Here is a 57,671-nt window from a genome sequence, read left to right as displayed (position 1 = left end):
CGCACCTTGTTCGACCACCCGCGTTAATCCTCAGCAGCTACCCGTGCACCTCCACTCTCTGTGATTTAATCCTCAGCAGCTCCCAGTCGCCTTCCGCTCTCTGTTTTTTGTTTATCGATTCTCAAATAATGATAAAATAGAATTATTAATTATTCGATGTTAGGGGGAGTTTTTGTGCAGGGGTTATTGTTGGTTAATTTGGGTTCGCCGGCTTCTCCGGAGACTGCTGATGTTAAGCGCTATTTGAAGGAGTTTTTGAGTGATCAGAATGTTGTTGAGATGCCTCGGTTTGTTTGGCAGCCTATTTTGAATGGGATTGTTTTGCCTTTGCGTTCTTGGCGTTCGGCTACTTTTTATAAGGACTCCTGGACTGAGAGTGGGTCTCCTTTGATTGCTTATACTCAGATCATTACTGACCAGGTTCAGGCTCTTTTGCCTGATTGGAAGGTTGAGATGGCTATGACTTATGGGGAGCCTGATATTGTTGATACTTTGCATCAGATGAAGGCTGCTGGGTGTTCTAATGTTATTTTGTTGCCGCTTTTTCCGCAGTATACGCAGAGTTCTACTAAGTCGATTATTGATCAGGCTGAAAAAGCTGATGTTGAGCTGACTGTTATTGATCGTTTTTATCACGAACCAGTTTATCAACGGCTTTTGGCTAAAAAAATTCAGGCGGCTTGGGATGCTGATGAGTATGACGAATTATTTTTTAGCTATCATTCGATCCCTACAGCTATGGTCAAACATGGTGATCCTTATCAAACTGAGTGTGAGGAGACTACTGAGTCGGTCAGTGCTTTGCTGGATGTTCCTTCTGATCAGATCAAGACGGTTTATCAGTCTAAGTTTGGTCCGATGCCTTGGTTGAAGCCTTATTTGAAAAATGCTTTGATGCAGGCGGTTCAACTTGGGAAACGGAATATTTTGATCGTTACGCCTTCGTTTGTGGCTGATTGTTTGGAAACTTTGGAAGAGGATTATGTTCAAAATTATCAAGTGTTCAAGTCGACTGGTGGCGATAAGTTTCAGTTAGTCGAACCGATGAATGGCGATCCGGAGTTTAGCCAGTTTTTAGCTGATTTAGCTGTTAGAAATGAGGCTAAATAATGACGGATGTTAAAAAAAGTTTGGATGAGATCAACCAAAGTGTGAAAGTTCCTAGCGTTTATGAAAGTTCTTTTACTCAAAAATTTTTAGCTTATAGTGGGCCTGGAGCTTTGGTGGCTGTTGGCTACATGGATCCTGGTAATTGGCTGACGTCGCTTTCAGGTGGTAGTCAGTATCGTTATCAACTGCTGTCGGTTTTATTAATATCTATCATTGTGGCGATGTTCATGCAGTCGTTGTCGATCAAACTAGGTGTGGTCGCTCGCCAAGATCTAGCTCAGGCTATTGCCTTAAAAGTTCCACGGAGTGTTCGTTACGGTTTGTGGATCTTAAACGAAGTAGCCATGATGGCGACTGATTTGACGGGGGTAGTCGGGACGGCTATCGCGTTGCGTCTATTGTTTGGCCTGCCTTTGTTATACGGAATTTTATTGACTATCTTTGATGTTTTGATAGTTTTGTTATTTTTGCGCTTTGGGATCCGACGGATCGAATTTATCGTACTTTCGGCCATCCTGGTAGTTGGCGTGATTTTTGGGATCGAAGTTTTTCGAGCACATCCACCGATAGCGGCAATATTGAACGGAGTCGTGCCAACGGCAGATATTTTTCAAGATCATCAAAAATTAGTTTTGAGCTTAGGTATCATGGGGGCAACGATCATGCCGCATAATATTTATTTGCATTCGTCGCTGGCACAAAGTCGGCGCTACGATTATCATGATCCAGCTCAAGTCAAAGAAGCACTGCGGTTCGCCAACTGGGATTCAAATGTTCACCTAATTGCAGCCTTATTTATCAACGCTTTATTGTTGATCCTAGGTGGAACCTTATTTTTCCATGCTAGTGGACAACTAGCCAGCTTTCAAAACGTCTTCGATGGTTTAAAAAACAGCAATGTCGTCGGCAGTTTAGCTAGTCCTGCGATGAGTCTGCTTTTTGCCTTCGCATTATTGATCACCGGACTGATCTCATCGATCACGAGTACTTTGTCGGGGCAGATCGTCATGGAAGGATACTTGAATATCCGCTTGCCACTGTGGCAAAGACGCCTGTTAACGCGATTTGTCACCTTGATACCGATCTTGATTATCGGCTTCATAGTCGGCTTCAACGAGCAAGATTTTGAAGACATGATCGTCTACGCACAGATTGCCTTGAGCATCGCCCTGCCGTTCACTCTGTTCCCGATGATACTTTTGACCAGCAGTAAGAAATTGATGGGGGAGCATGTTAATAGCAAGCTCGTCCTGGTCGTTGGCTTAATACTGGCAAGTATTATCACCGTATTGAACTTGCAGTTGATTGTTTCTACTTTGGGGTAAAAATAAAAATCACTGAACAAATAAGTTTTTTTGTTCGGTGATTTTTTAATTGTTTATTTTTTCGTTATGTTGTTCTGTTTATAACGGAAACTGGCCTGTGCTGTAGTAATCTCCGGTTCACACATTTAGTTGCAGTATTGCTGCAGAGATAAAAAGCTGTGCTGTCTTTATTTGCTGGCTAAACTAGTTGCAATTTGGATAGAGTTTTTTAGTTTTATCCTCAAGTATGCGGAAACGAACTCCAGGCGACAGCGGCCTCCGGTTAACACAGGTGGTCGAGGCACGGCTTTGCCGCACCTTGTTCGACCACCCGCGTTAATCCTCAGCAGCTGACCGTCGCCCTCCGCTCTCTGTTAAGAGAATAATAAGTATTTAGTTGGATCAGATGGTAATAAGAAGTGGAATCCTTCTTCAGCGATGATTGCGAATAGGTTTGCTACGATCAAGACTGCGAAGATCCAGATGTTGATTGTTGCTATTACGTTGTATTCGGAACCTTTTGGACAAAGTTCTTTTGCGAAGATCATCATGAAGGAACAGAAGAACATTACGACGATGAAGCTGATCAATGCCCACGTGTAGGTGTGAATCCCAAAGACGGCTGAACCGTAACCAGGATCGTTTGGTGCGATGTGTAGTAAAATCTGTCTGATCGATGCTGAAGCTCCTAATAATGATGCTAAGAGTGATAGACCATAGCCACGCATAAATTTTTGTGGTGTGATCGTTCCTTTTTTAGTTGCTAGGATGATGTACAGTGGACCGAAGCAAGCTAACATCATGAAATATCTTTGAATCATGCAGAGAGGACATGGAAATTCGTGTAGAGCGAATTGAAAAAAGAATCCTCCTGCTAAAACAAAATTATATGCAAAAATAAATAAATTAGCTCCCCAAAACCCCATTTGAGAAGTTACGGTACTTTGTTTAGTGTTTATCAAATTTGTCCCCCCTATAGACTGATCGGCAACGTGCTAGTAGCGTGCAGTTTGAACAAGATCAAAATCAAAATGCAAGTTATTGCCCACAATGTAAAATCTAATTTAGTAACTTTTCCCCGAATAATCATTCGCAAAAACATTAATGTGATGATTATCATAATAATGATATCCATAAAATCGTCCCCTTCCGAGAAACTATCTTAGCAATTAGTGAATATGTTGGCAATATCATTCATTTATCGAATTTGTGAAAAAGCTAAACAAAGCCAATGCTGAAGGCGCTTGCAATTACACAAAAAAACTTCCAACTTTTTTTAGTTGGAAGTCTTAAAATAGATTTTTTAAAAAATAATCAGCAATTAAGGTGAGGATGATCTATTGATATCTCAAGTTGTTACTAGTTGAACGTAACACCAGTATCAGCCTTGACCCATTCGTCAGTAGAAACACGATAATAAGTATTACCAGCGCTATCTTGAGCGGTCTTATCAGTATACCAAGAAGTTTCACCGGCGAGTCCACGGGAACCTTTGGCACCAGATGTTAGGTAGAGACTGTAAACAAAGCCGGAAGGTCCAGCTAATGTTACTGAGTGGTATCCAGAAAGATTTTGGATGTTAGTCAAACCGGCAGTTTGGGTAGTGTTATTGTTGTAATTATTGTTGACGTTGTTATTGTTCTTAGCTGGTTGATTGTTATTAACGTTCTTGTTAACGTTGTTGTTTTGGTTCTTATTACTTTGATTATTGTTGTTGTTCTTACTGTTATTATTTTGACGATTATTGTTGTTCCGTTGGTTATTAGAACCAACGACAGCAGCATTTGCAGAATAAGCGTTAGTTGCTGCAAAAGTTGCAGTTGGGATCCATCCTAATAAAATTACTGATGAAATTAATAATGTTTTTTTAGTTTTCTTCATAAATGAGTGCCTCCATAATGTGTTCTCTTAATGATTTTTATAATACGTGGCAAAAATTAAAAATGGCTTAAAAATCCGTAATTACGCGAAAAAATTGTAATCTGCCGAATGATTTCAGAAAAAAAGAGATCGCGGATAACCACGATCCCAAAATGATTTCTTAAAATTTATCTACGAGCTGGTTGAGCTTGAGCTGGTGCTTGTTGTGCTTTAGCAGGTTGAGCTTTTGCTGGAGTTTGCTTAGCAGGTGTCTTCTTAGCAGGTTGAGCTTTTGCTGGAGTTTGCTTAGCAGGTGTCTTGGCAGGTTGAGCTTTTGCTGGAGTTTGCTTAGCGGGTGTCTTAGCAGGTTGAGCCTTTACAGGAGCTTGTTTAGCAGGTGTATTCTTTACTGGTTGAGCCTTAACTGGTGTAGTTTTAGCAGGTTCTGCTTTTTTAGGTTGAGCTTTAGCAGGAGTTGCTTTCTTTGGTTCAGCTTTCTTAGCAGGTTGAGCTACGGCAGCGCTGGCTGTTGATGCTGAGCTAACTGCGATTGTTGCAGCTGGTGCTAGTCCTAAGATTGCTACTGATGATAATAATGCTAATTTTCTTGATTTTTTCATTTTGATGAATCCTCCTTGTCGCATATCAAATATGCTGTAATTCAGAATAGGGGAGAAAAATTAAACGAGGCTTAAAAATATATTACAGTTATTATCTTAAGAATCAGCCTATATTGTGAAAAATAACCAACATTATGATACGGTATTAGAGATTATTTTATTAATTTTATATAGAGTTATCCTATTTATAACGTCTATAAATTTCTAAATATGATTTTTTTGTGAAATTGTTTAGAAATTCACACAAATATACTAAAATTAAATATGGATAGATAAATAAATCAAACTGAATTTTAAAGAGGAAAATAACTTGGAACAAACATTTATTACATCAAATGGTGAAGTTAACGTTAAAGTGACTGGTGATCTTAGCAGCGACAAAGAGATCATCGTTTTTGTACATGGTATCGACGGTTCATTGAATTACTTTGACGAGATCACACCACACTTAGAAGACAAATATTCGATCGTAGCAGTTGATTTATTAGGACATGGTAAATCAGCTCCTGCAAAAGACGAAAACTACCAAATGGACAGTGAAGCCTGGGCAGTTTGGGAAGTTCTCGGAAAACTACGAGTAGTCCGTCCAGTTATCTTATTCGGTTGCGGTATCGGTGGATTAGTCGTAACTTGCATGACAGAAATGCACGACATCGCCGTCAGCAAGATGATCTTGTTGAACACACCAGCCAACGAAAAATACGCTTACGTCAACACGCTAAACACCGTCATCGGTGGCATGATGTCAAGCTCACAAGTTAAATCAAAGCTCTACTTCGCTAAAAAGTTTGATACATCAAAATTGAGTGATCCAAAAGTAATTCAAGACTCATCGAAAAAAGTCGAACGCAAAACATCAAAACAATTACAAAAGATCGCTCCACAATACTTAGAAGAAAAACCAATGAATAAGCGTCTGAGAGCAATTCCACAACCAACAATGTTATTGTTCGGACTAGAAGACCAAATCCTCACAGAAGCAGGAATTAAGGACGCAAAGGCAAGTCTTGCCAGAGTACCTGGTGTCCAGTTCAAAGATATCGAAGGGGCCGGTCATGTTGCTATGATCGAAAAACCTGAAGAAGTTGCCGAAGATATTATTGATTTTGATGTGAAGACAACACGTCCAGAAGATCAAAAATAATCTAAATGGTTTTAAAATTTAATAGAAAATGAAGACAAACTCTGATTATACGGGTTTGTCTTTTTTTATAAGGGTCGTCAATTGAGGATAATATTCTCTTGAACAGCTTGAGAATAATTGACGATTATTAATATAATATCCATAAGGAAAAGCGTATACTAAATTACGCAAGCACCTATTTTTACAGTTTATCCAATTCTGATTTTTTTAAGATTGGAAGGTAAAGAAAAATTATTCAAAAATTCAAAGTAATGATTCTAAATGCAAAAACACTCGAACCTTTATTTATTTATCACAATGTTTATAAAATCGATGTTGACGGTAAAATTTATACATCTAATGAACTTTTTAATGATGGAACTGATTTATATCTCAAAATGATGAAAGGTGGAACGGGCGTTGTTATTAACGAGATGGGTGCAAAACTAATTATTAATTTCTCAGAATATTTCATTGGAAATATGCAATTTGAGAATTCCCCAATGTCTCTAGAAGATGAAAAAAAGCTATGGGTAAAGTATCCTCCAATTAGTAAAGTTAAAAAAACTATTTTTCGAAATGAATAAAAACGGGATCGATAATTATTTGCTGATTCTTTTTTCATGTATTGCAGATATCAATATGAATTGACAGAAATTAGTTTTATCGCAATAATCAAAGTAACAAATTGTTTTCAAGAAAGCGGGTATGAATAATGGCTTCACATCAAGCTTTACTGATTATTGATTACACTAATGATTTTATTGCTGACAAGGGTGCTTTGACTTGTGGTGAGGCGGGGCAGGCTATCGACAAGAATATTGCTAAGTTGGCTGATAATATGCGCAAGGATGGCGATTGGGTCTGGTTCCCAACTGATGTCCATCGTCCTTTTGATCACTATCATCCAGAAACTAAATTGTTCCCAGCTCACAATGTTCGCGACACTTGGGGCCGTGATCTTTACGGTGAAACTGGTCAGTGGTACAAAGATAATGTCGGCAAGGATACGGTCAAGCTGTTTGATAAGACTCGTTACAGCGCCTTTGCTGGTACTGATCTAGACTTGCGTTTGCGTGAGAGAGAAGTCGATACGTTACATTTGGTCGGTGTTTGTACCGATATTTGCGTTCTGCACACGGCGGTCGATGCTTATGATCTGGGATACAAGATCGTGATCCACAAATCGTGTGTGGCTTCATTTAACCAAGCTGGTCATGAATGGGCTTTGGATCATTTCGAAAATGTTCTAGGTGCTAAAGTAGTTAAATAACGTTGATAAAAAGGCAATACCAATTTCTTTTTGAAAATTGGTATTGCTTTTTTTTCGAATATTAAAAAAATCTTTTTCAGAAAACGGTGTGCAAAATATTAAAAATAAAATTCAATAATTTTGGTACTTTATCTTTGAAATTCTCACTTGATGGTCATATACTCGCTGTAATCAGATAAGGATAAATAGAATTATATCTGATTAAAGCAAATTAATATCTGCGTGTGCGGTGACGAGTATTGCGTGAACGTGATTTTTGTTTTTCTTGCTCGATGCGCAAAGTTTGAATCTCATTTTCAATTTCACTCATTACTTCTAACTGCATTTTTTGAATATCGAGAATGTGAGGCCATTGGACCTCATTCATTTGATCAACTTTTTTGTGTAAGATGCGTATTTCCATTTCCGATTTAGTGTTAGTGCGGTAGTCATTTTCAGCATCGAAGCGATCCCGTTGTGCTTGACGGTTTTGACTCATCATGATGATCGGTGCTTGAATAGCAGCGACACAGCTGAGAAATAGGTTCAGCAAGATGAAGGGATATGGATCGAAGTTCATGCCAAATAAGTGGAGCACGTTGACGGACATCCAAATTATCAAAACGATAGTAAATGTGATGATAAATCCCCAACTACCACCGAATTTAGCAACCGCATCAGCCATTTTTTGGCCACGAGTTAGTTGACCACTGACGGTATCATTCAAGTTCCGAATAACGTAAGTGTCTTTTGAAAGCTCTTTTTGAAGCTCTGAATTCACTCTCTGATCGTAATCTAAATCTTGCTCGATGATCGATTGCATGCTTTGTAGTCGAACTTGTTGCAAGTCTTTCAAGCAAATGAATGAAGAAGGGCGTGCAAAATCAGCTTGGTTTAGAATTTTTTCTTTTAGACGGTCGTTGAGATCGCGAAGAAATAACCCCTCGGAGCTTGAAAAATGCTTTCCACAAATGACACAAACTTTATTTTTTTCGACTGACATAATTTCACCCCTAGTGGTTGATGTGATTATTATAAAACAAATTATGGAAGACTTGGATGGACCTCAACTAAAAAATTAAAAAGGGAGATGAGGGGCATGGACAGTGCCTTCATGATACTTTCCATTTTGTTAGTTTGGGTGATGACCCCTGGGATCGCTGCTTTTTACGGTGGCTTTATCCCGAGAAAAGATACAACTAAAATGTTGTTTGAGATTTTTCTGATGTTTGGCGTTGTTGGATTGCTTTGGTTTATGATCGGCTATCCACTTTCGTTTGAAGGTAATAACCTCGGCATCATCGGTGACTTGCGTCACGTATTTTTATCCGGCATTGATTTGTCGGCGATGTATCCAAACACTAATATTTCTAACTCGATCTTTATTTTGTTCCAAATGATGTTTGCGATTTTGACGCCCGGTCTCTTTTTAGGATCGATTGCAACGAAAAAGTCGACCAAGTACATTGTAGCTTTTGTGGCTATATGGTCAATTTTAGTGTACTATCCACTCGTTCATATGGTCTGGGATAGTACCGGATTTCTTGCAAAATTAGGTGTTCTTGATTTTGCTGGTGGCACGGTTATTCATATCGATGCTGGTGTTACAGCATTGATCCTCTCCAACTTTGCTTTTTCTAAACATATTAAAAAAGAAGAACAAGATGAAAAAGCTAAAGGGAATCCATTTTGGGTGTTGATCGGTACCGTCTTACTTTGGGCAGGCTGGTACGGATTTAATGCTGGTAGTGCTTTAGCCTTGAGTCCTCAAGGAATTCAAGCTTTCTTCACTACAACAATGGCTCCTATCACCGCTATGTTGACCTACGGATTGTTGGAGAATCACTTCAAAGGTAAGGCAACTATGAATGGTATTTGTACCGGTGTTATTTGTGGTTTAGTTGGTATTACACCAGCTACAGGTTTTGTTACATTGCCCGCATCTTTGATCATCGGCGTGGTTTCAGCTGCTGGTAGTTATTTGTTCATCAACAAGCTGAAATACATGTGGCATATTAATGACTACATGGATATTATGGGTGCTCACGGTGTTAGTGGTATTTTAGGATCAGTTATGACTGGTTTGTTCGCTACTAAGGCTGTTAACCCTAATGTGGTCCACAATGGTTTGCTTGAAGGCGGCGGCTTGACTCAGTTTGGACTTCAAGTGTTCGCTGTTGCTTTCTCGTTTGTTTTTGTTTTTGTTATTAATTTTGTGATTGTTAAGGTTTTGAAGGTTGTGTTTAAGGAGAGCCGTTCTCGTGTTCATGGTAAGGTGCCTTCTTTGCATGCTTAGTTGATTTTTTTATATATTAAGACGAACTTGTTTTATGGTTTGTCTTTTTTTGTGTTTGGTTTTGGGTTTTATAGAGGTCGTAGTCTGGTGGGTGGTTCACTGCCGGTTCTGGAACGCTGCGGACCCACTTTGAGCTATCCAAGGAAGACCGCCTTGGACATCTCAAAGCTGGGTCTTTTCGTAAGCACGGCCCATGCCGTGCAAACGAAAATTTCGCGGCTGACGGCGAATTCCCTCCACCCTCCCGCAGAACCTAGGGTGGATCAAACACAATTTTTTTGTTGGGGTACGGTACTTAGTTTTGTTGTACAAAACTGTTTTGGTTGGGGTGAGGGATTTATTCCTTTTTTTCTTCTTGCGATTTTGAATTCTATTTCTATCTTGTTGATTTATTCTTTTTGGTTATCATCGGTTGCTATGATGGTGGCCTTTTTTTCTTGCTCCTTTCTTTGCTCCTTTCGTCGCTGAAAGTCGCGGTGATTCCTTCATTTGATATTTTTCTACTTTTTTTGGGGTATAAAAATGATTTTGGAATTTTTTTGTAAACGATTGCAAAAAGTGGGTCTTGTATTTATAATAGATTTGTTAATTAATTTTACAAAGCTATTTTCTAAAACTGTTTATCTTTTTGCTTTGTGATTCAAGGGGTGTTTTTATGAAGAAATATTTGGCTTATGCTTTTGGTACTTTTGGACATGATGCTTTCTATAATACGTTGAGTATTTACTTTATGATGTTCATTACTAGTCAATTGTTTACTAGTGGCGCTGATGAGAAGATGGTGGGTATTGTTACTTCCATTATTGTTATTATCCGTGTTGGTGAGATTATTTTTGATCCTATGATCGGTGGTGTGGTTGATAATACTAATACTCGGTGGGGGAAGTTTCGGCCTTGGATTTTGATTGGGTCGATTATTTCTTCTATTGGATTGATTTTTCTCTTTTCCGATTACGGTGGGTTAACTTTTAGTCATCCTACTATTTACTTGATTCTTTTGGCTATTACTTTTTTGTTGATCGACGTTTTCTACTCATTTAGTGATATTGCTATTTGGTCGATGTTGCCTGCTATTAGTATTGAATCTAAGGTTCGGACTCGGTTTGGTACTGCTTCTCGTTTGGGTTCTACTCTTGGGGCACAGATTGTTATTGTGATTATTACTCCAGCTATTATGCTGTTCTCTCATTGGTTCTCTAAGGTTCCTTTTGGGCAACAGACTCATGCTGGTTGGATCGGATACGTTGTTATTGTTGCTTTGCTTTGTACTGGTGGGGCTTTGGTTACTTGCTTGAACATTAAAGAGCAGACTAATTTGATCCGTAAAAATACTAAACATACTGGTTTGAAGGATGTTTTTAGAGCTATTAAGAATAATACCCAATTGCTTTGGATTGCGGCTTCATACTTCTTATTTGCTTTTAGTTATGTGGTTACTAATTCACTTTTGATGTATTACTTCCGTTATAGATTGGGTAATCCTGGTGCTTATACTTGGGTCGGTGTTATTACTTGTATCCTGGGTGTTGTATCAGTTTCGATTTATCCATTGCTTGAAAAAATTATTCGTCGAAAAGCCGTCTATGTTGGTGGTATCGCCTTTATGTTGATCGGTTATGTTATTTTCATTTTTGCCGGCCAAAGTTTAGGCTTAGTTTTATTAGCAGTTTCTTTCTACTTCTTCCCATATCCATTGATTTTCTTAGCAACATTAATGACTATCACGGATAGTGTGGAATACGGTCAACTTAAAAACGGTACTAGAAATGAATCAGTTACTTTGTCTGTTCGTCCTCTTATCGATAAATTAGCTGGTGCCGCTTCAAATGGTATCGTTGGGATTGTTGCTGTAGCAGCTGGAATGACAGGTAATGCCAAGCCTTCTGACATTTCAGCACACGGAGTTTTCCAATTTAACACATTCATGTTCTACATTCCATTGATCTTATTGATCATTGCTGCTTTGATTTTCTTCTTTAAAGTTACTTTGACGGAAGAAAAACACGACGAGATCGTTAAGGAACTCAATAAGCGTCTTGAAAAAGATGAGTCTGCAGATCCTGATTCAGCAGTTAGTGATGATCATAGCTTTGTTGCTCCAACTACAGTAAAGACCGGTTTGTAAAAAATAATTACATCCTATACATTGTGTGGGGTGTTTTTTGTGTGTTTTGAGATGTTAGTTATTTTTCGTTGGTCCATTTTTCGTGATCAGAATATTCCAGTTTGACGTTGTTGCCAGTATCATTCATTTGTTGAGCTTTTTGCTCGCCCCAAGAAGACATAGATCCTAAGACCTTGGCTAAAGTGTACCCCTCAGGAGTTAATGAGTACTCAACATGTGGAGGTATTTCTTTGAAGGATTTTCGATCAATGATGTTGTCTGCTTCTAGTTGTTTTAATTGCTCGACTAATACTTTTGCGGAAATACCTTTTACGCGTCGTTGTAATTCTAACGTTCTTAAGGGACCGTCAAGTAAATGGCAAATAATTAACGGCTTCCATTTATTCCCAACAATTTCAAGCGTCAACAAAGCCCCGTTAGTATACTCATTTTTCTTTTTTACCATATATTTTCCTCCAAGACACTTACCTGCAGGTAAATAAGCCACTTTAAAGTGCGTTCTAGAATAATTTTTATAATGATTTAAGATGTAAATATTGTTTCTAGTCTAACAACATATCAATAGAAAGGCTACAGGTTATCAATAATAAATTATGGAAAATATTCAAGGAAAAACAATTATTATTACTGGTGCTTCAAGCGGGATCGGCAAAGCTACCGCAATAAAATTAGCACAAAATGGTGCGCGATTAGTGCTGGCTGCTAGGAGTGAAAGCAAGCTACAAATGATTGCCAAAGAATTGACGGCAAAATTTGATTCTGAGGTCATCTACAAGGTTACTGATGTTACGAAGGAATCAGATCTCAAAGAGTTAATAGATTTCACTATGGAAAAATTCCAGAGAGTCGATGTTTTATTTAATAATGCTGGTCTAATGCCAGTTTCACTACTTCGAGATGGTAAATCAAATGAGTGGGAAAAGATGATCGATGTTAATTTGAAGGGTACATTATTTGGCATCAAGTATGTTTTACCGATCATGGAAAAACAACACCGTGGTCAGATCATTACTACTGACTCTGTAGCGGGACATTTTGTCGGGGCTGGTTCCGCGGTATATTCCGGGACTAAATTTGCTGTGCGTGCGATCATGGAAGGATTGCGAGTTGAAGAGGTCGGTAAAGGGATTAAGTCAACGTTGATTTCACCAGGTCATGCACAAACTGGACTGGCTTCAACTATTACTGATGAAAAAATGAGAGCTGATGTTTTAAAAAGTGAAACTGAAGCCGGTTTGAATGCTGAAGATGTAGCGAATGCAGTAATATACGCCATCGGTACACCGGATAATGTGGGCATTAATGAAATTATTTTGCGTTCGACAGATCAAAGAGATTACTAATATCAAAGGAGAAATAACATGCTGAAAATGGATCTACAGCTTTTCGCTCACCATAAAGGTGGAGGATCTACTACTAATGGACGAAACTCTGCTGGTAGAAGGCTAGGGGCGAAGAGAGCAGATGGGCAAAGTGTCAAAGCAGGCATGATCATTTATCGTCAACGTGGGACCAAGATCCATCCTGGAACTAACGTTGGGCGTGGTAGTGATGATACGCTTTTTGCCTTAAAAGCAGGCGTTGTGAAATTTGAACGTTTGGGAAGAGATAAGAAGAAAGTTTCCGTATATTAATTTAAAAAGTTCCAATACAAAAATGGACGAAAACCACATCTGGTTTTCGTCCATTTTGTATTTTAGGGAAAATACTTGCATTACGACTCTTTAAATTATTTAGCGGTAACTAATTTCTTTTCATCTTCTTGGTCATGCTCGATATTAGTTAATTCGTGCATGTCGCCGACTAAGTCATGGTATAGCTTGCGGTACATCTTGTAATACTTGTTGTAGGCTTCATGGCGTGCTGGATCAGGTTTGACAGCTTCGCCCAAGACTTGCCAGTCTTTGATCGAATCGGTGGTTAGGTCACCGGTTCCGAGTCCGGCTAAGATAACGTCACCTAAGTTGGCTTCGGCATCTTCGATCGGTGTTCTGACGTTATATCCTGTTACGTCCGCAAACATTTGGACCCATTCAGGAGAATTTGTGACACCACCGGCAATGATGATGTATTCACCTAAGTCTTTTCCGGTTTTTTCGATACTGTGACGTAGGGCATAACAAACGGCTTCTTGGAAAGCGTGGTAAAGATGAGCTTTTGTATGAACTAATGACAATCCGAAAATTGTACCTTTAGCATCTGAATTCCAAATTGGAGCTCTTTCACCCATGAAGTAAGGTAAGACGATCAATCCTTCACTACCTGGACCAACGTCTTTGGCTTCCTTATTCAAAGTGACATAGGCGTTGTCGCCACCTTGAGCTTGAACGGATTTTTCTGAAAAAGCAAAGGTATCTCTGAACCATTTGGTGATGGCACCGGCAGTTGCTGAACCGGAGAAGTTATAAACGAGATTTTCTGACTTGTAAGGATATGGCCAAACGATCAATCCTTGTCCTTTGATAGGTTTCTCGCTCACTAGTGCGGCGTTCATTGATTGTCCGATTGCGGCAACATATTTACCAGGTTTTAGGACACCCATTCCGACGTTAGCGGCACCGACATCGACACCACCGGAAACGACTGGAGTTCCTTCTAGTAAACCTAGTTCGTTAGCGGCATCAGCAGTTAAGCCACCAACGACAGTGGTTGAATCCACGATAGGTAAGGGCATCATGCTTGATGGAACGCCCATTGCATCCATCATTTCTTCTGACCAAGTATGAGTGTTGATGTCGTACAATCCGCCGAGGTTACCAGCGGCAGAGTGATCAATAGCAACTTTACCAGTCAGTTCATAAATAGCGTAGTTGCTAGGTGGTAAGAACATTCTGGTTTTTTTCCAGTTTTCTGGCTCGTGATTTTTGATCCAAAGGATTTTCGTGTATCCATAGTAAGGGTCGACGACATCGTTTCCGGTTATTTCTGTTAAACGTTCACTGTCGATGTGTTCTTTGACCCAGGTTGTTTCGTCTTCTGCTCGGCGATCCATCCAGATCAAGCAAGGACGAACTGGCTTCATTTTTTCGTCTAGAGGAATACCAGAACCACCGTATAATCCACTAATACCAACGCCAGTAACGTCGTGAGGATCAACACCGGATTTTTCGACTGTTTTTCGGATCGATGTTTTTACGGCATCGTTCCAAACTTTGGGCCACTGTTCAGCCCACAATGGCTTCGGTGTTAAAACATCATATTCTTCTAGGTCTTGTGCAATGAGATGTCCTTCAGTATCCATAAGGATACTCTTTGTACCTGAAGTACCAATATCTGTTCCGATTAAGTATTTCATAATGATTTCTTCCTTAATATTTTTATTTAAAAAGGCGGCTCGCACAAGCCACCTAATAAAGTTATTTTTACCAAGCAGTAAAGGCACCATCAACTAAGTAGTCATCACCAGTTGAGAATGAACTAGTGTCACCAGCAAGATATACGGCGATTCCTTGTAGTTCATCGGGACGGCCTAAACGACCAAGTGGTGCCCAGTCGTTCCATGTCTTGATCAATGGTTTAAGGTCTGGTGAGCTAAGTGTTAAGTCTGTACCCATGTAACCAGGGCTGATTGTGTTAACACGAACTCCACGTTGGGCCCATTCAATGGCTAGTGATTTCGAAAGTTGGATCACACCATTCTTAGTTGAATTGTATGAACATTGTGGTTGTGGACGGTTAACGATGTGTGCTGACATTGAAGCAGTGTTGATGATCGAGCCACCACCATTTTTAAGCATGTAACGTCCAGCTGCTTGTGATGTTAAGAAAACAGAATTGAGGTTCAAGTTAACAACTTTTAACCATTGGTCATAAGTCATATCTTCAGCAGGGATGTTTAAGCACATTCCGGCATTGTTGAAGGCGGCATCTAAACCACCAAGTTTTGAAACGACTGTCTCGACCATGTTGTTAACTTGATCGGGATCGGTTACGTCAGTTTTGATGGAGATAGCTTTTTGACCAGTAGCTTCAGCAATTTTATTAGCAGCTTCTTCGGCTTTTTCACCATTGATATCGACGATAGCAATATCGGCTCCAGCTTCAGCTAATCCGCTAGCCATTGAAAATCCAAGGCCTTGAGCTCCTCCAGTAACATAAATTTTCTTTCCCTTTAGTGACATTCTTTCTAAAATACCCATTATGATTCCTCCGTGGTAATCCCTTTTGATTTGAAAGTGGTAAACAAAAGCAATTGATAAAGTAGTTTTGTAAAACCACTTTCTTTAATACGAGTTAATGATATATCTGAGAGAAAGCGCTGTCAATAGTTTTGTAAAATAATTTTATAAAATGGTAATTGCGTATTACAAAATAAGTTTTGATGGGTATACTAGATACATTAGGAGACTTTCAAATGGCAAATAATAACAAAAACTATTCGCGAATTTTTAAATTAATATATGAACAAGACACGATTTCTAAGCAAGAGATAGCTTTGCAATTGAATTTGAGCTTGCCAACAGTGAGCCAAAATTTGAAGGCATTATTGGAAGATAACTTGATTAGAAATGACGGTAAATTCAAATCCCAGATCGGTCGTCGGGCAGTAGCGTATTCGGTTAATTCAGAAAACCACATCTCTTTAGGTCTGGAATTGTTCAAAGAATACGTTTCGATCACGGCAGTTGATCTGAAAAATCAGGAAATTGCATTCGATCGTCGATCGATCAGTTTTGATTTAAATGATAATTATTTTGCTGAATTGACTGACTGGATCAAAGCTTTTTCTCAAAAAAATGGTTTGACGGACGATCAAATTATCGGCATGGGTGTAGGGATCCAAGGCCTGATTTCTTTTGATCGAAAGACTGTTCTTTATGGAAAAATTTTAAATTGCACTGGTTTGCAAGTGTCGCAGTTTGAAAAATATTTGCCATATCCTGTTTCATTTTTCCACGATGCAGATTGTGTGGCTTACGCTGAACAAGATAGTTCTGACTCCAATGAAGATACGATTTACTTGTCATTGGGAGAACATTTAGGAACGGCTATTATGATCGATGGCAAGATTTATTCAGGCGAGCAGGGACGTAGCGGCACAATGGAGCATGTCACGTTTGACCTTAACAGTGATCGTGTTTGTTACTGTGGTCGTAAAGGTTGTGTGGAAACTTATGTTTCAATCAGTTCATTATTGAACGATGGCGAGAGTATTACTGATTTTATGGATCAGCTTAAGACTGATAAAGATGTTCAGAAGCGTTGGAACGAGTATTTGGATTATTTAGCCGAGGCGGTTAATAATTTTCATATGTTTTTGGATAATCGGATTGTTTTGGCTGGTGAGTTGTTGCAGTTTGTTGATGATTCGGTCTTGTTTGATGTTAAGGATCGGATTCATCAGATTACTGCTTTTCCTGAGGATGATCCTTATCTTAGTTTTGGGAGTGTTCTTAGTCATCCGGTGGCTTCTGGGGCTGCTTTGCCTTTGATGGAGAGCTTTGTTGATTGTATTTAATGTTTTTTGGTGTTTGTTGTTTATAGAGGTAGTAGTTTTTGTGGTGGTTCACTGCCGGTTCTGCGGGAGGGTTCCGGGAATTGCGCCGTGGAACGCTGCGGACCCACTTTGAGCTATCCAAGGAAACCCGCCTTGGACATCTCAAAGCTGGGTCTTTTCGTAAGCACGGCCCATGCCGTGCAAACGAAAATTTCGCGGCTGACGGCGAATTCCCTCCACCCTCCCGCAGAACCTAGGGTGTATCAAACACAATTTTTTTTGTTGGGGTACGGTACTTAGTTTTTTTGTACAAAACTTTTTTGGTTGGGTTGGGGGATTTATTCCTTTTTTTTCTTACGATTTTGAATTCTATTTCTATCTTGTTGAATATTTTTCTCTGGTTATCATCGGTTGCTACGATGATGGCCTTTTTTCTTGCTCCTTTCTTTGCTCCTTTCGTCGCTTGAAAGTCGCGGTTTTTTGGGAACAAAAAAGCGATATTGCCTTGTTTGAAGGTAATATCGCTTTTTTAATTTGTTCATTGTTTTTGAATTAAATCTTATATCTTAAAGTGAGCCTTTTTTAAGGGCTGTCTTTAAGCCACCCATTGTGTAGAAGGATCTGTCTGCTGCTAGGTGTTTGATCAATGAGGCTGTTACACCTTTGAATTTGCGGTCGCCTACTTGGGCGATTCCGTGGTTTTGACCTAGTGAAGCTACTGTTCCTGCTGGGTTGTATACGAATGGTTTCAATTGTGTGCCTGATAGTGCTGAGGCGATGTTGAATGCTACTGCTGCACCTTCGGCTGTTGCTAATTGTCCTGTTGTTGGTAGTGGACGTTCTGAGCCTTCTGGGATGATGGCTGAGTCGTCACCGATGAAGTATGCTTCTGGGTGGTCTTCTAAGTTTAAGAATTCTGTTGTCATTACACGGTTTCTTCTTGCTTCCATGCCAGATTCTTTGATTACGTCGACACCACTTACACCAACTGTCCAAACGATTGTGCTTGCTTCAACTTTGTGTTCGTTGTCTTCAGAATCGTTGTAGACTACGGCGCCGTCTTCGATTCTTGAGATCTTAGCACCTGTTAGTAGTTTGATACCGTTCTTTTCTAGATATGAAACTGCGTATGTTGATAGTTCTTCGTCGAACATTGGCAAGATACGTGTTGCCATTTCTAGACATGTTACCTTAATTTCAGGTACGCCATATTTAGCTTTTAAGATCTTAACTGTGTCGATCAATTCACCAAGAACTTCGATTCCTGTAAATCCGGCACCACAAACTGCGATTGAGAGGTCTTTTGGATCTTGTGACTTCTTGTAGTTTTTAACGTTTGCATTGATTGTCTTGTAGATTTGTGTTGCTGTATCAAGATCTTGTAGGATGAGGGCATGTTCGTCAGCACCTTGGAGTCCAAAGTCTTCTGAACGGAAACCTAGAGCAACGATGACGTAATCGTATGTGATGTCGTCATGGTCTGAGAATGAAACTGTCTTGTTGTCTAGATCGAATTTTGAAACTGTTGCTTGGATAAAGTTTACGTTTGATGGAATTACGTCACGAACGTCAAAACTTACTGATTCTGGTTTTGCTGTTCCTGCTGCAACCATGTGCAATGCTGTTTTTTCAACATGCAATACGTTCTTGTCAACTAAATCGATTTGTGTATCAGCTGGTGTTGTCTTTGCTAAATCCTTAGCAGCTTTCAATCCACCGTATCCTGCACCTAAAATTAAAATATGAGCCATATCTACCTACTCCTTCATTTATCAAAATATAGTAATAACATCCAAAATTATTATATAACTTTTGCCATTTTTTCGGAACATCTAAGCTTGTAGCGGATTCTTACTAATAGAATGTTTGAGAAAAAATGGGGCCAATATAGTAATAAGTATAATACTGATGATTACACTTGAATAGTACTCTTCTGAAAGCAGTTTCACATTATATCCGATTTGCGCAATAATTAGCGCCATTTCGCCACGTGAAATCATTCCAGAACCGATAACATAGGAATCTTTCATATTGAATCCAGACAACTTTGCACCGAAGCCTGAACCGAATAGTTTTCCGATGATACCTGTGACTGTGAATAAGACAATCAACCAGAAGTCCTGGAAGAAGGTGGTGAATTCAAGATTGATCCCAATACTGATGAAGAAAATCGGAATGAAGATCCCGTAACCGATCGTTTCGATATCGTCATTGATTTTTTCTTCAAAATGCGGTGAATTGGAAATCGCGATACCTGCCACAAAAGCACCCAAAACGGCATCAAGTTCTACTTCGTCTGCCAAGAAGGCAAAAAGGAAACAAATCAATAATGCCATGATAGTTGTTGCATGTGTTGCTTCAATATACTCAGATAATTTCATGATCTGAGGGATGAGCCATCTATACGCAACGTAAGTGATAATTCCAAAGACTACCCACAAGCCAAGCATGAGCCCCAGTTTAGCTGCTGAGAAGTCACCGTTGAGTGTTCCTGACATAACACTTAAGATCGATATCGCCAAAATATCGTCTACCACGGCAGCTCCCAAAATAACTGTTCCGGAGTCACTAGACAAATAGTTCAAACTCTTTAAAACTTCAACTGAGATAGAAACAGAAGTTGCCGCGAAAACGACAGAGATGAATATACTTTCTTTGAGGTTAATGTTAAATAGTAAAGCAGTTAACAAGGTCAAGGCAACAGGTAAGATAACACCAAAAATGGCGACATTCAGACTCGGCTTGAAATGCTTTTTCAGAAGTCCAATATCACTCTCTAAACCTGCAAGGAACATCAATAAAATAACACCGATCTCAGCAAACAGCTCTACCTCATGAGTCGGCTTAACGATGTTAAGTACACCTTTTCCTAAAATAACACCTAAGATCAATTGACCAATAACGGCCGGCAAATTCATCTTATTAAAAAGATGACTGACTACCAAGGTCAAGAAGAGCATTAAGGCTAAAAGTGTTATGAATTCCATGTTTTATTTTCCTAATCCTTTTTTATACCATGGATAAAAATCTTGACCATAGTACCCAAATTAGCGATATTTCGAGCTCGCTTAGCATCATTGTACTCTATATATGGTAACAACATTGTTAAAAAAGTTCCAACTTGAGATGGGAGAGGAAGATCAGATCTTAGTTCATCTTTATGATCTTGGAAAACATTATTAAGAACCTTGTAATACCCGATATCCCAAGTTTCACTAATAGTCTTACGATCCTCATCAGTGAAAAAAGTAGTAATATCGTGCATCATCATAAAGTAGTTGATCTTAAAGTTTTCAATCATAAAAGTAGAAATGATCAACAAAAGTTCTTCAAACGATTTGTCCTTATTGTCGTCGTATGTCTTATAAAGCGCTTCACTAAAGCCACCAATAGCGTGCTCCAAAGACTTAATATACAAAACCTTCTTATTCTTGTAATAGTGGTACATATTAGGCTGAGTAATATCCAGAGCCTGCGCGATCTTACGAGTAGAAGTAGCTTGATATCCTTGTGAAAGGAAATTCTCAGAAGCCACCTCCAAGATCGCATTTTTTGTCTTTTCTGCTTGTTTATCCCGTGAATTCATTGCAATATCACCTTCTGCGTATTCGTATCCATTATACATTAAAATAGCCTTCAAAACTTAATCATTTATCAATTGATAAAAAATAATCAATAAAAAATCCCTAGCTATTAATTCTATCAGTTTGCTAACAAGAGGGCAAAACGGAAAAAGCATGAAGGCGGGTTCAAAAGAGCAAAAAAGTGGCTCGAATGACTAAGCAAATATGAATGAATTTACTGGTAAAGCAACAAAACAACACAAAAAGGATTAAAACTAAAGATAGTTTCTAGAAAAATTTAAAATCTCAATTCTAGGGAAAACCCCAAGTAGCCCATCGAGCCTAGCAAACTGTAATGCGAAATCAACAAAAGAGGCGATTTACGAACGGATCCACGAAAAAATTCTGCGTATCGATCAACAATGTTAACACCACTGTCATTTTCTGTTTTGCAATAAAATAGGCTACCTGCTAGGTTCATAAAGCATTAATATTTAAATTTTTCAAAATAAGAAAATATTTTTTAATAAAAACGCTTCCACCCATTAGTAAAACATAATATAATTAAGTAGCTAAAATTGCAATCTAAAAGAAATACGAGGTGAAAATATGATTATAGTTGCGTTATCAGCGGTTATCTTACCGTTTATTTTATTGGGGATATTAAATATGCCAGCGACAAAGGGGATGTCGATCAGTGCACTAGTAGTACTACTAGAAGGCTTTTTCATTTGGAAAATGCCGGCAGATGTAATTCTTGCATCAGTTTTGCAAGGCGTTCACAAAACCTTACCGATCCTGTGGATCTTGTTTGGGGCATTAATGATGTTGAACGCTCTGAAACACACCGGGGCAATTGATCGAATCAATTTAGGGTTCCATCATTTATCCGCTGATATGCGCATACAAGTCATATTAGTAGCTTACTTATTTGGAGCCTTGATCGAAGGTATCTCAGGTTTTGGAACACCAGCCATGGTAACAGCACCATTGATGATTGCTCTCGGTTTCACACCAATGGCAGCCGTAACTTTAGCTTTAGTTGCTGATTCCACGCCAGCTGCATTCGGTGCTGTAGGGACACCGTTAACAGTTGGATTAAGTAACGTTAGCACCGATAGCGGCTTTTTAAACTCAATCGGACAACAAATCACCAGGATCGACTTATTTGCCGGAAGCTTCATGCCACTCATGCTCTTATTCTTACTAACGTTCTTCTTTGGCAAAAAAGAATCACGTGGTAAAGATTGGCTTCAAACAGCACCTTGGACGTTCATGATCGGTATCATCTACGCCTTAGTAGCCATCAGCATTTCAACCGTCTTCGGCTACGAATTCGTATCGATCCTAACACCGTTCATCACTATCATCATCGCCATCATCACAATCAAATTCCGCATCTTGCTACCAAAATCAGTCGTAGAAAATCCTTGGACCACATCAACCATCGAGATCAAGGAAGAAAAAAGCGACATGTCCTTATTATCAGCTTGGTCATCATACATCATAGTAATCTTTATGCTATTAGCTTCCAGAGTATTTGAACCACTAAAAGCCTTTTTAACATCAGCAGTTAACTTCTCCTGGACTAACATTTTAGGTTTTGAACAAATCAAATCTGACTGGGAATTCCTATACTCTCCCGGAACCTTAATGACCATCGCCGTAACAGCAGGCTTGATAATTCAAGTAAGATCACTAAAGATCTTTTTACCAACAGCGAAAAAAGTAGTTTTCTCAATGAAGTCAACGACCATCGCCTTAGGAGTAACATTGATCATGGTCCAGATCTTCGCCAACTCCGGCTTGAACGTAGCCAAACTAGAAAGCATGCCCGTCTACATAGCAACCGTAATTTCCGACTCAATGTCATCAGTCTGGATCTTCATGGCACCGTTCCTAGGTGAATTAGGAGCCTTCGTAACCGGAAGTGCCACAGTATCAACCCTAACCTTCGGACAGATCCAAGAAGACATAGCATCAAACGCGGGAATAAGCAAACAAATAGTACTAGCAGCCCAACTAATCGGAGCCGCAGCCGGAAACATGATCTGTGTCCACAACATAGTATCAGTAAGTTCCGTAGTAGGCCTACAAGGTCAAGAAGGAAACATCCTAAGAAAAACAGCACTACCAGCACTAACATACGGAATCCTAGTAGGAATCGTAGGATTCATCTTCATAGCAATATCGTAAGAAAAAGCGATCAAAAGCTTCCGGATCAGGGAAGTTTAAGATCGCTTTTTTTAATGTGGATTTTTAATTTTAAAAAGTTTAACTTGCAGCGGTTTGGATAGAGTTTTTAATCTTTATCCTCAAGGATGCGAAAACAAGCTCCAGGCGACAGCGGCCTCCGGTTAACACAGGTGGTCGAGGCACGGCTTTGCCGCACCTTGTTCGACCACCCGCGTTAATCCTCAGCAGCTGACCAACCTCGCTCCGCTCTCTACTTTTTGTCCAAAAACTCATTCATAGCAGCAATAGCCTTCCCACCATAAACAAAAGCAGGACCACCACTCATCATCAAAGCAACATTAACAGTCTCAACAATCTCATCTTTAGAAGCACCAGCATCAATAGCGTGATGCAAATGATCCAAAATACAACCCTCACAACGAATCGAGATCCCAACACAAAGAGCCATCAATTCCTTAGACTTCTGATCAAGAGCACCATCCTTCAAAGCATCAGCATGGAGCGAAGAAAAATCCTTAGCAGGATCACCAGAAGCATTAGCCAAAAGACCATAATTAACATTAATACCATCCAATTGTTCCTTGTAGTTAGACATAACAAAACCCTCCAAAAAAGAATTTAAGTACATCCACATGTTAACGCTTGCAAAAGAGAGGGTCAAAAGCAAAAAGGCAACAAAATAATCAACCTCAGAAATAAAAAGGAACAGAACAAGGCGAGAGTGCGAGAAACGAGCGCGCGAGCAAAAAGGGAGGGGAAAATAAACTGAAGAAAACAAGAAAATAAGGGAGATAAGTGAAGAACAGAAGAACCAAGGAAAGTGGTTTGCTCCTATAAAATGGTTTTCACCATGCACTTAATCTTACAAACCAAGATAGAAACTGAGATAGACAAGAGAAAGTTAGGACGCGCAAAAAGTGCCAACTTGCACAAAATAAATCGGTACCCCCAAAAAAACAGGGGGATGATTGCACCGTCTAGACGGAGGGGGCCGGGGATACAGCCCTCAGCACCTAAATTTCACTTGGCAATTTATTGCCTAGTGAAAGACCGAGTTTTGAGATGCCCGAGCGAACTTCTCGGGTAGCTCAAAATCGTGTCCGAGTGCATTCCAGCGGCTGTATCCCCGGCCCCCGGAGTCGGCAGTGAACCACCAACCAAACAACCACCACTATCCCACCAACCAAACAAACATCAAAACACAACCCAAGCAAAACGCTTCTCGTCTGCCAAAAACTCTCTCACCTCAAGAAAAAAGAGACCCCCATCAAAAGGAATCTCCAACACAAACTACTTCTTCTCTTTAATAATATAAATAGGCCGCTTCTTAACCTCAAGGAAAATCTTCCCAATATACTCACCAAGAATACCAATACTAATCAGCTGAATCCCACCAATAAGCAAAACAATAGCCACAATAGAAGTCCAACCATCAATAGCAATCATCGGATTAACAAGCTTACGCACAATAATCCAGACAAACGATACGATCGATAATACCGAGAAAATAGACCCAAACCAAGTAGCCAGAGCCAAAGGTCGTTCAGTAAAATCAATAATACCAGTCAAAGCATACTTCAAAAGCTTCCAGAAGTTCCAAGAAGTAGTACCAGCAACACGTTCATGGTTCTTATAAGGCAAGTACTTAGTCTTAAAACCGACCCAACTAAAAATACCCTTAGAAAAACGGTTGTATTCAGTCATCGACTTGATCGACTCAACCATCTGGCGAGTCATCAAACGAAAGTCGCGGGCACCAGGGATGATCTTAGTTTGCGACATCTTGTTGATAACGCCGTAAAAAGAATTAGAGAAAAACGAAATAATAGGATTTTCACCCTTACGATCCATGCGGGCAGAACCCACACAGTCGTATTCGCCTTCTTCTAAAATATCGAACATCTTCGGCAACATATCAGGTGGATCTTGCAGATCAACGTCCATCACCGCAACGTAGTCGCCAGTGACTTGGTTTAAACCGGCGTAGAGAGCAGACTCCTTACCAAAATTACGTGAAAACGAAGCATAATGAACGTCTTCACTGTGATCTTTTTGAAGTTGTTGCAAGATCGGTAAAGTCTTATCAGCGGAACCATCATCAATGAACCAATATTCAATATCGAAGCGGCGGCCGTCATTGTTGGCCTCCTCTTTCATCTTAGTCATCGCATCATAATAAATGTTAATAGTCTCTTCCTCGTTATAACAAGGAACGACGATAGAAATTGTTTTCATAATTATTCTTCACTTTCCTTAAGTCCGTGGGAAGTCTTATCCCAGCTATTATGACCTGTTATAAAATTCCAAACCGCGATCAAGACGATCGGGATGATCAAAATTATATAAACGTAAAAGTAAAATACACAACCAATTGCTTGAAAAATAGATATATTTATATACCGATAATATTGGATAATCGAGAATATGACAAGCAGTAAGCCTAGTAGCAGTGTAGAGATCATCCACCACGGAGCCGAGTAATTGACAACGGCTAAACCTAAAATAATCGAGACGAGTGAAAAAATATTAGCCAAAATAATAATGAAGCTTAAAAAAGTTGAACACATGAATAAGATCATTTCAGTTTTAGCGGCAAAGCCTAAATTACTAGCTACAGTTTTTTTGCCTAAGAGTTTCAAGCAATCGAGACTTCCTTGAGCCCAACGAGCCCGTTGCTTGATGAAATTTTTCACCTTAGAAACTGGTTCTTGGTAGACTAAAACATCCGGCACAAAAGCAGTTTTTTTATCCTTCAACAAGATCCTCGTACTGATTTCAAAGTCTTCTAAAAGTGCATTTCCCCAAGGAGTCCGTTCTGATAAATCGCTCAGTCGGAAAAATTGCCCGTTACCGGCACCGGCAGCGTTGCCAAAATGATCACGCATATTTTGGAGCAGCGAGTTCGGAACGACGAATTCAAAGTCTTGTAAGGTTTCTAGCCAGTTGTTAGCTTGCAGCATAGCCACTCGACTTTGTGCCATGGCTAACTCGTCATCTTGGTCGAAAACGTTGACCATTTTATTGATATCAACAATGGTCATATAGGCATCGGCATCGATAACACCAACGATAGTTTTTTCAGGATCCCAAGTATTATTTTCTTTAACGTATTGGATCCCCGCGTTCAAGGCTTCACCCTTACCATTTTGAGCGGCAGGGAAGGTCCGTTTGATCACGTGGAAGTTGTGAAACTTACGATTCAAGTTACGCAAAATATCAGTCGAGCCATCGGTACTACGGTCGTCGATCATGATTAGGTGAACGTTGTTTTTGTAACTGTAATAGCTATCATTAAAAAATCGTTCCACAGTATCTTTGATAACCGAAGATTCATTCAAGACTGGCATTAAAATATAAACTTTGTAGTCAGACAAAAACTGGTCGGGGGTACTCTTTCTCACGGAGAAGAAAAACGTCGCAATACTCATTGCAAACGTAAACAAAGTCGCAAAAAAAGAGATACCCAAAATTATTTTCAAAATAAGCATGAGTACCTCCTCGTATTATCGTTAAATTTTGAGTGATTCAGGTAAATACATTTCATCGCTGACAGCAGTCTTAATAGCACTAACACTAATGTCACGATCAGTCGTATTTTCAATAGAATGTAAGTCGCGTTCGTATTGAACGAAGATGTTGTTGATCAAGGGTTCCTTGTGGAGTAAAGCCTTGATCCGTCCAATGTTACTGTGGGCATTTTCGACGAAGGTGATCAAGTCAGATTTGTCTTGGTCACGCACTTCGGCCACTGCCTTATAAAGTAGATCAGTACTACTACCAACAAAGACGATGTCGTCTTGATCGGCGTAAAGTTTATTGATCCACCAAGTAACGAGTTCTTCTTTCTTATCGAAGTCTTGCGTCAAGAGACCAGAGCCATCGAAGACTTGGAAATCATTGGCAACGCCTGATTCGTAAGTGATCGTAATAACGATCGAACCGTCAGTTCTAAAGAAGTTTTCTTCACCCAATTTTTGGTCTTTATTAAAAATTTGTGTTGATGACAAAATGCCATCTTCATTGTAAATATTAGTTTTAACGATCTTGGAGTTTTTGAAGTAGTTGATCCGATTGATCTTGTCATCCAAATATTCAACGGTCATCAACAAGTTACCGCTTTGATCATAGATCAAAGTGTTTTGCGTCTTAACATCAGTTCTTGTGACCCAGTTATTTGATTCAGGGATCTCAACTGGTTTAGTTGAAGGATTGTCTGATCGTTGCATGTCGGTGAACAAGTTAACTTCGTCAGGACGTTCGATGTTCATTGATTTAGTGTAGCCGTCAACGATATCACCGAATTGATTGTTGAAAAATGAAGTTACTAAAGTAACTTTGATGTGCATCTTAGTTTCTAAGTAGTGCACGATATCGAACAAGTCGGTTTCTTGTTGTTCTTTGTCGATCGAGTCTGATAAGACTAAGTATTGTTTTTGAGGTTCCAAGAATACTTCACGCACTAAATAAGCTGCGTGGAAGACATCTTTGATGTACTTGTCAACGTAGTTGATATTGTCAGTCACGTTCTTGATCTGCATCTTGAGACCTTTGATATCGTTAAGGTTGCTCTTACTTGAACCTTCAAGTTGGTTGATCAAGCTAGTGCGATGTAATTGGTCATTCTTGATCTTTTGTTCGATCGAAGTAGTCTTAGTCTTGAGAAGAGCAATATTACTAGAGATCTCATTGATATTAACGTTAACGTCTTTGAGATCTTTCTTGTCATTGCCAAGATCGGTTTGGATCTCGGCTAATTCGGCGTTGATCTTTTCACGACTCTTGTAGATCTTGTCGATCTGAGTCTTTTGCTTTTCCATCAAGACCATCATCTTTTGGAGGTCGGTCTCGTTCTTGATAGCAGCCGATAAGTCAGTCTCAGACTTTTGGTTTTTGGCAAGCTCAGCTTGTTTCTTAGTGAGCTTCTTGTCGTTTTTCTCGATACTAGTAGCGAGCTTCTTTTGTTGCTCTTTGTAACGATAGAGCAAATCATTTTGGTGTTTTTGGTCAGCACGAACAGAGGCGAGGCGTTCTTTCTCTTTGCCATCGTCTTCTTCTTTGTTCTTCTTCAAGTTGTCTTGGACGGCGTCCTCATTAGCTTGAAGAGACTTTAGTTGTTTGTTTAAATTGTTGAGTTTACCTTGATAATCATCACGTTCGCTGAACAAATTAAGCTTTAATTTTCCGCGTAGTTGAGCGTATTCGTGGGAAAGTTGGTTCATATTACTTTCAATTTGAACACGTTGATCATGCACTGAAACGACTGCATTATTGCCATTATCACTGGTAACTTGAGGGGTTTTAATAGTGGTGGTGGTTTTTTCGGGTTGTTCAGTTTTAATTGGGTCTTTTACGGGTTTGTGGTTATTGCTAATTTGTTCTTTTGGGTGATCTTCAGTCGAATTTGACTTATTATCGGTAGGGTGAGATTGGGCTTGAACATTGGTGTCACGGGCATTATGGTCCGAGACATCCTTACGTAATCTACTAAATAATTTCACGAATGAAATACCCCCAAAAAAGACTTATAATAGTTATTACAGAGTATCATTATTTTAAAATAGTGTCAAAGCAGGCCGAGCGCCGATTTGAGGAACTCTAGTACATATTTGTGAGGAGAATTACGATGAAGATAATGTCTATAAATGCAGGTAGCTCTACATTGAAATGGAAACTCTTTGAGATGCCTGACAAACAAGTGATCGCATCGGGGATGATCGATCGACTTGGATCACCTAAAGCCGTGTTTAAGTTAAAATACAACGGCAAAAAAACTGAACGTGAGCAAGCTATTGAGTCTAACGAAGTAGCCGTGCTGTCCATTTTAAGTGAGTTGAAAGATGAACACATCATCGACCATTTTGAAGATATTACCGCATTTGGACATCGTGTTGTTGCTGGTGGGGAGCACTTCAAGAAGTCTGAGATCGTGACAGAAGAGAACTTGAAATTGATCGAAGAACTTGCCGAGTATGCACCATTGCACAATAAAGTAGAAGCTTACTACATTAGTGTGTTCAAGAAGCTAGTTCCAAAAGCTATCCAAGTAGCTGTTTTTGATACAGCCTTTTTCGCTCAGATCCCAGAAGAAAACTACCTATATAGTTTACCAATGGAATATTACACAGATTATAAAGCTCGTCGCTACGGAGCACACGGAACTAGTCACCGTTACATAGCTTCAAGATTGAACGAGATCGTTCCTGGTGGGATCGAAGATAAGAATGTTATCGTCCTTCACCTAGGAAGTGGTGCATCGATCAGTGCTATTAAGAACGGTAAAGCTTTTGATATTTCAATGGGCTTCACACCACTCGCTGGTATTACTATGAGTAGTCGTAGTGGTGACTTAGATGTTTCATTGATCCCATATTTAATGAAGAAACTCAATTTGACAGATGTTGAAGATATGATCGATATCTTGAATCACAAGTCAGGACTATTAGGACTTTCAGGTATTTCAGCCGATATGCGTGATATCGAAGATGCTGCAGCTAAAGGTGATAACGACCGTGCTCAATTAGCGCTCGATATTTTCCGTAACCGTGTCATCAAGTATGTTGGTTCATACGCTGCAGAAATGGGTGGCGTTGACGTCATTGCCTTCACAGCTGGTGTCGGTGAGAACAGTCCCGAAGTTCGTGAAGATGTCTTGAATGGAATTAGCTTCATGGGAACAAAAGTAGACACAGAAAGCAATAACTGCCGTGGAAAAGAAGTTAAGATCACGACAGACGACTCAAAGGTCCTTGCTTATACTGTGCCTACAAATGAAGAGTTAATGATCGCTCAAGATACTTACCACTTTGCTGAATTACTTGGCTAAAAATTGATCAATACGCCGATGAAGAAAGTAATTACTTCGGTCAATGTGATCAAGAGCAGATTTTTAATGATCAATGGGAATGTTTCTTTTTTGATAGGATTGTGACTGAACTGACGGGTATTTTTGTAAATAATCGGGGTGATCACTAGCAATAAGTACATCGCCTTTGGGAGCAATCCTATAATTATGGAACAAATTAAAGCTAGATATCCTAAAACGTAAAGCGAGTTTAGGATGAAGAGACAATTTTCTTTGCCTAAATAATAAACGATCGTTTTCCGACCGAGGTCTTTGTCTTCTTTTTCGTCAGCGATGTTGTTGGCTAACAATAAGTTAGAAATGGCAAAGCAAGTTAAGAGTGATGAAAGTAAGATGTCACCGTAAAACTTGAAGTCGAGTATTGCCTCGGGTGAATTGAAGACATTGATGTAGATGGCGATCAAGTAAATGACGAAGCCCATCGTGAATCCAGCGAAGAATTCACCGAAAGGACCACGATTGATCGGTTTAGGACCACCGGCGTAGAAGAAGCCAACTGCAAATGAGAATAGTCCCATGAACAATAACGGCAATCCTGTCCGGTAAACAATGAAGAGACCGATCACAGCAGCAATGAAGCTGAATGAGAAGTCGATCCAGCCGATCATGTGGATGTTTAAGTTATGGACGCCAATGACGTTAGTTTCGCGGCGAAAACTTTCCACTCCGGAAGCGTTTTTATAATCCCAGTAATTATCGTTAATATCTACTGCCATATTAAATAGAAACATAGCAATAAAAAACAAGATCAATTCTAAGATATTGATAGAATGCCAATGATAGTACGCGTATAATGTTCCCATTAGAAAAGGAAATACGCTGGCCGTCTTGGCTTTTATTTCGACCAGTTCTAAAAATACTGATGGTTTCACAAAATCAATCCTTTGGTTTAATATCATATATTATAGAATTACTTTATGTGATGAGACAAGGAAACTACTTAAAGTTAGTTTTGATATTGTGAAGTCGTCTGGATAAACTGCTTTAGGTAATTTATAATATTTAAAAAGAATAAAGGATTCTGGACATGGGAGTTCAGATGAGTTCTTCGTAAGTCATGAAACCGCTTAGAAGAGCTTGATTAAGGGAGTTAAATGGCAAATTCAATTTGGAAAGAATATCCAAAAATGGGGAAAAGAATAAATAGCACGACTGAATTTATTCACAATAGTTTGGATATACACAACGAAGCTATTATTAAGATGATCAAAGACTTAACATCTGGAGGGAAGATGTTGCGTCCTGCTTTTTTCTTGATCTTTAGTAGCTTTGGTCCGGAGAAGAAATCAGATGAAGAATTAATACCATTAGCAGCGTCCCTCGAGCTGTTGCACGTTGCGACTTTGGTCCACGATGACGTGATCGATGATTCACCACTTCGTCGTTCAAAGCCAACGATCCATACCAAATATGGTAAACGTAATGCCATTTATGCTGGAGATTATTTATTCACGCTGTATTTCGAAACGATCTCAAGACATTTACCGCAGCAATCACAAATTTTGACGAATGCTTTAAGTATGAAGAAGATTTTAGTTGGTGAATTAGATCAATTACTGATCAACTTCAACGTTGATGCCACTGCCAAGATGTATTTCCGTGAAGTTGCTGGTAAAACTGCAGAATTGTTTGGACTAAGTACCATGATGGGTGCCACCATCTCGGGTGGTGACCACGAATTGATCGCCAGATCTAAGAATATTGGTCACGAGATCGGAATGGCTTTCCAAATTATCGATGATGTCCTCGACTTTGGGGACAGTCGCGATACAGGAAAACCAAACTTTGAAGATCTACGCAACGGTGTTTATTCACTGCCATACATTTTAGGACTCCAAGATAAGAATCAGGCGTTGATCGATGTCTTATCTAAAGATGAACTAGATCCTAACGATATTAATGAAGCTGCCAGGATCGTGGTTGATGAAGGTTATCTTGATAAAGCCAAAGATATTGCTAGAACTTATAGCAATCACGCATTGAAACGGATCAAGAAGTTACCAAACAATCGCAATCGAACAGCTTTGAAAAAAATAGTCGAAGAATTGCTCGATCGAATTGAGTAGAAATAAGCAACGTCCTTTTGGGGATGTTGCTTATTTTTTTGGGGTTGAATATTAATAAAATGGTTGGTTGATATAAATTCACAGACAAATAAATAAATATAACGTCTTATTTACTTGTGGTGGTGGGAATCGTATTAGGTGAAAATTATATGTATACATTTAATACACAAACTTTTGGTATCTTTCATGGTAGGGAAGTAGTAATGAAAAGTTTCAAAAAGTAGGCTGGATTTGCAGGGGTTTGTGAAAACGGAGAAGATTGGTTTTGCGAAAAGCAAAAAACTAAACTTCGAAGTTTCATGATGCTTGTTTTTTTCAAGAAAAATTTTAATAGTACTAAATAGGATTCCGGACGCCTAAGGCGTCCCGATAAGTAGTTCTAAGTGGCGTAGCCACTAAGAACTACTTTAGGAGGAACAAAATGCTATCAAAAGAAGAACTTAATGATATTTCTGCTAAATACTGGAACGGCCACTCTCATACGGAATTTTGTCCTCATGGATCGGGGGAAGATACTGAGGATTTTGTTCGTAATGCTATCCAAGCTGGATTTAAAACTTACTCGATCACAGAACATTTCCCGATGCCACCGCAGTTTTATCGGATGGCTAGTGGGAGTGAGCATGCGATTAAAACGGCGGCAATGGATTATGATGAGTTGCCGGACTATTTTCGGAAAATGTCATATTTAAAAGATAAATATTCCGACCAGATCAAGATCTTGGTGGGATTTGAATTCGATTATATCGATGGTTGTCAGGAATGGACTAGCAGTCAGATGAAGAAATTTAAGGACCAAATTGACGATGCCATTTTGTCTGTCCATTTTTTGCCTACGGATAGTGGGTTAAGGTCTGTTGATGATGACTTAGATGATTTTTGTAACGGCGTTATGAAATATTATCAAACACCTTTAGGAGTGGCAGATAAGTATTTGGCCACTGTCTTAGAAGCGGTTAAATGGGATTGCCCTGATAAACCGGAGCGTTATGGCCATATTACTTTATATCGCAAGTGGCGCAAACTGTTCGACTCTGGCACTGTTTGGCATGATGCTAAAACTGATAAGTTGATCGATAAGATATTAAAGAACGTAGCTAAACATGATGAGATGCTCGACTGCAATATGTCGGGTCTAGCAAAATTTTCTCAGCGCGAACCTTCGCCGTACGTTTCAATCATTGAAAAAGCTGCTGATCGTGGCATCAAGATGGTCTATGGATCAGATGCCCATGACGCAACTAGCGTTGATCAAGGATTTAATGAGTACTTAGTCCAAAAAATTTACTAATTGCAGGTGATATTAATGGAACTAACAGTGCACGACGAACGACCGTTTCGAATTTGCCAATTGACCGATCTTCATTTGGGACCTTATCCGTTTGGCGATGAAGATCTCAAAACTTTACGTGCGTTAAGGCGACTCTTCACACAAAAGAAATTTCATTTGATCATGATCACAGGTGACATTATTTGGGGTAAAGATAACCCGACCGCAAAAAAGAGTTTGGCTGTCTTTTATGATTTTTTGAATTCGCTCAAGACGACTGTTGCCATCACATATGGAAATCATGATGTCGAAGGAACGATGAAAAGAAGCGATATGCGTTCGATGGAAAAAGAGCTGGAATTTTTTGCTGACAGGCATAACAGCTTTTTGAACTCGAATCGTGAAAGCTACACTTTGGAGATAAACGACCGTGATACTGGGGAGCTACGACACGTCGTTTATGTTTGGGACAGTGGCTCTTATACTCATTGGCCCAAAATAGATGAATACGCAGCGATTGAGCCAGAACAGATCCAGTGGTTCTTGGAGTTGCCTTATGGCAGATCAAAGGACAACATTGATGTAGGATTCATGCATATCCCTATTCCTGAGTACCGTTTGGGAACAAAACACATTATTTCCGGTAATTTCGGAGAACCAGTTTGTGCGCCTAACGTCAACTCGGGATTGTTTTATGCGTTGTTGAGAAAGCGCAATGTAAAAGCACTCTTCGCGGGTCACGACCACGAGAATAACTTTGCTTCGAAGGTGGACGATGTGGAATTGTGTTATGGAAACGTGAGTGGCTTCAACTGCTACGGGGAGTTACCTCGTGGATGTGTTGAGATCAGTTTATATCCGGACCGAGTTGATCGATTCGTTATCTCATTTGAGTCGATGGATGAAATACTTCGAGTTTAATAGAGCCAAAAAAAGACACCTACAATAGGTGTCTTTTTTTGTAACGGCGTTATTGTTTTTACTTCAATTTATCGTCATCGTAAACCTCAACGCAGTTATTTTTTTGACCGCAGTTGGGGCAAACGAGCTTGCGTGTTTTGGGTGTATGTGGAGCCCAGAAAGCTTTCCAAAAATCAGGCTTGAAAGTGGTATTACAGTTTGGGCAAGTGTATTTGGTGCTGTTGAAATAATACTTGGTTATCCAGGCTGCTTCGATGCAGACGAAGATCATGGCAATGATGAAGGGAATCCAGTTTCCCTTAAAGATACCGTAGATCAGCGTACCTAATTCGATGATGTTTAAAGGTAATCCCATTAAAACCATGTTAATGTGAACTTTTCTGAGGGCTTTTTTGTTGTTCATGACTTTATTTATGTCGTCGATAGAATTAAGAGTCAGCTGGTTGAGATCAGTCAGATTATTTTTAACCGATTCGATCATTCTTAACTGTTGCTGCGAATCTTTCAGCTCAGCCTTAACAATTTTTTCTTGTTCCGTCAGCATTAAGCTTAAAGTCTTCACAGCGTTGGGGGCCTCGGTTATTTGTTTGATCTCGGATAATTTTAGACCTAAGCTTTTTAAGAGCAGGATCAATTTCAGCTTCTTCAGATCTACATCGTTGTAAAATCTCTTCCCAGATGTATTTTTACTGGAAGGAACCAAGAGACCCTTTTTATCGTAGTATTGTAGAGTTCGAACTGATACGTGGCTGACTTTTGCTAACTCTCCGGTTGTGTAAATTGACATAAAGTTTTTCACCTCCAACTTCTTTATAACTTATTACGTTGGGTAACTTGCAAGAAATTTTTTAAAAAAATGGATATTGTATAACGACGTTATGGTATCGATAACTGTATGAAAAAATCTCTCCTAAATTCTGACTTTAGTTCAGATTGGAGAGATTTTTTAGTTGTGCTTTATTTTCAATATCTGTTTTTGTTGCCAAACGTTGTCAGATTTAGAGTGGAAACGAGTTCTATTCGAGGCCAGCATCCATTTCATAAAGTTCTTTAAAATGCTTGTTGTTCTGATACAACTCTGCAGGATCGCCTTGCATTTCGATTCCTTGTTCGTTGACGAAGACGACGTGATCAACGTGGTTAACTCCTTGAAGATGGTGGGTTACCCAGATGATCGTTTTGTCTTTTAAGACATCGAAGAAGGTTTCTAGTAAATCATTTTCGGTGATCGGATCTAGTCCAACAGTTGGTTCGTCCAATAGGACTACTGGAGCGTCTTGTAATAAGATCCGCGCTAGGGCGATCCGTTCTTGTTCACCACCGGAGAATCTGGAGCCGTTTTCTCCGACAGAGGTGTTGTATTTTTCAGGCAGTGATTCTAATAAGTCTTTCAAGCCAACTCGTTCGAGGGCCTTTTTGACTTCTTCGTCACTCTTATTCTCGTTTCCTAGTCGAACATTGTTGATGACACTAGTGTTGAATAGGAAAGGATTTTGGTTCAAGACGGAAAAAATCGTTTCCCGTTTTTCTTGAATTTGTTGAACATCTAAGTCATTTACGTTGATCGAGCCTTGTTGTGGTACTAAGTCTCCAAGAATCAGCTGCAAGATGGTTGTTTTACCAATTCCTGAAGGTCCTAGTAAGGCAATTTTTTTACCACGTTTGATGGTCTGACTGAAGTCTTTGATCAAAATTGGTGAATCAGTGGCGTATTCAAAGTTGACGTTAGTTAATTCAAGTTGTTGGAAATCACTTGGTGCTAATTCGACTTGTTCTGGCAAGTTTTGGTCGACCGGTTGAACGGTGTTCAAGCGTTTGATCGAGTCACGATATTGTGGCCATTCTTCGAATCCTTGACTGACCGGAACGAAGGTGTCAGATAGTTGCAGGGCTGCTAATACGACAGCTGCCGTGTAGTTAGCCATTTCTTGATTTGCTGTCATGTGGATGTTAGTGAAGATCAACATGACGATCATGATCAAGGCAAAGATCAATTGTAATACGAAATCACGATAACGTCTGAATGCTTTAGATTTATTCTTTGAAGCATCCAATTCTTGTATCGTGCTGGCGGATAATTTTTTGAAGTCGTCTTGACGTCCTGAGATAACCCAGTCATCAACACCCAAAATATTATCAGTCAGTTTCGTATATAAATCACTCTTCAAAGCTTTTTGACGTTCTCTTCGGGCGCTTTCAATTGAAACTGAGATAAGTGGTACTAACACGATTTCAACGAAGCAGAGAAGCAATACGAAGAAACCAAACGATGGGTTGAACACTCCCATGGCGATTGAAGCTACTAAAGCGACGATATAAGCGATGACTGTAGGAAAGACAGTTCTTAAGTACAAGTCTTGCAAGTGATTGATATCTTCAGAAAGTAGTCCCATGATATCACCAGTTTTGTGACGTTCGGTGAAAAATGAGGCATCTGTTTCGAGTGTTTTGTACAATCTAGTTCTTAAGTCAGAAGTGATCTTTAAGACCCAGTTGTGACTTCTGAGCCGTTCGGCATATTTGAAGACCGGGCGACCAATACCAAACGCACGAGTTAGGACGATCGGAACGTAGATCAATAAGATGTTGAACGGATGCGTTGCAGCTTTATCGATCGTATAACCAGCTGTGAACATTAAGGCAGTTGCGGAGAAGACCGTGAGAAAGCCTAAGATCAAAACGAGAACTAGTAGGCCTTTGTATTGCTTGATATATGGTTTGACCCATGTATCATGTTTGAATGTTTTGAAAAAGTTCACAGTGTATCACCTCGCATATTCTTAATTAAGTCGGAATAGGCACCTTGATGTGCACGTAGTTGGTCAGGTGTTCCTTGTTCGACGATCATTCCATCGTCCATTACAACGACATAATCCATTTCCTTGATCCAGTGAAGACGGTGAGTAGCGAACAATACCAGGTGATTTTTGAATAATTCCTCCATTGGTTTCTTGAGGGCGTACTCAGTCTCAATATCCAAATGGGCTGTTGGTTCGTCAAAAATCAAAATGTGACGATCGTCATCTAAGAAGGCACGTGCGATCATGATCCGTTGTTGTTGACCACCGGAGATACCACGACCACCTTCACCGATCTTAGTTTCGTAGCCATCTTTGAGAGTTTCAATGAAGTCAGTCAAACCAGCTTTGTCAGCGGCATCTTTGACTTGATCTAGGCTAGCTTCTGGACGGTAAAAAGCAATGTTTTCTGCTAATGTCCCTGCAAATAAGTAAGGAGCTTGAGGCAAGAAGGTTAATTCCTTTTGCCAATTTTTTTGCGTGAAATGAGGAATTTGTTGGCCGTTGATCTTAATATCAGAGTCTTTTTCAGGGGTCAAAAAGCCACCGATAACTCTGATCAAGGTCGACTTACCGGAACCGGATTTGCCGATCACGCCGACATTTTGATAACCAGACAACTTCAGATGATCGATGTCTAAACTAGCATCGGCAGTTTTATCTTCATCATCGTAGTTAAATTGGAGATCATTGATCTCAAAATCAGAATTTTCATTCCAAGTTAATTTATCTAATTTATCAGTATCTTCGGTATCCTTTCTTTCGAGGATCGAGAAGATATTAGTTAAAGCATTTTTCCCATCGAGCGTTGCGTGATAGTCATTGGAGAAATCACGCAATGGTAAAAAGTATTCCGGTGCCAAGATCAAAGTTACCAAGGCAGGGAATAGTGGGAAGGCGCCATTGATCAAGCCAAAACCTAGGAAGACCGCTAAAATGGCGATACCTAAAGTAGTCAACCAGTCGATAGCAAAGGTCGATAAGATGGCGATACGCAAAGTATTCATCGTCCGACGACGATATTCGTCACTGACAGTATAGATATTTTTAACGTAGCGCTTACTTAGACCTAACATTTTTAGAGTAGGCAAACCTCTCAAGGCATCTAAGAAGTGGTTTGACAAGATCGTGTATTGATCGTATTGCTCGTCAGCTTTTGATTGTGCTGCTAGACCTAAGATGATCATGAATAAGATGATCAAAGGTACGATGATCGTCAAGGTAATACCTGAGGCTATATTTTGGAAGTAGATGTAAATCAAAAGTACAGGAGGAATGATCGACATGTTCATCATTTTGGTGAAGATCAACTTGAAGTAGTTTTCGACTAAGTCGATTCCGTCTAATGATGCTGTCACTAAATTGCCAGTACCTCTTTCGGAGATCATTTGTGGCCCCGAATTATAGACTTTGTCTAATAGTTGGGAACGGATCTCCTCCGACATAGTACTAGAGTAATGTTGCACTATTTTTGTATTTATTAAGTTTAATAAATGCCGGACGACAAAAGCCACTGCAAAGAGTGTCATTGGGTAAATGATAGTTTGTAGTGGTTTCATCTTCCAAGAATTTACTAAAGCATCTGCTAGGTACTTACCTTGGAATAAAATAACAAATGCTTGCAAGATAGTTAATCCTGCAAGCATCAGTAGAAGTTTTTTTGTTCCTGGTAAGCGAAATAATCGCTTATCAATCATATTAATATTTCACCGCGTTGTCCTTAGGATTTATTTTCTTGGTGAATAGAGTGTATGACCAAATGAAGTAGATCAATACGATAGGTACAAGGATACATGCAACAATTGTCATAACTGTTAATGTGTACTGTGAGTTAGCAGCATTCTTAAGTAGAATGTCGTTACCTTTAATTGTACTGATCATTACACGTGGGAACATACCATTGAAGATAAGTACGATAACTGCACTCAATGATAATCCTGATCCAACGAAGCTCCATCCTGCTCTATCCTTTAGGACTCCATAGTAACCCAACAATGAGAATAATACAATTAGGATTGTAATAATCAATGATGAGACTAATTTCTTAGTAAAGAAGTCTGTTTGGAAAATAACTAGTAGGGCGAATAATACTTCACCAACAAAAAGAATTGGGTAAAGTACTTTGTTCATGTTGCGTGCACGGTCGGCTAATGAGCCTGACATTCTCAAACGTAGGAAGTTCAAGCCGTGTACTAATGATAAACATACACCAGCAATACCACCAACGATTGAAAGCCAGTTAACAACATCGAAGAAGCCAAGACCTGTAGCATCACCGTTAGCATTCAAAGGAATACCTTGGATCATGCTTGTAAGCATCATAACTAAGAAGAATGGTGCTAATGCACTGCCTAGGAAGAATAACCATAACCAGAAATTCTTACCAGATTTTGATTCGGCGTGTTTTGTAAATTCGAACGAAACACCACGAATGATTAAAGCAACTAAAACTAACATTAATAGGTAGTAGTAAGCTGAGAACAATGATGCGTACCACATAGGGATCGATGCAAACATTGCACCACCAGCTGTAACTAACCAAGTTTCATTTCCGTCCCAGTGAGGGCCGATTGATGATTGAATAGCAATTTGTTCATCTTGATCTTTAGCGATAAGACGTGTTGCCATACCAACACCAAAGTCGAAACCTTCAAGGAAGACGAAGATAGCAAATAGTAAACCAATTATACAGAACCATAAAATTTGAAGTGTTGTCATTATTTACCAAATGCCTCCTTTGCGAAAGGATCCACATTTTGCTTAGAATCCTTTTCTTCGAAGTAAGGACCTTGATGCAATGTCTGTCTGCTGTACCAAACCATGACACCACCGAGGAAGGCAAACAATACAAAGTAAAGAATATTACTAAATAGTAAGCTTCCGATAGTTGATGAAGGTGATACGGCTTGAGAAATTGTGAATAAACCATATACGATCCAAGGATAACGACCGAACTCAGTTACGAACCAACCAGCTGAGTTACCGATAAATGGAACCCAAATACCAATACCTAGCAAGTGTAGCAACCATCTCTTGTTTTCGATTGTGTCCTTGTTCTTTCTTGAGAATAGAAGTCCTAAGAAATCAAAGATAAGAATAATAAATGCGATAGCTGTCATTATTCTGAAACTCCAGAACAATGTCTTTGCAGGTGGGTAGAAGTCTAATTCTGAACCCATTTGCGTACCGAATTTCTTGTTACCATATTCGTTATTTAGTTCTTTGTTAATTTCGTTCATACCTTTAACAGAACCAGATGTCTTATGGTAAGTCAAAAGACTCAATACCTTAGGGATCTCAACTTGGTGAGATGCCTTGTGACCCTTAGCATCGATTGTTTCAATAACAGTCCATGGAGCTGGGTCTTTTGTCGTCTTGTAAATACCTTCAGTAGCGGCAAATTTCATTGGTTGATCTTTAAGCATTTGTTGTGTTTGGAAATCACCAGCAACAATTGTTAGAAGAGCACCAACTAAACCTACCCAAAGGCCGTATCTTAATGATGTCTTGAAGAAGTGGTTTTCACCTTTCTTCTTACGAAGAAGACCATAAGCACTCATACCAGCAATAACGACACCAGCTGTCATAATAGCTGCAATGATCAAGTGAGGGAACACTCTCCAAAGTTGTGGGTTAGCAACAACGTCACCAAAGCTTGTTAGCTTGATACGTGTGTGGCCACCCATAACTGCGATAGTGAAACCTGTTGGGTGTTGCATGAAACTGTTAGCAGCCAAAATCCAAATAGCTGATAACATAGTACCGATAGATGTCATCCAGATCATGAATGCGTGCCAACCTGGTGTGAATCTATCCCAAGTGAACATCCAAATACCGATGAACACTGATTCGATAAAGAATGCTAGTAATGCTTCGATAGCAAGTGGTGCACCGAAGACATCACCCATGAATCTAGAATACTCTGACCAGTTCATACCGAACTGGAACTCTTGAATAAGTCCTGTAACAATACCTACAGCGAAACTAAGAAGGAAAATCTTTCCCCAGAATTTTGCCATAGTACGGTAAACTTCGTCTTTTTTGACTGCGTAAATTGTTTCCATGATAGCTACAACAAATCCCATTCCGATTGAAAATGGAACGAAGAAGAAATGGAACACGGTAGTCATCGCGAATTGGAAACGAGCCAAGCCGACGATAGTTAAGCCTAGTCCGTACATATAATTACCTCCTCCTATAACTTTGTATAGATATATATCTATAACTACGTTTATCATATGATTAATTAATTGAAATATCAATAGTGATAAATGATTTATCACGATATAAACAACGATAAAAAAAAGCAAGCCTGAAAAGGCTTGCATTAATGCTTGCTACGACGGCTTTTTGACGGGTCGATGTTTGGCGAGCGATTTAAATTATTTTTTGAAGAATTATTTAAGTTTTGCGGATTATTCGGATCAAAACGGTTATCGTAAGGATTTTGTCCCTGATTTATATGGCCATAGTTTTGACCGCTCTGGTCGCTATATTGATTGTTAGCTTGCGGATCACCGTTATATTGACCGTTGTATTGGTTGAAATTAGGATCATTTGGATAATAACCATTACCCTGGCCGTTATTGTATAGACCATTTGGGGATGCTTGGTTGTTTGAATATAGATTAGTTTGACCTTGGTAATTGGATCTAGTTGGTGTTTGATTATTGTAATTCGGTTGATAACCATTGTATTGATTTGGCTGATCAGTCAAATTACTTTGGTCATAGTTTTGATTACGCAAGTATCCATTGTTCGAACTTTGTTGATAATAGTTGCTACGATTGATCGATTGACTTTCATCAACGTCATCATCTTCAGGAACAGGATGAATGATCAAGTCGACGATACTCGTGATCAAGACGGCAGCTCCAATTACGATCCCGATCCATGACCAGATCTTCAAATAACTAGTATCTGGAAAGCCGGAATTCATCAATCCCATTACTGCTCCAATTATCAAGATCAAGAAGTTGATAATATCGGGTACCAAACTATAAGTACGGTTAGTCAAAATGTAAATAATGGCGGTGATGATGTAAGTGATGGCGATCATAATACCTGCCGCACCACCAATGGCACCATTACCAATCAAAGCTGAAATGAAACCAGCAAAGCCAGTCTTGATCATTAAGATGATCGACAGGATAAATAGGATCGTCGCCGCAGAGATTTTAGTGATTCTTACCATGCGAAAATATCCTCCCGTGAATTTTTTCTACTATTGTATGTCGTCTTTAACGAAGTGGTTGATCGGACCATATTTATGTCCAACATCGATGATGTTTTTGATTGCTTGGTAGGTGAAAGTCTTAGAAACACGGATAGCTGTTTCTAGATCTTGACCTTTAGCAACCTCAGCAACGATCGATGAAGATAAAGTGTCACCAGTTCCGTTAATGTGATCAGTTTTGACATAAGGCTCTGAGATCCAGAATGATTGACCATCTTCCAATAAGACGAAGTCTTCAACATAATCGATCGAATCATCAGCGTGTTCACCTTTGATCATAATGTTCTTAGGTCCGAGCTCTTGCAACTTGTGAGCGGCTAAAACGATCTCTTCTCGACTGTTCAATTCCATGCCTGACAATTTCTTAGCTTCATAAAAGTTAGGCGTAATAATATCAGCTAGTGGGAAAAGACGGTCGATCAAAGTTTGATAGGCATCTTCTTCTAATAACATAGCCCCATGTTTAGTAATGATAACAGGGTCCAAAACGAAAAAACCGAATGGTTTGTCTTGGATAGCATCAGCGACTGTATTAATAGTAGCAGAATCAGAAAGCATACCAGTTTTGAATGCCGAAACTTTGAAGTCGTCCTTGATGTCATTGATCTGACTGTCGATAAATTTAGGAGACATAATCGTGGCATCGTGAATACCGTAGGAATTTCCAGCAACTGCAGCAGTTAAGACGGACATACCGTAAACTCCACGAGCCATGAAGGTTTTAAGATCAGCTTGAGCGCCAGCACTTCCATCGGAATCAGAGCCAGCAATAGTTAATACTTGAGTAAATTCGTTCAAAATAATGCCTCCTAGATTTCTAATTACTTAAATATTACCAGTAATATGGTAAAAGTGTTATCAATTTACTTTATTAGATGAGAATATCCTAATTTTTAATTAAATCGTATCAATATTCCTATAAAAAAATATAACGGTGTGACATTGACTTATATTTTATAAATATATTTTTACCATTTCACAAATTAACAATGTCCAAATTAAAGAATTTTAATAAATACATGGCAAAAACCGCTCAATTATCAACTTATAAATCGTTTAACCGTTGATAATTGTAATTGTTAGCAATCTTACAACGCTATGTAATGATCGATAATTCACAAAAATTCGGTAAAATATGACTTGTTTCAGACTATTTTCATTTTCATTTATATTCCTATAAATCTACGATTCCTATTATAAAGGCAATTATAATCGCATACTTACGAAATCATTTTGTAAAAATCAAGTAATATTTTTGAAATTATTTTGTGAAACCAGTTGCATTAAGATAGGTGTAAACGTTATTATGAAGAAGATATAACAAAAGTTATATCTGTTTTTTATCAAAAATTATAGATGGGGGGATAAACGGTATGTCGTTGCTAAAGAAAGCCGTCGTAACTATTTCGGCTCTTGCATTAGCCGCACCAATGGTTGCCAATGGTACTGCTGGAATCGCAGCAGCTGCATTGGCTGGCACGGAAAATGCAAAAACTGAAAACGTTGCAAAAGATAATTCGAGCTTGAAGACACCACTTAGAAATGCAAATAGCATTTTTAACTTGAAACTCGATAAGCAAAAGGATGGCTATGTTCTTGTAACTAACATCGCCGCTTCCGGTAATAATGTTATTCAAAAAGGCGAACAGCTCGTTGTTGATTTCGACACCGACAACGTTGATTTGGATAGCAGTTCTGTTATCAACCAAAAAGGTTCTTTACCATATTCGGTAAAGAAGAATGCTGATAAGGGGACAGTTACATTTACATTTAACGAGACTGTGCATGATGCAAGTTATTCGTCAGCTATTGGAGTAGCAACGAAGAACGTGTATGACACAACTCCTGTTAAAGCAAACTTCGAAGGTGCAGCTATTAAAGTTGCCAACAATAAGTTGACTTCGAAGTGGCATCCTCAAGCTACGACTAGTTCATATACTTCCACAACTAGTCAACAATCGTACAGCACACAGCAAGCAACTAGCCAATATGCTTCAACTCAAGCAGCATCGAGCTACAGCACATCTAGTTACACTACTTCATATCAACAAGCTGGAACGACAACATCTACTCAAGCCGGTACTACATCTCAACAAGGCGAGAATAGTTACTATCAACCAACTTTTGACGAAGCTGAAAAAGCTGTGATGGGTCAAACTACTATTAAAGTAGTCGGTGATCTAACTACAGATACAGAAACAAGTGCTAACCAAGCAACTACTTCTGATGACTCATCAACTGTAACGAACAATGCACTTGGCGAGACTACAACGTCAGCAAATCATACAACATCGGCGAATAACCAGCAAGCTACGACAACTGAAAATTCCAATGCGCAGGGATCTTCAGTTACAACTAGTCAGCCAGTTAAGACCGATACTAGCCAAAACACTGAAAAAGTAGACAACTCAAGTGACAATGCAACGCAAACTGCGACACAAAACGTAACAAGCAACACTGCTTCAGGTAACACTGCAAGCAACAATGCAACAACGACGGCAACGGTTGACCAACCGGCACAGTCGAAGACAGGAACTTCTACGCAAGTTCAGGCTGGGACGACACCTGAAAATGTCATCCAAACGCCAGATGGTAAAGCATCGGATCCACAAGCTACTCTCGATGAAGTATTGAAGAATAACGATACAGATCCAAACAATGCTGATAACACTGGCGAAACGAAGTCTTACCAAAAGAACGAAACGTTCGAAGGTATTAGACAGGACATTGAAAACAAAGTTCCAGAAGCAACTTATGCAGAAAAAGCTGAAATCGTCAAAGCTATGCCAGGAATTTGGTCATACATTGCAAAAGCTGATACACAAGATCAAGTGTTTAACTTCGCAACACTTCTCTCAACCGGTAGAACAGCCTACACAACAATTAACGGTGTAGCTGATCCTAACGGTGCAAGTGTTCTTCAGCAACAAATGCCAAGCTTATTGAAAGCCTTCGGTGAAAATATGGCTGAAGATGCATTTGATAAAGCAATGGACATAGACGTTTTATTAGATTCACAAGTTTACCAAGATTACATCAACGGTAAATCTTCAGCTACTGATAGTGAACTTGACGCTTCCGAAGCTTGGAACGCTATGAAAGATCACATCACAGTTGAAAAAGTTGATTCTAATACAGATACATCAGGAGCAACTAACTTAAAGAAGCGGACTTACAATCCAACTGCTACTTTAAATAGTTATGCTGCTTCAGCTCTAGCAGAACAAAATGCTAAGAGAGCTGATAACCTTGTTATCAACAAGACTACTTCATCCAACGAGGCAACTGAAGCTACTGACGAACAAGCTCCAGCCAAGGATGGAAAAGCCAATGCTGCTCTATTCTCAAAAATGGAGAAAGACATGGGCGACAAGATGAAAGGTTCATCAGAAATGGATAAGGCGGAAATCCTAGGATCACTTCCTGGAATTTTGAATGACTTATCAAGCAAGACTGATTCATCAGATACAACTGGTACAACAGCCAAATACTTGCAAAAGACGACTGACGGAAACCAATACTTAATTACATTGAACACACAACCAATCAGTGGCAGTTCTGACAAGTATCTAGCAAACTTACCACAAGTATTTAACGCCTTTGGTGATAGCTTGAAAGATGGTGACTTCGATCAACCTATCAACAACCAATTGATGTTAAACTCACAAGTTTACAAAGATTACTTAGACGGTAAATATGTACCTGATGCACTAGTTCAAAAGAAGACAGTAGATAACAAAGATGACTTGCTACCAGCAATTCTTCTAGCTATCTTAGCTGTTCCACTTGCTGCATTAGCAATGGGTGTAGTTGCTATCGTAACTTCACCAATCTGGGTTCCATTAGCATTGATCACATGGGGAATCGTATTTGCAATCACTGCACTACCTGTTGTATTCATTTACACAGTACTAGGCGCATTGATCATTCCTTCATTGATCTTGTTCCCAATCATGTTAGTCGTATCATTATTCACAGCACCATTGCTATTGATCGCTAACTTGATTCCAATTATCAACTTGATTACTGTTCCAATTAGTCTAGTTGTATTAGCATTAACATTTATTCCAGGATTCATCGTATTAACATTTATCCCAATGGTTCTATTAGCTGGCGCTATAGTTCTTGCAGGATTAATTGTTCCACTAGTTATGACAATTGGTCTTGTAATTGCTCAAGTAATTGCAGGTATCATCTCATTATTAACAGGTGGATTATTAGCAATGCTTCTTCCAATAACGGCCTTATTAGGATTAGTAATTGCTGGACTATTTAGTTTACTTGGATTAATCGGATTTGCATTGATCGCAGGATTGATCATGGGTGTAGTTCTCGGATTGATCATTGCCGGATTTGCTGTATTAACAGTCGTGGCTGGTGGATTTGCCGGAGTCATTGGACTTGGACTAATCGCTGGTATGGCCGTAGTACTTCTAGGATACTTAGCCTTTATGGCAGGAGGTATGCTAGCCGGTATGGCAATATTCTTGATTCTATTACTTCTAATGCCTCAGTTCTTAGTACTGAACTTCTTATTGTGGTTCATCGGCTTCGGATTCATGGCATTGATCCTAACTGATCTAGCTCTTCCAAGTCTATACTTAGCAGTAGCTATCGGTGGACTCATGATGCTATTCTTCATTCCAGGACTATTGATTGCATTATCATGGCCATTCTGGATGGGTCTAGTATTAGCAATTTCAATTCCAATCGTTGAGATCGCATTCGTAATCGCATTACCATTCTCATTCATTCCACTATTTGGTTGGATCGCAGACGCTATCGTTGGTGTAATTATCTTGATTCAAGCTATTGCATTAGCAATTAGTATCGTAGTTCCTATCGTTATCGGTGTACTTATGATGACTGTTGGTATCATTGGATTTGATATCGCTGCAGCAGCCGCACTTGTTATTGAGTTAATCAAGAAGAAGGAAGTTGCTGAAAGAATTCATGTAAATATTAAGCCTAACTGGAATAGAAAGATTCGCCCTGTTGGTTTCTGGACTAACAGCGATCCTCTATCTGTTGCTTTAGCTTAATTAGTTTTGATATTGAAGATGTTTAAGACAGTTTATGTCTTAAGCATCTTTTTTTGCTTTGGTTTTGGTGTTTTTTGAGGTTATAGGTTGGTTGGTGGTTCACTGCCGGTCCTGTGGAGGGTTTCGGGAATTGCGCCGTGGAACGCTGCGGACCCACTTTGAGCTATCCAAGGTAAGACCGCCTTGGACATCTCAAAGCTGGGTCTTTTCGTAAGCACGGCCCATGCCGTGCAAACGAAAATTTCGCGGCTGACGGCGAATTCCCTCCACCCTCCACAGGACCTAGGTTGGTACAAAACTAATTTTTTTGTGGGGGTACGGTACTTACTCTTATGGTGGTATGTTGTTTTAGCTTTTGGATTACGTACCTAGCCTCTCCTCGTTTTTTAACGGGTTTGTCTCGGTTTCTATCTTTTAGATTATGGTTTATGATGGGCAAGAATGTTCAAATACAGTGATACTGTGTAACGTTATGGTGAACCTTGTTTCTTCTTAATAAAACCACATCAAAAGGCTCTTCTCGTTCTTTTAATTCGAATGAGAAGAGCCTTTTGTATTGTCTTAATAGCTTTTGGGGTGTTTTTTGAAATCTGGAATATATTGGAAACCAAGAAATGGAGCAACTATTCCATATACTGCAATCAACACTAGTAAAGATAAGTACCGTGCCCACCCACCAAGAAAGATATTTATTACTAACCTAGGTTCTGGGGGGTGGAAGGAATTCGCTGTCAGGTGTGAAATTATTCTTAGCGATTTATCGCTTAGAATAAGACTCGTATTTGAGATCGTCGAAGTGAACTTCTTCGAGGAGCTCAAATCGACGTCCACACCGTTCCACAGCGCAATTCCTGGAACCCCCCAGAACCGGCAGTGAACCGCAAACAAAAAAGCCTCGATATATATATACATATACCGAAGCTCTATTTTTAAACTACGTTTGGATTTTTTTCTACTAAATCTCTATAGAAATTAGCTAATGTTAGTCTCATATAAGGAATGATCCAGATGAAACCTATTCCTAGGGTGATTCCTCCTAAGATGAACCAGCCGATGAAGCTTAAGTATAGTACGAATAAGTCTGCTTTGTGACCGTCCATTAGTTGGCGACTCTTAGTTACGAAGTCTACTAGGGCGTATCCTCCAGCTTGGCCTTTGTCTGATAGATCCTTGTAGATGAAATATGTTTGTGAGTATGAAAATGTTTTAATAATTCCGGGAATAACTAGTAATAATGACCATAGGGCTGTTAGTACGTAAACGATGATGAACATGCCGATCATTTTGTACCAGTCTGGATTTTTGAAACGAGCGAAGTTACTGATCACTGGTTGGAATTGTAACTGTGGGTTTCTGATCCAGTCTAAGGCGCGGTAGTCTGCTGTGGTCGAGATCACTCCGAATAGTAATCCTATGATGGTTGAAACGATGCCGTAAGTACTGAAATGCGTTCCCAAATTGGTTGGGTTGTTTAGGGCATTGTTGATGTTGATTCCGGCACTATAAACACTAGTACCGTAGGCGTATAGCATTGTGATCAAGTAGAGCAAGATACCTTTTCCCCAGTTGCCTTTTAAAGTATTCTTGGCATCTTGTTTAAGTTGAGCACGTGTTCTGTATGTTTGCATAGTGATTCCCCCTCTTAGTAAAAATTTTACAGGTTATACCATTTAAAGCAAATTATTTTTTTATAATTGCGCTTAATATTTAGCTTTTTCAGACTATAATATTATTAATCAGATTAAGGGAGTGAAGACAATGGTAGTTGGATTTGTTGGCGCTGGTAGTATCGGAGGCGCTGTTATTACAGGATTAGTGAGAAATGGATATGACAATCATCAGATTATTGTCAAAGGTGGCAAATCCAATACTGCTAAGGTTCTCCAAGACCAATTAGGTTTTAAGATGGTTCAAAAGATCAAACAAATGACAGAACCAGAAATTATTTTTGTGGCAGTTGGGGACACGGCGTTGGATAGTGTTTTGAATGAGTTGGCCGCTATTTCTGAAGGCAAGCTAGTCGTTGCATTTACGGGTGGCGCTACGATTGCTCGTTTGAAAAAGAAGTTAGGAGCTGACGCTAAAGTTGCCATTGCGATTCCTAATACTCCAGTTAAAGTCGGCGCTGGATTTACGGGAATTGCTTATTCTGAAAATTTCCCTATCGAAGACAAGAAAAAAGTAGCTTCTGTTCTTGGCTACACTGGCCAAGTGGTGGAAGTTCCTAGTGAACAATTAAGCATCCTCGGCACGATTGCAGGTTGCTCTCCCGCCTTTTTAGACGTCTTTATCGAAGCTTTGAGCGATGCGGGTGTCAAACATGGGCTCGACCGCAAATTGTCCTACAAGGCCGCTATTGGGATGGCTATTGGTACTGGGAAACTTGCCTTGCAATCAGATCAAGGAGTTCAACAATTAAAAGACGAAGTCACTTCACCAGGAGGTTCGACGATCAAAGGTGTCGCCGCACTGGAAGAATACGGTTTCAGAAATGCAGTCATTAAAGCTGTTGACGCTGCCGAAGGTGAGTAATACACTATAGTACAGTCAATTGTTGAAGGATTAATCTCGAACGCTTAAAAAGAGGGAAATTCATTATGAATTTCTCTTTTTTTGTACTTGTATAGGGAAATTACCACTGAATATTATGTTAAAGGAAATGATCAATATGAAAGATACAAAACGTGCTAAAAAGAAAAAAGTTTTTTCATCATCACTAGGTTTATTAATGATTTTTTTATTAGGATCAGCTTTTGTTGCACCGTTAAATAACAGTAAAAGTGAAACTACTAAGCACAACGATGTTGTTTCTAGTAAGATCGCGAAAAAGACTGCCAGGACGATTAAGTCGATCAAAGAGGGCAATAATAAAGTCGACAAGGATGGCAAGTCAGTTGAAGTTGAAAAACCAGTAGTTCAAGCTGCCAGTCAGGCTGACAATTCAGACGATACGCTTACTAAGATCAAAAGCTTGTCACCAAGTAAAATCAAAACTGCGGCCAGCAATGAATCTAAGGCTGCTGAGATGATCCAAAGCCAAACTAATCTAAGTGCTACTCAATCACAAAAAGCCGCCTCAGAACTGTTCTCAGACAGCAAATTCAGCAATTTAAGAAGTGATATCAACAGTGGTAACTGGATCGGAGCTTATGCTCAATATCAGAAACTTTCACATGATGGCTCGATCAAGGAACTCCAAGCAAGCCTAGGAAATTAATACTTTGCCACGATTCACAAAATGTTATAACATGTTAATAACTTTTTAGGACGATACGAGAGGGAATATCATGCGCAAGAAAAAGTCATATCGGACAGCCATTTTGGGGATTTTAATGGCGATAATTTTTGTCCAATCAATGGTACCAATGTTAGGCTTCATACCAACAGGTTTCGTCAACATTACTATTATTCATGTAACAGTGATCGTGGCGGCCATCGTATTAGGACCAACCAACGGGGCAATAGTAGGACTAGTTTGGGGAATCGGAACGATTTTAAGAGCCTTGACCAGTCCAACATCGATCATCGATACCACAGTCTTTACTAACCCGATAGTAGCCATCTTACCTAGAGTATTAGTAGGCTTGATAGCAGGTTGGATCTACTTATGGTTTAAGAAGACGAACAAGCATAAACTACTAGGCATGGGTCTAGCTTCAGCAGCAGGATCGATCACTAACACCGTCTTAGTGCTAGTACTGATGAGAGTAATGTATGCCAGCGTGCTTTCCAAAGCCTATGCAGCTCAAACTTCAGCTTTAAATGCCATCTTACTAGCGATAGTTGGGACTAATGGTGTGGCGGAATTGATTGCTGCTGTGATCATTGCCCCAGCCATAGCTAGCGCAATATTGAAAACAAATAAGTTCTTGGAATAGTAAATATTTTCAGAAAAAAATAAAAGGTGCCGATTGGAATTTCCAATCAGCACCTTTTGAATTTAAAGATAAATAACATTATTTAGGCAGATACTCGCTTTTTATGTGCTGCGATTATCTTGTCAGCAATAGCTCGCGCCATGTTTTCATTTTTCAAAATAGGGCCATGTGAATATGAGCCGATGGTATTTTTATATCTCATACCCTCAACCTTATCTTCCGGATTATTACCGTAACCCTCGATCATCTTACCAAGTGGTTTCAACTTCGACTTATCATCGAAATAAGTCCGTCCACTATGGTTTTCAAAGGCACGTACTGTGCCCCATTCAGTTTCGTATTCAGTATCACCGATCATTCGACTGTCAGCCTTGAAGACAGTGTGGAAAGGTAAGATATCGAGGCATTTGATGGTGTCACCACCAACTGTTTCGTAATATTTACCTAAGAATTGGTAGCCACCACAAATACAAAGCATAGGTTTGTCATCCTCGATGTAATCCTTAATAGTTTCGCGATGGTGGATCAAGTCTTTAGCAACAACGGATTGCTCGAAGTCTTGGCCACCACCGAAAAATAGAAAGTCGTAATCATTGGCGTTAAATTTTTGATCAAGGCTAATGTTATCTACTTGTGTATCATAGCCTTTTTCCTTCAAAATGAAGCTTAAGATCTTGACGTCACCACTGTCACCGTAAGTGTTCATCAGATCTTCGTATAAATAAGCGATTTTAATCGTGTCAGACATAATATTCTCCAAAAAACTTAAAGTATTGTAATATTTAAATAATGAGGTGATTAATTTGACGAAAGAAATTAATAAAGCTAGTTTAGCAGATTTTCACGAGAAACTGAATCACGACGAATCAAACAACGTTTTGAAAAACGCCGTTGCTCAAGTTGGGATTTATAAAGCTGCCCAAAATATTGCGGCCAAGAGTAAATTAAACCCAGCTTTCAACATCGAAGTTCCCACCGGAAAAGTAACGGATCAAAAGCGTTCTGGTCGTTGCTGGTTGTTCTCGACCTTGACTAACTTAAGAACGGAATTCGCCACGAAGTATAATGTTAAGGATTTTGAGCTGTCAGAAAACTACCTATCATTCTATGATCGTTTAGAAAAAGCTAACTACTTTTTCCAAAATATTATCCAAACGGCCGATATGCCACTATCAGATAGGAAGGTCAACTTCTTGTTTGCTCATCCGAGTGGGGATGGTGGTCAATGGCAATATGGTGCTAACTTGATCAAAAAATACGGCGTCGTTCCTAGTTATGCCATGCCTGAAACGGTCGTTTCAGAAAGCACAAGCGAGTTTAACGCCACTTTGAACAACTTGCTTCGAAAAGATGGGATGGAGATCCGTCAGATGATCAAGGATAGCCAGCCAACTGAGGATCGTGTTCAAGAAATGTTATCTGATATTTATCGGATCTGTGTCTATTCATTTGGCCAGCCACCGGTCGACTTTGAATTATCGATCAAAGATGACAATGGCAAGATGATCGAACAAGCAAGTATAACGCCAAAAGACTTTTTGCAAAATTATTTTACGATCAACTTGGATGACTACATCAGTGTCATGAATTCGCCACAAACTACCAAGAAATTCAATCAACCATATACGATCGATACTCAAGGGAATATCGTTGGTGGTGAAGCTGAGAAATTCTTGAACTTGCCGATCGAACGTTTGAAAGAGTTGTCGATAAAACAGTTGAAGGGCAACGAGACTGTTTGGTTTGGTAATGATGTTGGTAATCAATCTGAGCGTCAAAAAGGATTATTGTTTGGTGACCTTTATCAATACGACCAATTATTTGGTATCGATACTAAGATGAGTAAAGGTGATGCTTTGGACACTGGGAATGCTTCAGTTTCTCACGCCATGGTCTTTACCGGGGTCAACTTGATCAACGATAAACCTAATCGTTGGAAAGTGGAGAACTCTTGGGGTGAACGAGTTGGTGAAAAAGGCTATTTCACGATGGATGATCAATGGTTCGACGAAAATGTCTATGAAGTCGTGATCAACAAGAAATATTTGACCGAAGAAGAAAGAAACGCCTTCGCTCAAGATCCAATCGTATTACCTGCTTGGGATGCGATGGAATAGTCAAATTTGGTAAAAGAAAACCGTTAGAGTTAATATGCTTTAACGGTATTTTTTTCATAAAATATTAAATAGAGCAAACAGTTGAATCAAAAGCCGTTTCGCCGTTATAATTAAATTCCAGTAAAATCCAGGTGGAATAAGTATGCATCGTAAACAAAATAGTAAAAAGCAAACTGTTTTTTATAGTATTTTAGCGATCGTAGTGGTCTTAGTTTTGTGCGTCATCTTTTTCTTTCCCATCAACAACGCCATTCGTAACGCTACAGGAAATGACACCGCTAGCGACAAGATGGTAAAGAGCGAGTTGGCTAAGAAGATCAAAGACCGCAAGACCGGAGATCCTAAAGCCGATGAAAAGATCGACAAATCGGCACGGATCTTAGAAGGTGTCAAGATGTCGGAGATCATGAAAGCCGCAAATAACCAACAATCAGCAGCCAAATTGATCGAGAAAACATCATCGATGTCACCAGAGGCCTCACAAAAGGCTGCCCAAGAGATCTTTACTAATCCTCAATTTGACCAGATTCGTCAGTCCATGAGTGATGGCGATTGGGTCAAGACTTACCAAAACTATCAAGACTTGTCTAAGAATGGCTCAATAGGTACTTTGCGGCAAGAATTAGGACAATAGATCTATCACTAGCTAATGAGCAACAAAAATCCCCGTTCAATTTTTTGAACGGGGATTTTGTCTTATCTAAAAGACTTTTTTGAGTTTATCAACGGCTAATCCAGCGATTCCCAATAAAGCAAGGCCGATAGCTGAAAGTAAGCTGATCGTCTTTTCACCGGTTTGTGGTAATTTCGAAGCCGATGATGCTGAATAAAATGGAGTAGTTGAATAAGTCTTCTTTAATGATGTAGCAGTACTCGTTGCGGGTGTGGCTGACTTTGAGTAAGTAAGTGGTGTCAAACTTGCATGAGCAGTGGGTGATCCACTAGCAGTTGAAGATGAGGCTGGTGTTGGACTCGTTGAGGATCCTGTAGCTGTTGCAGATGGAGCTGTTGTTGAACTCGTTGAGGATCCCATATCTGTTGCAGATGCAGGTGTTTCTGAATCGGCTGAAGATGCGTAACCTGATCCCATTTCTGTTGCGGCAGGAGCAGGGCTTTCCTCAGTTGTTGTTGATGCGGAAGGTTGAGTAGTTTCACTTGGAAAGACTTCTGTCGGTGTGAATGTGTCAGGTAATTCTTTTGAAGAGTTAGGTTCACTGGGCTCTTCTGAACTAGGAGTTTCATCAGTATCACTAGTTGTAGTATCTGATGGACTTGTTGTTCCAGTTGCTCCCGTTGAACTGCCTGTATCATCATAAGTAGAAGTGCCATTTTCAGCGTAGTAAATTACCGGAATAGCTGTTTGACCAGGTTGTAACGTTACTTGCAAGCTTTCATTAGTTGGAGAATAACCAGCGACTGTTGGGCTTGCTAAGTTGAGGCTTTCACCGACGAATCCTTGAGCAGCAGGAATTGGATCTCCAATCTTATTGCCGTTACTATCAACAGGTTGAACCATTAATGTGACGGGGTCACCTTGATAAGTGAAGGTAATATTCATGTTTTGATAATCTCCCAAAGCTCTAGCATCGTAAGGGAAGGCATTTTCAGGACTAGCTAGAAATGTTTCATATTGGGCTAAATCAAACTTGTTATCGACCGTTGTAGGTTCGACGCCAGATAGACTGTCGGTTGCTGTTGATGTGAAACCAGTTAGTGAGTAACCGGGGATTGTTGCTTCTGCGGCAGTAGGTAAGTAACTTGCTCCGGTGATCGTTTCGGCAGGCAAGGTTGCTGTTGGTGTCAAATCTGTATCAAAGGTCTTTAGTGGATTACCTAAAGAATCGACAGCGTTGATGGTAATCGTTGGCTTGTTTCCTTCAGTGTAATAGAAGGTTCTCGTAGTGTCACTTTGAGGCCAGTAAATATAAGACAATGGTGTGATTCCACCGCTTTTTTGTGAATCTAAGACATAGCTCGTATTATTAAAAATCATTCCGTCTGGACCAAAATAAGGTAGCGCAGTTGAATTAGTTTGAGCAGCGGTTGACGTGTCATCAGGTGTTAAGAAATGTGTGCTGCTATCCAAAACGGCCGTTGCTGGTCTGATCCCGTCAGTTTTGAAGGTGGTGTTGTTAGCTGCGTCGGTGAAATCATAAGTATTAGCTTGTTGGTAAAGTGTTTTGCCAGTAGTTTCATCAATGTAAGTGTAAGTTACCGTGACAGTCTTGAGAGCATAGTAAACTTTTACCAAGACATTACTGTTGGTGACTGGGATCGTTAATGGTGCAGTCAAACTAGCTGGTGTCCAAGCAGTGTAGTTACCTGAATTTGGGAAGGAAGCATTTAGTTGGTCTAGTAAAGCTGGTGTCCAATCCAAGGTGTAAGAAGAATCGGCTGCTTGACCACTGGCTACGGGAATGGCTGAACCTAACGATCTATCATCAGTCCCGTATGCTTGAACACTGACCGAATAAGTTGCAGGTGTCGTTGTCGAAGTGCTAGGCTCGTAAGCTAGTTCGTAACCTGCAGCAGGAACTTTATAATAAGTAAATCCCGCAGTAGCACCTGATGTTGTTGAAGTACTGCTTTGTGTAGTGGTGGAAGTTGAAGTACTAGTTGTCGCTGCAGTAGTTACAGGTGCAGTCGTACTAGTAGTTGATGTGCTAGTCGTTGGAGAACTAGCTGTCGTAGTTGTGCTCGTCGTTGACGTTGTTGACGTTCCGGATGCAGGTTGAGCAGTCGTTCCGGTCGACGATGTTGAAGTAGTAGGCGAAGTGCCGTCTGTGGTTGTGGCACCTGTTGTCGATGTTCCAGTTGCGGTTGTTCCAGTTGTTGGCGTGTCAGAAGTCGTTGTTGTCGGCGTAGTAGTCCCTGAAGTGGAACTTGTATCAGTGGCTACTTCGGTAGAACTGGTCGGACTAGTTGTAGAATCGGTAGTCGTGGCTGCTTTGGAAACTCCTGGAATTAGAAATAGGGATGCACTGCTTAAGGCAATTGCGATTGCTAGGTCGGTGTATTTGATTTTTGAAGACATTGTTTTATTCGTGTGATTTAAAGTTTTGTTCGTCATATTATTTACCCCGATTTTTGGATCTTCTATATGATCTTTTTTTGGATAATGACCGTTTTGTTCATGTACATATTAAAGCTAACTTTAAGTTTGTTAAAAAAATATGCATATTTAATTTGTGATTTTTTTTGGTGGAATTATTTGTTTAAAAAAATTTATGTGGTGGTGGTAGTTTGGGTTTGCGGTTCACTGCCGACTCCGGGGCCCGGGGATACAGCCGCTGGAACGTGGTGGGCACATTTTGAACCAATCGAGCAAAGTGCGCTCGCTTGTTTCAAAACTGCACCTTCTTCTAAGCTCCTCCGTCGCTAAGAAGAATTTCACCACTGAGGGCTGTATCCCCGGGCCCCTCCGTCTAGATAGTGCAACAATCTCCCTCTTGTGTGGTGGGGACCGAGTTTTTTTGTGCAAATTGGCACTTTTGGCGCGTCCTAGGTTTTTCGGTCTATCTCAGTTTCTATTCTTTCTTGTAAAATCGAAACCAAAACTAAAACCAAAAATAAACCAAAATCAAATTCAAAACAAAAAGGCAAATCTCACTTTTGAGATTTACCTTTTTTTGCTAGTTAAGATTGTTTTCTTTTGAGGCTAGTTTGTGAAGTGCTTTTTTGCTTTTTTGATACATAACGCCGTTATCCCAATTAGGGTTATTCCTGCAATGCTTAGTGCTATTGCTAGTTTGTTTCCTGTTTGAGGTAAGTTGTTGTTGGCTTTGAATGCTAATTTTGTTGGGGCGATTTTGCTTGATTCATTATGAGAATTGTCGATGTTTTCTTTTGTCGACTTTTTTATGATAGAGGATGGATCATTTGGGTTCTTTGTGTTTGTTGCTGTTGGATCTGTGGTTGCCGAAGGGTTATTTGTGGTTCCGTTGGCTGTTGTGCTTTCGTATCCTTTTGTAGCTGAGGATGCTGGCATTTTATCGGTTTCCGTATTTGTGGATATGTTACTTACGGTTACGTTACCTGCTGGATCGTTTGTTGCATCACTTGGATCTACATCAGATACTCCGTTGACGCCTGACGCTACGTTTACCGTGGATGCTGCGTTGGTGTCTGTGTCTTCAGATATTTGGTCACCTACTACTGAGCTGGAATCATAGCCGGTTTCTGTTGTTGAACTAGTGTCCCCAGTTCCGGTGTTACCAGAGTCAGAACCACCAGTAGTAGTTCCTGTATCAGTGTTACCAGAATCGGAGCCACCAGTATTAGAACCAGTGCCAGTACTACCAGAGTCAGATCCACCGGTAGTAGAACCAGAACCAGTGTTTCCTGAGTCAGAACCATCAGTAGTAGAACCAGTACCAGTGCTACCAGAGTCGGAACCACCAGTAGTAGTTCCTGTACCAGTGTTACCAGAATCGGAGTCACCAGTATTAGAACCAGTGCCAGTACTACCAGAATCGGAGCCACCAGTAGTAGTACCAGAACCAGTGTTACCAGAGTCAGATCCACCGGTAGTAGAGCCAGAACCAGTGTTACCAGAATCAGAGCCACCGGAAGTAGTGCCGGAACCAGTGTTACCA

Annotated in this window: 49 protein-coding genes; 22 read left to right on the top strand and 27 right to left on the bottom strand. The window is 39.7% G+C overall.

Annotated elements, in window-relative coordinates; translation table 11 throughout:
* The first annotated feature begins 174 nt into the window (after window positions 1–174).
* Window positions 175–1,110: a ferrochelatase gene (hemH, locus tag EKM69_RS06925; RefSeq protein ID WP_404825405.1), complete on the top strand. Its 936-nt coding sequence runs from the start codon at window positions 175–177 to the stop codon at window positions 1,108–1,110.
* The gene (locus EKM69_RS06920) at window positions 1,110–2,435 is read left to right on the top strand and encodes an Nramp family divalent metal transporter (RefSeq protein ID WP_125709512.1); all 1,326 of its coding nucleotides are present in this window, start codon (window positions 1,110–1,112) and stop codon (window positions 2,433–2,435) included. Before hemH ends, EKM69_RS06920 begins: the two co-directional genes overlap by 1 nt.
* A 353-nt stretch (window positions 2,436–2,788) precedes the next feature.
* On the opposite strand, the gene EKM69_RS06915 is transcribed toward EKM69_RS06920, so the two are convergent.
* The 4 genes from EKM69_RS06915 to EKM69_RS06905 form a co-directional block, all read right to left on the bottom strand.
* Window positions 2,789–3,376: a disulfide bond formation protein B gene (locus tag EKM69_RS06915; RefSeq protein WP_225423855.1), complete on the bottom strand. Its 588-nt coding sequence runs from the start codon at window positions 3,374–3,376 to the stop codon at window positions 2,789–2,791.
* Window positions 3,377–3,387: 11 nt separating this feature from the next.
* On the bottom strand, window positions 3,388–3,549 hold the full coding sequence (locus tag EKM69_RS12305; RefSeq protein WP_164505881.1) for a DUF5993 family protein: 162 nt from the start codon (window positions 3,547–3,549) through the stop codon (window positions 3,388–3,390).
* A gap of 224 nt (window positions 3,550–3,773) precedes the next feature.
* Complete coding sequence (locus tag EKM69_RS06910) at window positions 3,774–4,295, bottom strand: hypothetical protein (protein ID WP_125709511.1); 522 nt, start codon at window positions 4,293–4,295, stop codon at window positions 3,774–3,776.
* Between the two features lie 167 nt (window positions 4,296–4,462).
* Entirely contained in the window at window positions 4,463–4,894 is a 432-nt protein-coding gene (locus EKM69_RS06905) for a hypothetical protein (RefSeq protein ID WP_125709509.1), read from the bottom strand.
* A gap of 310 nt (window positions 4,895–5,204) precedes the next feature.
* Between EKM69_RS06905 and EKM69_RS06900 the strand changes: the two genes are divergently transcribed.
* From EKM69_RS06900 to EKM69_RS06890, 3 genes are all read left to right on the top strand, one after another.
* Window positions 5,205–6,038 (top strand): alpha/beta fold hydrolase, encoded by an 834-nt coding sequence (locus EKM69_RS06900; RefSeq protein ID WP_125709506.1) that lies wholly within the window; start codon window positions 5,205–5,207, stop codon window positions 6,036–6,038.
* A 251-nt stretch (window positions 6,039–6,289) separates the two neighbouring features.
* Complete coding sequence (locus tag EKM69_RS06895) at window positions 6,290–6,604, top strand: hypothetical protein (RefSeq protein WP_125709505.1); 315 nt, start codon at window positions 6,290–6,292, stop codon at window positions 6,602–6,604.
* 128 nt (window positions 6,605–6,732) lie between these two features.
* Window positions 6,733–7,290: a cysteine hydrolase family protein gene (locus tag EKM69_RS06890; RefSeq protein ID WP_125709503.1), complete on the top strand. Its 558-nt coding sequence runs from the start codon at window positions 6,733–6,735 to the stop codon at window positions 7,288–7,290.
* A 211-nt stretch (window positions 7,291–7,501) separates the two neighbouring features.
* Here the strand turns inward: EKM69_RS06890 and EKM69_RS06885 are convergent, their stop codons facing one another.
* Entirely contained in the window at window positions 7,502–8,272 is a 771-nt protein-coding gene (locus tag EKM69_RS06885) for a DUF1003 domain-containing protein (protein ID WP_125709501.1), read from the bottom strand.
* Window positions 8,273–8,368: 96 nt separating this feature from the next.
* On the opposite strand from EKM69_RS06885, the gene EKM69_RS06880 reads away from it, so the two are divergent.
* Window positions 8,369–9,565: an ammonium transporter gene (locus EKM69_RS06880; RefSeq protein ID WP_125709499.1), complete on the top strand. Its 1,197-nt coding sequence runs from the start codon at window positions 8,369–8,371 to the stop codon at window positions 9,563–9,565.
* 655 nt (window positions 9,566–10,220) lie between these two features.
* Entirely contained in the window at window positions 10,221–11,690 is a 1,470-nt protein-coding gene (locus EKM69_RS06870; protein WP_125709495.1) for a glycoside-pentoside-hexuronide (GPH):cation symporter, read from the top strand.
* Between the two features lie 58 nt (window positions 11,691–11,748).
* Here EKM69_RS06870 and EKM69_RS06865 read toward each other — a convergent pair whose 3' ends face one another.
* Complete coding sequence (locus EKM69_RS06865) at window positions 11,749–12,135, bottom strand: winged helix-turn-helix transcriptional regulator (RefSeq protein WP_125709493.1); 387 nt, start codon at window positions 12,133–12,135, stop codon at window positions 11,749–11,751.
* A 148-nt stretch (window positions 12,136–12,283) separates the two neighbouring features.
* Here EKM69_RS06865 and EKM69_RS06860 point away from each other — a divergent pair, with 148 nt between their 5' ends.
* Both EKM69_RS06860 and rpmA read left to right on the top strand, forming a co-directional pair.
* Window positions 12,284–13,033, top strand: coding sequence for an SDR family oxidoreductase (locus tag EKM69_RS06860; RefSeq protein ID WP_125709491.1), 750 nt, complete (start codon window positions 12,284–12,286; stop codon window positions 13,031–13,033).
* A gap of 18 nt (window positions 13,034–13,051) precedes the next feature.
* Window positions 13,052–13,324 (top strand): 50S ribosomal protein L27, encoded by a 273-nt coding sequence (gene rpmA, locus EKM69_RS06855; RefSeq protein WP_125709489.1) that lies wholly within the window; start codon window positions 13,052–13,054, stop codon window positions 13,322–13,324.
* Window positions 13,325–13,419: 95 nt separating this feature from the next.
* On the opposite strand, the gene EKM69_RS06850 is transcribed toward rpmA, so the two are convergent.
* Together EKM69_RS06850 and EKM69_RS06845 are read right to left on the bottom strand one after the other, a co-directional pair.
* Window positions 13,420–14,985 (bottom strand): FGGY-family carbohydrate kinase, encoded by a 1,566-nt coding sequence (locus tag EKM69_RS06850; RefSeq protein WP_125709487.1) that lies wholly within the window; start codon window positions 14,983–14,985, stop codon window positions 13,420–13,422.
* A gap of 67 nt (window positions 14,986–15,052) precedes the next feature.
* Window positions 15,053–15,829 carry an SDR family oxidoreductase gene (locus tag EKM69_RS06845; RefSeq protein ID WP_125709485.1) on the bottom strand — a complete coding sequence of 259 codons (777 nt, stop codon included), beginning with the start codon at window positions 15,827–15,829 and terminating at the stop codon, window positions 15,053–15,055.
* Between the two features lie 215 nt (window positions 15,830–16,044).
* Between EKM69_RS06845 and EKM69_RS06840 the strand changes: the two genes are divergently transcribed.
* Complete coding sequence (locus EKM69_RS06840) at window positions 16,045–17,148, top strand: ROK family transcriptional regulator (RefSeq protein ID WP_164505880.1); 1,104 nt, start codon at window positions 16,045–16,047, stop codon at window positions 17,146–17,148.
* A gap of 545 nt (window positions 17,149–17,693) precedes the next feature.
* Here the strand turns inward: EKM69_RS06840 and EKM69_RS06835 are convergent.
* The 3 genes from EKM69_RS06835 to EKM69_RS06825 form a co-directional block, all read right to left on the bottom strand.
* Window positions 17,694–18,878 (bottom strand): NAD(P)/FAD-dependent oxidoreductase, encoded by a 1,185-nt coding sequence (locus EKM69_RS06835; RefSeq protein WP_125709481.1) that lies wholly within the window; start codon window positions 18,876–18,878, stop codon window positions 17,694–17,696.
* Window positions 18,879–18,959: 81 nt separating this feature from the next.
* The gene (locus EKM69_RS06830; protein WP_125709479.1) at window positions 18,960–20,114 is read right to left on the bottom strand and encodes a cation:proton antiporter; all 1,155 of its coding nucleotides are present in this window, start codon (window positions 20,112–20,114) and stop codon (window positions 18,960–18,962) included.
* Between the two features lie 11 nt (window positions 20,115–20,125).
* On the bottom strand, window positions 20,126–20,752 hold the full coding sequence (locus EKM69_RS06825) for a TetR/AcrR family transcriptional regulator (protein ID WP_225423854.1): 627 nt from the start codon (window positions 20,750–20,752) through the stop codon (window positions 20,126–20,128).
* Window positions 20,753–21,299: 547 nt separating this feature from the next.
* On the opposite strand from EKM69_RS06825, the gene EKM69_RS06820 reads away from it, so the two are divergent.
* Window positions 21,300–22,886 carry an L-lactate permease gene (locus EKM69_RS06820; protein WP_125709477.1) on the top strand — a complete coding sequence of 529 codons (1,587 nt, stop codon included), beginning with the start codon at window positions 21,300–21,302 and terminating at the stop codon, window positions 22,884–22,886.
* A 250-nt stretch (window positions 22,887–23,136) separates the two neighbouring features.
* Here the strand turns inward: EKM69_RS06820 and EKM69_RS06815 are convergent, their stop codons facing one another.
* The 4 genes from EKM69_RS06815 to EKM69_RS06800 form a co-directional block, all read right to left on the bottom strand.
* Window positions 23,137–23,481 carry a carboxymuconolactone decarboxylase family protein gene (locus EKM69_RS06815; RefSeq protein ID WP_125709475.1) on the bottom strand — a complete coding sequence of 115 codons (345 nt, stop codon included), beginning with the start codon at window positions 23,479–23,481 and terminating at the stop codon, window positions 23,137–23,139.
* Window positions 23,482–24,176: 695 nt separating this feature from the next.
* Window positions 24,177–25,121, bottom strand: coding sequence for a glycosyltransferase family 2 protein (locus EKM69_RS06810; protein ID WP_125709473.1), 945 nt, complete (start codon window positions 25,119–25,121; stop codon window positions 24,177–24,179).
* Window positions 25,122–25,123: 2 nt separating this feature from the next.
* Window positions 25,124–26,374, bottom strand: a complete 1,251-nt coding sequence (locus EKM69_RS06805; RefSeq protein WP_125709471.1) for a glycosyltransferase — start codon at window positions 26,372–26,374, stop codon at window positions 25,124–25,126.
* A gap of 21 nt (window positions 26,375–26,395) precedes the next feature.
* A complete protein-coding gene (locus EKM69_RS06800; RefSeq protein WP_125709469.1) occupies window positions 26,396–28,384 on the bottom strand; it encodes a coiled-coil domain-containing protein in 1,989 nt (662 codons plus the stop codon).
* Window positions 28,385–28,509: 125 nt separating this feature from the next.
* Here EKM69_RS06800 and EKM69_RS06795 point away from each other — a divergent pair, with 125 nt between their 5' ends.
* Entirely contained in the window at window positions 28,510–29,709 is a 1,200-nt protein-coding gene (locus EKM69_RS06795) for an acetate/propionate family kinase (RefSeq protein ID WP_125709467.1), read from the top strand.
* Here EKM69_RS06795 and EKM69_RS06790 read toward each other — a convergent pair.
* Window positions 29,706–30,620, bottom strand: coding sequence for a 1,4-dihydroxy-2-naphthoate polyprenyltransferase (locus EKM69_RS06790; RefSeq protein WP_125709465.1), 915 nt, complete (start codon window positions 30,618–30,620; stop codon window positions 29,706–29,708). The two genes, EKM69_RS06795 and EKM69_RS06790, sit on opposite strands and share 4 nt — an antisense overlap.
* Before the next feature lie 222 nt (window positions 30,621–30,842).
* On the opposite strand from EKM69_RS06790, the gene EKM69_RS06785 reads away from it, so the two are divergent.
* From EKM69_RS06785 to EKM69_RS06775, 3 genes are all read left to right on the top strand, one after another.
* Window positions 30,843–31,814, top strand: a complete 972-nt coding sequence (locus EKM69_RS06785; RefSeq protein WP_125709463.1) for a polyprenyl synthetase family protein — start codon at window positions 30,843–30,845, stop codon at window positions 31,812–31,814.
* A 421-nt stretch (window positions 31,815–32,235) separates the two neighbouring features.
* Entirely contained in the window at window positions 32,236–33,105 is an 870-nt protein-coding gene (gene hisJ / locus EKM69_RS06780) for a histidinol-phosphatase HisJ (protein ID WP_125709461.1), read from the top strand.
* Between the two features lie 15 nt (window positions 33,106–33,120).
* Window positions 33,121–34,005, top strand: coding sequence for a metallophosphoesterase family protein (locus tag EKM69_RS06775; RefSeq protein WP_125709459.1), 885 nt, complete (start codon window positions 33,121–33,123; stop codon window positions 34,003–34,005).
* Window positions 34,006–34,063: 58 nt separating this feature from the next.
* On the opposite strand, the gene EKM69_RS06770 is transcribed toward EKM69_RS06775, so the two are convergent.
* The 7 genes from EKM69_RS06770 to thiD form a co-directional block, all read right to left on the bottom strand.
* A complete protein-coding gene (locus EKM69_RS06770) occupies window positions 34,064–34,792 on the bottom strand; it encodes a MerR family transcriptional regulator (protein WP_125709457.1) in 729 nt (242 codons plus the stop codon).
* A gap of 229 nt (window positions 34,793–35,021) precedes the next feature.
* Window positions 35,022–36,764: a thiol reductant ABC exporter subunit CydC gene (gene cydC, locus EKM69_RS06765; RefSeq protein WP_125709455.1), complete on the bottom strand. Its 1,743-nt coding sequence runs from the start codon at window positions 36,762–36,764 to the stop codon at window positions 35,022–35,024.
* Window positions 36,761–38,500: a thiol reductant ABC exporter subunit CydD gene (gene cydD, locus EKM69_RS06760; RefSeq protein WP_125709453.1), complete on the bottom strand. Its 1,740-nt coding sequence runs from the start codon at window positions 38,498–38,500 to the stop codon at window positions 36,761–36,763. Before cydD ends, cydC begins: the two co-directional genes overlap by 4 nt.
* 1 nt (window position 38,501) lies before the next feature.
* Entirely contained in the window at window positions 38,502–39,521 is a 1,020-nt protein-coding gene (gene cydB / locus EKM69_RS06755; protein ID WP_125709451.1) for a cytochrome d ubiquinol oxidase subunit II, read from the bottom strand.
* The gene (locus EKM69_RS06750; RefSeq protein WP_125709449.1) at window positions 39,521–40,984 is read right to left on the bottom strand and encodes a cytochrome ubiquinol oxidase subunit I; all 1,464 of its coding nucleotides are present in this window, start codon (window positions 40,982–40,984) and stop codon (window positions 39,521–39,523) included. The genes cydB and EKM69_RS06750 overlap by 1 nt, the downstream gene beginning before the upstream one ends.
* Before the next feature lie 146 nt (window positions 40,985–41,130).
* Entirely contained in the window at window positions 41,131–41,997 is an 867-nt protein-coding gene (locus tag EKM69_RS06745) for a GlsB/YeaQ/YmgE family stress response membrane protein (RefSeq protein ID WP_125709447.1), read from the bottom strand.
* A 30-nt stretch (window positions 41,998–42,027) separates the two neighbouring features.
* The gene (gene thiD / locus EKM69_RS06740) at window positions 42,028–42,840 is read right to left on the bottom strand and encodes a bifunctional hydroxymethylpyrimidine kinase/phosphomethylpyrimidine kinase (protein ID WP_164505883.1); all 813 of its coding nucleotides are present in this window, start codon (window positions 42,838–42,840) and stop codon (window positions 42,028–42,030) included.
* A gap of 572 nt (window positions 42,841–43,412) precedes the next feature.
* On the opposite strand from thiD, the gene EKM69_RS06735 reads away from it, so the two are divergent.
* Both EKM69_RS06735 and EKM69_RS12300 read left to right on the top strand, forming a co-directional pair.
* Window positions 43,413–47,081, top strand: coding sequence for a hypothetical protein (locus tag EKM69_RS06735; protein ID WP_125709443.1), 3,669 nt, complete (start codon window positions 43,413–43,415; stop codon window positions 47,079–47,081).
* Between the two features lie 583 nt (window positions 47,082–47,664).
* Window positions 47,665–47,958, top strand: coding sequence for a hypothetical protein (locus EKM69_RS12300; RefSeq protein WP_164505879.1), 294 nt, complete (start codon window positions 47,665–47,667; stop codon window positions 47,956–47,958).
* 52 nt (window positions 47,959–48,010) lie between these two features.
* Here EKM69_RS12300 and EKM69_RS06730 read toward each other — a convergent pair whose 3' ends face one another.
* Window positions 48,011–48,709 (bottom strand): DUF975 family protein, encoded by a 699-nt coding sequence (locus tag EKM69_RS06730; protein ID WP_125709441.1) that lies wholly within the window; start codon window positions 48,707–48,709, stop codon window positions 48,011–48,013.
* A gap of 130 nt (window positions 48,710–48,839) precedes the next feature.
* Between EKM69_RS06730 and proC the strand changes: the two genes are divergently transcribed.
* The 3 genes from proC (at window position 48,840) to EKM69_RS06715 (ending at window position 50,959) form a co-directional block, all read left to right on the top strand.
* Window positions 48,840–49,613, top strand: coding sequence for a pyrroline-5-carboxylate reductase (proC, locus tag EKM69_RS06725; protein WP_125709439.1), 774 nt, complete (start codon window positions 48,840–48,842; stop codon window positions 49,611–49,613).
* A 136-nt stretch (window positions 49,614–49,749) separates the two neighbouring features.
* Window positions 49,750–50,298 carry a hypothetical protein gene (locus EKM69_RS06720; protein ID WP_125709437.1) on the top strand — a complete coding sequence of 183 codons (549 nt, stop codon included), beginning with the start codon at window positions 49,750–49,752 and terminating at the stop codon, window positions 50,296–50,298.
* 70 nt (window positions 50,299–50,368) lie between these two features.
* Window positions 50,369–50,959, top strand: coding sequence for an ECF transporter S component (locus tag EKM69_RS06715; RefSeq protein ID WP_125709435.1), 591 nt, complete (start codon window positions 50,369–50,371; stop codon window positions 50,957–50,959).
* Between the two features lie 82 nt (window positions 50,960–51,041).
* On the opposite strand, the gene EKM69_RS06710 is transcribed toward EKM69_RS06715, so the two are convergent.
* Window positions 51,042–51,707 carry a type 1 glutamine amidotransferase gene (locus EKM69_RS06710; RefSeq protein WP_125709433.1) on the bottom strand — a complete coding sequence of 222 codons (666 nt, stop codon included), beginning with the start codon at window positions 51,705–51,707 and terminating at the stop codon, window positions 51,042–51,044.
* 55 nt (window positions 51,708–51,762) lie between these two features.
* On the opposite strand from EKM69_RS06710, the gene EKM69_RS06705 reads away from it, so the two are divergent.
* Both EKM69_RS06705 and EKM69_RS06700 read left to right on the top strand, forming a co-directional pair.
* A complete protein-coding gene (locus EKM69_RS06705; protein WP_125709431.1) occupies window positions 51,763–53,076 on the top strand; it encodes a C1 family peptidase in 1,314 nt (437 codons plus the stop codon).
* 142 nt (window positions 53,077–53,218) lie between these two features.
* Entirely contained in the window at window positions 53,219–53,710 is a 492-nt protein-coding gene (locus tag EKM69_RS06700; protein WP_125709428.1) for a hypothetical protein, read from the top strand.
* A gap of 66 nt (window positions 53,711–53,776) precedes the next feature.
* Here EKM69_RS06700 and EKM69_RS06695 read toward each other — a convergent pair whose 3' ends face one another.
* Window positions 53,777–56,146 carry an LPXTG cell wall anchor domain-containing protein gene (locus tag EKM69_RS06695; protein ID WP_125709426.1) on the bottom strand — a complete coding sequence of 790 codons (2,370 nt, stop codon included), beginning with the start codon at window positions 56,144–56,146 and terminating at the stop codon, window positions 53,777–53,779.
* Between the two features lie 588 nt (window positions 56,147–56,734).
* A partial coding sequence (locus EKM69_RS06690; protein WP_125709424.1) for an LPXTG cell wall anchor domain-containing protein occupies window positions 56,735–57,671 on the bottom strand: 937 nt, incomplete at its 5' end.

Origin of the sequence: Companilactobacillus zhongbaensis, from assembly GCF_003946515.1 — a bacterium.
In the GTDB taxonomy this organism is placed as follows: Bacteria; Bacillota; Bacilli; order Lactobacillales; family Lactobacillaceae; genus Companilactobacillus; species Companilactobacillus zhongbaensis.
Note: the sequence above shows the minus strand (reverse complement) of the source record. Positions and strands in the feature narration are given on the sequence as shown.

Coding starts and splice junctions, on each gene's coding strand:
- EKM69_RS06840 (WP_164505880.1), top strand. CDS start 16,045: ATGGCAAATAATAACAAAAACTATTCGCGAATTTTTAAATTAATATAT.
- proC (WP_125709439.1), top strand. CDS start 48,840: ATGGTAGTTGGATTTGTTGGCGCTGGTAGTATCGGAGGCGCTGTTATT.
- EKM69_RS06750 (WP_125709449.1), bottom strand. CDS start 40,984: ATGTACGGACTAGGCTTAACTATCGTCGGCTTGGCTCGTTTCCAATTC.
- cydB (WP_125709451.1), bottom strand. CDS start 39,521: ATGACAACACTTCAAATTTTATGGTTCTGTATAATTGGTTTACTATTT.
- EKM69_RS06770 (WP_125709457.1), bottom strand. CDS start 34,792: ATGTCAATTTACACAACCGGAGAGTTAGCAAAAGTCAGCCACGTATCA.
- EKM69_RS06910 (WP_125709511.1), bottom strand. CDS start 4,295: ATGAAGAAAACTAAAAAAACATTATTAATTTCATCAGTAATTTTATTA.
- EKM69_RS06845 (WP_125709485.1), bottom strand. CDS start 15,829: ATGGGTATTTTAGAAAGAATGTCACTAAAGGGAAAGAAAATTTATGTT.
- EKM69_RS06865 (WP_125709493.1), bottom strand. CDS start 12,135: ATGGTAAAAAAGAAAAATGAGTATACTAACGGGGCTTTGTTGACGCTT.
- EKM69_RS06715 (WP_125709435.1), top strand. CDS start 50,369: ATGCGCAAGAAAAAGTCATATCGGACAGCCATTTTGGGGATTTTAATG.
- EKM69_RS06735 (WP_125709443.1), top strand. CDS start 43,413: ATGTCGTTGCTAAAGAAAGCCGTCGTAACTATTTCGGCTCTTGCATTA.
- EKM69_RS06785 (WP_125709463.1), top strand. CDS start 30,843: ATGGCAAATTCAATTTGGAAAGAATATCCAAAAATGGGGAAAAGAATA.
- EKM69_RS06745 (WP_125709447.1), bottom strand. CDS start 41,997: ATGGTAAGAATCACTAAAATCTCTGCGGCGACGATCCTATTTATCCTG.
- EKM69_RS06825 (WP_225423854.1), bottom strand. CDS start 20,752: ATGTATAATGGATACGAATACGCAGAAGGTGATATTGCAATGAATTCA.
- hisJ (WP_125709461.1), top strand. CDS start 32,236: ATGCTATCAAAAGAAGAACTTAATGATATTTCTGCTAAATACTGGAAC.
- EKM69_RS06820 (WP_125709477.1), top strand. CDS start 21,300: ATGATTATAGTTGCGTTATCAGCGGTTATCTTACCGTTTATTTTATTG.
- EKM69_RS06870 (WP_125709495.1), top strand. CDS start 10,221: ATGAAGAAATATTTGGCTTATGCTTTTGGTACTTTTGGACATGATGCT.
- EKM69_RS06810 (WP_125709473.1), bottom strand. CDS start 25,121: ATGAAAACAATTTCTATCGTCGTTCCTTGTTATAACGAGGAAGAGACT.
- EKM69_RS06775 (WP_125709459.1), top strand. CDS start 33,121: ATGGAACTAACAGTGCACGACGAACGACCGTTTCGAATTTGCCAATTG.
- cydD (WP_125709453.1), bottom strand. CDS start 38,500: ATGATTGATAAGCGATTATTTCGCTTACCAGGAACAAAAAAACTTCTA.
- EKM69_RS06730 (WP_125709441.1), bottom strand. CDS start 48,709: ATGCAAACATACAGAACACGTGCTCAACTTAAACAAGATGCCAAGAAT.
- EKM69_RS06795 (WP_125709467.1), top strand. CDS start 28,510: ATGAAGATAATGTCTATAAATGCAGGTAGCTCTACATTGAAATGGAAA.
- EKM69_RS06805 (WP_125709471.1), bottom strand. CDS start 26,374: ATGCTTATTTTGAAAATAATTTTGGGTATCTCTTTTTTTGCGACTTTG.
- EKM69_RS06905 (WP_125709509.1), bottom strand. CDS start 4,894: ATGAAAAAATCAAGAAAATTAGCATTATTATCATCAGTAGCAATCTTA.
- EKM69_RS06720 (WP_125709437.1), top strand. CDS start 49,750: ATGAAAGATACAAAACGTGCTAAAAAGAAAAAAGTTTTTTCATCATCA.
- EKM69_RS06830 (WP_125709479.1), bottom strand. CDS start 20,114: ATGGAATTCATAACACTTTTAGCCTTAATGCTCTTCTTGACCTTGGTA.
- EKM69_RS06880 (WP_125709499.1), top strand. CDS start 8,369: ATGGACAGTGCCTTCATGATACTTTCCATTTTGTTAGTTTGGGTGATG.
- EKM69_RS06835 (WP_125709481.1), bottom strand. CDS start 18,878: ATGGCTCATATTTTAATTTTAGGTGCAGGATACGGTGGATTGAAAGCT.
- EKM69_RS06920 (WP_125709512.1), top strand. CDS start 1,110: ATGACGGATGTTAAAAAAAGTTTGGATGAGATCAACCAAAGTGTGAAA.
- EKM69_RS06700 (WP_125709428.1), top strand. CDS start 53,219: ATGCATCGTAAACAAAATAGTAAAAAGCAAACTGTTTTTTATAGTATT.
- EKM69_RS06695 (WP_125709426.1), bottom strand. CDS start 56,146: ATGACGAACAAAACTTTAAATCACACGAATAAAACAATGTCTTCAAAA.
- EKM69_RS06850 (WP_125709487.1), bottom strand. CDS start 14,985: ATGAAATACTTAATCGGAACAGATATTGGTACTTCAGGTACAAAGAGT.
- EKM69_RS06885 (WP_125709501.1), bottom strand. CDS start 8,272: ATGTCAGTCGAAAAAAATAAAGTTTGTGTCATTTGTGGAAAGCATTTT.
- EKM69_RS06860 (WP_125709491.1), top strand. CDS start 12,284: ATGGAAAATATTCAAGGAAAAACAATTATTATTACTGGTGCTTCAAGC.
- EKM69_RS06710 (WP_125709433.1), bottom strand. CDS start 51,707: ATGTCTGACACGATTAAAATCGCTTATTTATACGAAGATCTGATGAAC.
- rpmA (WP_125709489.1), top strand. CDS start 13,052: ATGCTGAAAATGGATCTACAGCTTTTCGCTCACCATAAAGGTGGAGGA.
- EKM69_RS06815 (WP_125709475.1), bottom strand. CDS start 23,481: ATGTCTAACTACAAGGAACAATTGGATGGTATTAATGTTAATTATGGT.
- EKM69_RS06890 (WP_125709503.1), top strand. CDS start 6,733: ATGGCTTCACATCAAGCTTTACTGATTATTGATTACACTAATGATTTT.
- EKM69_RS12305 (WP_164505881.1), bottom strand. CDS start 3,549: ATGGATATCATTATTATGATAATCATCACATTAATGTTTTTGCGAATG.
- EKM69_RS06895 (WP_125709505.1), top strand. CDS start 6,290: ATGATTCTAAATGCAAAAACACTCGAACCTTTATTTATTTATCACAAT.